Genomic DNA, 55,169 nt, shown 5'->3' on the forward strand with positions numbered 1-55,169 from the left:
GACGTACCGTCAGGCGATGGCGGGTGAGGATCCGCGAGCTGAGCTGTTCCAGGCCGCGAAGGGGGCTTGAGATGGACGGACGTCGACGCAATCCGTACGAGCTGACCGATGACACCCCGGTCTACGTCATCTCGGTGGCGGCCCAGCTGAGCGGGCTGCACCCGCAGACGCTGCGGCAGTACGACCGGCTCGGGCTGGTCTCGCCGGACCGTACGGCGGGCCGTGGCCGGCGCTACTCCGCCCGCGACATCGAGCTGCTCCGCCAGGTGCAGCAGCTGTCGCAGGACGAGGGCATCAACCTGGCCGGCATCAAGCGGATCATCGAGCTGGAGAACCAGGTCGCCGCGCTCCAGTCCCGGATCGCCGAGCTCAGTGCGGCGGTCGAGGGCGCGGCGGCGGCGATGCGCCAGCGCGAGGCCCAGGTGCACGCCTCCTACCGGCGCGACCTCGTGCCATACCAGGACGTGCAGCAGGCGAGCGCGCTGGTGGTGTGGCGTCCGGCCGCCAAGCGCGGCGAGCAGTAACAGAGGCGAGCGGTAACACCCTTCCCCAAGGGCCCCCTTCGGCGTACGGAGGGGGCCTTTAGGCTGTCCGGATGCGTACCCGAAGATGCCTTCCGGTGGCGGCCCTGGTGGCCCTCGCGGCCCTCCTGGCGGCCTGTGACGACGAGAAGGGTGCGGCACCCCTGCCGGTCCGTACGACGGCGTCTCCGGCGCCCTCGGTGCCCCGGCCGATCCCGCTGCCGGACCAGCTGCCGTCCGCGGCGCCGGAGGCGGCCGCCCCGTGCCCCGAGTCCGGCGTGCGGGTCTCCGCGGGGATCGTGAGCGCCGCCATGGGGGTGCGGGGCATGGGGGTGACGCTGCTCAACTGCGGTACGGAGCCGTTCGAGGTGAGCGGCTACCCCGCGCTCGACGTCCTCGACGCGCAGCGGGAGAAGCTCGACGTCACCGTACGGCTCGGCTCGAACCTGGACACCAGGGCGCGGCCCTCGGCGTTCGTGCTGCGGCCCGGTGAGCGGGCCGAGGCGTCGGTGATGTGGCGCAACACGGTGACCCGTACGGACGTCGTGGCGACGAGCGGCGCGTACCTGCGGGTGACGCCCGCACCCGGCGTCGCGCCGCAGACCGTCGCGCCGGGCGACGGCGGCCCGCTGGACCTCGGCAACACCGACGCGATCGAGACCACCGCGTGGGCGAGGCCCGCCGGCTGACCGGGCACCGGCCGGCCACGGGTCGGGTCGACCGCCCGTCAGTCGCCGTGCTCCAGGATGCCCGACTGGGCGATGAGGTAGCCGAGTTGCGCCCGGCTGCCGCTGCCGAGCGCGGACGCCAGTTTGGCGATGTGCGCCCGGCAGGTGCGTACGTTCATGCCGAGGCGCCGCGAGATCGCCTCGTCCACGTGCCCCTCCACCAGCAGTTTGGCGATGGAGCGCTGGACGCCGCTGATGCCGTGGGGGTGCGGCTCGTAGGTGACGGGCTTCTCCAGGGGGATGGCCTGGAGCCAGAACTGTTCGAAGACGCCGACCAGGTACTCCACGAGGCCGGGGTGGCGCAGCTCCAGGGCGACCTGGCGGTCGCGGCTGGCGGGCACGAAGGCGACCTTGCGGTCCACGATGATGAGCCGGTCGATGATCTCCTCCAGCGTGCGCACCTCCACCTCGGGCCCGATGCGCTCCAGGTAGGCCAGGGTGATGGGCTGGTGGCGCGCCGTGTGCTGGTAGAGGGTCCGCATCTTGATGCCCCGGCCCAGGAGCGGCCGGACCCGGCGCAGCGCCTCGCCGAAGGTCTGGGCGCTGCGGCCGCTGCCGGGCTGTACGGTCAGCAGCTCCACCGAGCAGTCGGCGACGGCGCGGTCCAGGCTGGCGTTGATGCGCTTCAGCCCTTCCAGCACGCTGATGGCGTGGGTGGTCGACGGCATCTGGGCGCTGACGGCCATGAATGGCTCGAAAGCGTCGGCGAGGGCGACGGTGAGCCGTCTGCGCTCCTGTATTTCCTTCTCTATCGGGAGTATCAGGTGGGCCAGCGCCGTGGACGGCGGCACGGGCCGCAGCCACTGCGCGTCGTCGGGGTCCGGTCGCAGCAGGTCCAGGTCGAGGAGACACGGGGCCGGCGCGACCTCGGCACGCGCGATGCGCCCGGCGCGAAGAGCGTCCGCGTAGAGCTGGGAACCCGTCTCGCAGAGCTCGAAGTGACTATGGGGATGTCCGTGTCCATCCCGATCCGGTTGCATATGTACACCCCCAGGCTTTTTCCGATTCAGGAACATGATGCATTGAGCCAGTGGTGAAAGCGTGGGGAGTGAGTCATCGTCATAACTGCGGGGGAGCGGGATGAATTACCGTCAAGTGAGGTTGCTCGGTCATGGCCAAGAAGCTCATACACGCCGTTGCCGGCGTCGCGCTCTTCGCTGCTGCGGGGGTGGGAATCGCGGTGTCCGCCGAGGACCCCGGTTGGGGCGCGGGGACTCCGCACGTCGCCGAGGCCCTGGACCCCGGTTGGGGTGGGACGACTCCGCTCGCCGCTGAAGCCCTGGACCCCGGTTGGGGTGCGAAGGCTCCGCTCGCCGCCGAGGCGCAGGACCCGGGCTGGGGTGCCGCTCCGGCCGCCGCCAATGATCCCGGCTGGGGGTCCGCGGGCGCATGAACGTTCCCGACGACTCGCGCTTCCGACGCGAGATGGCGTCGGCCTACCGCTCCGGGTGGCATTTCATCGACCTCGTCACGGCCGTGCCGCACAGTGGCGATTCGTTGATGGTCACCCTCTTCGGTGAGCCGATCGTCATCACGCGGGGCGACGACGAGGACATTCGCGCCTACCGCTGCCTGCGCCGCCCCCGCGGGGCCCCACAGCCCGTCCGGTGCGCCATCCGCTACGGCATGATTTTCGTCAACCTCGACCAGCGTGACCACCAGCTCGTCGAGCCGGAGACCACCACCGCCACCCCCCGCAGCGCCTGAGCGGTTCCCCCGTCGTTGCAAATCGCTCAGGTGCTTCCCCCACACAGCGGCACCATCGTGACCTGAACACGATGGTGCCGCTGTGCTTTTGTACGGGTACGTCCGGTCAGGTCCGGCCCATGGCGCGCGTGAGCGCGATCTCGATGACGACCCGGTCCGGGTTGGGCGCGGGCGTGCGGCCGTAGCGCTCCGCGTACCGGGCGACCGCGTCCGCGACGGCGTCCGGCTCCGTACGGATCCGGGCCACGCCCTCCAGCGTCGCCCAGCGCCCCTTGTCGACCTGGCACACCGCCACCCGCGCCCCGTCGGCGCCCGCCGCGAGCACGTTGGCGACCTTGCGGCTGTGCTTGTTGGTGATCACCCGGGCGATGCCCTTCTCGCCGCCCTCCGGGTCGTACGTCACACCCACCGCGACGACGTGCGGTGTGCCGTCCGGGCGGGGCGTGGTGAGCGTGGACATGTGGTACTCGCGCCAGAAGCCGAGGTACGAGTCGCCGGGGTTGCGGGGGTCTATGGCCATGGGCCGGAACCTACCGGGGACGGGTTCCACGAGCCAGCTTGAGTGGAATAGACTCAACTTTATGTACGCTGGATGAGTCATATAGCTGGGTCGTACAGGCGTAAGTCATACAGGCCGGGCCCCGAAGGAGGAGAAGTCACCCGTGGACGCCGAGCTGACCAACCGGAGCCGGGACGCGCTCAACGCGGCCACCAGCCGCGCCGTGTCCGACGGCCACCCCGATCTGACCCCCGCGCACGTGCTGCTCGCACTGCTGGAGGGCCAGGACAACGAGAACATCATCGACCTGCTCGCCGCCGTCGACGCCGACCAGGCCTCGTTGCGCGCGGGGACCGAGCGGCTGCTCGCCGCCCAGCCCAGCGTCACCGGCTCCACCGTCGCCCCGCCGCAGCCCAACCGCGAGCTGCTCGCGGTCGTCGCCGACGCCACGCAGCGCGCCAAGGAGCTCGGCGACGACTACGTGTCGACCGAGCACCTGCTGATCGGCGTCGCCGCCAAGGGCGGCCAGGCCGGCGAGCTGCTGGAGCGCCAGGGCGCCGGGGCGCGCAAGCTGCTGGACGCCTTCGAGAAGGCGAGGGGAGGACGCCGCGTGACCACAGCGGACCCGGAGGGCCAGTACAAGGCCCTGGAGAAGTTCGGCACCGACTTCACGGCCGCGGCCCGGGAGGGCAAGCTGGACCCGGTCATCGGCCGGGACCAGGAGATCCGCCGCGTTGTACAGGTGCTGTCCCGCCGCACCAAGAACAACCCCGTGCTCATCGGCGAGCCCGGCGTCGGCAAGACCGCCGTGGTGGAGGGCCTCGCCCAGCGCATCGTCAAGGGCGACGTCCCCGAGAGCCTGAAGAACAAGCGGCTGGTCGCGCTCGACCTCGGCGCGATGGTCGCGGGCGCGAAGTACCGCGGTGAGTTCGAGGAGCGGCTGAAGACCGTCCTGTCCGAGATCAAGGCGAGCGACGGCCAGATCATCACCTTCATCGACGAGCTGCACACGGTCGTCGGCGCGGGCGCCGGCGGCGACTCCGCCATGGACGCGGGCAACATGCTCAAGCCCATGCTCGCCCGCGGCGAGCTGCGCATGGTCGGTGCCACCACCCTCGACGAGTACCGCGAGCGCATCGAGAAGGACCCGGCCCTGGAGCGCCGCTTCCAGCAGGTCCTGGTCGCCGAGCCGAGCGTCGAGGACACCATCGCCATCCTGCGCGGGCTCAAGGGCCGGTACGAGGCCCACCACAAGGTCCAGATCGCCGACGCGTCGCTCGTCGCGGCCGCGACCCTCTCGGACCGCTACATCACCTCGCGCTTCCTGCCGGACAAGGCCATCGACCTCGTCGACGAGGCCGCGTCCCGGCTGCGCATGGAGATCGACTCCTCGCCCGTCGAGATCGACGAGCTCCAGCGTGCCGTCGACCGCCTGCGCATGGAGGAGCTCGCGCTCAAGAACGAGTCCGACCCCGCCTCCGTCCAGCGCCTGGAGAAGCTGCGCCGCGACCTCGCCGACCGCGAGGAGGAGCTGCGTGGCCTGACCGCCCGCTGGGAGAAGGAGAAGCAGGGCCTCAACCGCGTCGGTGAGCTCAAGGAGAAGCTCGACGACCTGCGCGGCCAGGCCGAGCGCGCCCAGCGCGACGGGGACTTCGACACCGCCTCCAAGCTGCTGTACGGCGAGATCCCGGCGGTCGAGCGGGAGCTGGAGGCGGCCACCGAGGCCGAGCAGGAGGCCGCCGGGGACACCATGGTCAAGGACGAGGTCGGCGCCGATGACATCGCCGACGTCGTCGCCTCCTGGACCGGCATCCCGGCCGGGCGCCTGCTGGAGGGCGAGACGCAGAAGCTGCTGCGGATGGAGGACGAGCTCGGCCGCCGCCTGATCGGCCAGACCGAGGCCGTACGGGCCGTGTCGGACGCGGTCCGCCGCACCCGCGCGGGGATCTCCGACCCCGACCGGCCCACCGGATCGTTCCTCTTCCTCGGCCCCACCGGCGTCGGCAAGACCGAGCTGGCCAAGGCGCTCGCCGACTTCCTCTTCGACGACGAGCGGGCCATGGTCCGCATCGACATGAGCGAGTACGGCGAGAAGCACAGCGTCGCCCGGCTCGTCGGCGCGCCCCCCGGCTACGTCGGCTACGAGGAGGGCGGCCAGCTCACCGAGGCGGTGCGCCGCCGCCCGTACAGCGTGGTGCTGCTGGACGAGGTGGAGAAGGCGCACCCGGAGGTCTTCGACATCCTGCTGCAGGTCCTCGACGACGGCCGCCTGACCGACGGCCAGGGCCGGACGGTCGACTTCCGCAACACCATCCTCATCCTCACCTCCAACCTGGGCAGCCACTTCCTGATGGACCCGGTCACCCCGGAGGAGCAGAAGAAGGAGCAGGTGCTGGAGGCCGTCCGCGCCTCCTTCAAGCCGGAGTTCCTCAACCGCCTCGACGACATCGTCGTCTTCTCGGCCCTCGACCGCGAGCAGCTCGCCCACATCGCGCGCATCCAGATCGGCCGCCTGGCGGCCCGCCTCGCCGAGCGGCGCCTCACTCTGGACGTCACCCCCGCGGCCCTGGACTGGCTCGCCATCGAGGGCTTCGACCCGGCGTACGGCGCCCGCCCGCTGCGCCGCCTGGTGCAGACGGCGATCGGCGACCGCCTCGCCAAGGAGATCCTCGCGGGCGAGGTCAGGGACGGCGACACGGTCCGCGTCGACCGCACGGACGACGGGCTGGTGGTCGGAGCGGTGCGGTAGTCCCGGCTCCGGCTCCGGCGCCGTGTCAGGTGCCGTGGGCGAAGAGGCGTACGAGGGCGGTCTCCCCGTCCTCGTACGTCAGCTTCACGCTCACCGACGAGGGGTCCGCGTGGCTGTAGTCGACGTCCCGGCACAGGTCCGTGTCGCAGGGCTCGGACGGCTGCGCCGTCGGCCAGGTCGTCGCGATCCAGGCCTCCGCCCCGGCACGCTCCATCCGGAACTCGGCCCTGACGTAGGTGTCCTGCCCGTGGGCGCCCGAGCAGCGGGCGTCCCGGGCGCCCTCGGGCAGGGCGCCCTTGGCGTAGGCCATCGCCTTGTCGCACGGCACCGGCCGCTCCCGGCCGGACTCGCTGAGGGAGTACGCGCCCCACGCGAGGCAGCCGGCCGGCAGCCCCAGGACCGCCAGCAGGGCCAGGCATATCCACAGCCAGTGCCTTCCGCGCTTCTCTTCTTTTCCGCTCTTCCGCGTCATGAGCACGGAATCATGTCAGCCCGCAGCGGATCGCCGCCGTCCGCGCTTGCCACCTCCGGGCGGGGATGGGAGAGGATGGCCGCAATCGTACGAAGGGAAATTCACGGTGAGCATCGACCCGTCCTCGATTCCGAATTTCGGGGGCCAGCCCCAGCCGCAGCAGGCCGCAGGACCGGCGGGCCCCGTCGTCCCGGACCAGGATCTCGTCAAGCAGCTCCTCGAGCAGATGGAGCTGAAGTACGTCGTCGACGACGAGGGCGACCTCGCGGCGCCGTGGGAGGAATTCCGCACGTACTTCATGTTCCGCGGCGAGGCCGACCAGCAGGTCTTCTCGGTGCGGACCTTCTACGACCGGGCGCACCCGGTCGAGAACAAGGAGAAGATCCTCGAGACGATCGACGACTGGAACCGCCGCACCCTGTGGCCGAAGGTCTACTCGCACCTGCACGAGGACGAGCAGGGCGGCGCCACCGTCCGGCTCATCGGCGAGGCGCAGATGCTGATCGGCACCGGGGTGAGCCTGGAGCACTTCGTGCAGTCGACGGTCAGCTGGGTGCGGGCGTCCATCGAGTTCGACAAGTGGCTCGTGGAGCAGTTCGGCCTGGAGGGCGCCGAGGGCGCCGAGGGCCCGGACGGGGGCGCCGAATAGGCCCTCAGAGGGCCATGGTGGCGAGCGTCAGCACGTACGTCCCGTAGGCGAACGACAGCCCGGCCAGGGCGGCGGTCACCACGACCGCCGCCCCCGGCCGGGCTTTTCGCAGCGCGTACGCCACCGGCACCAGCAGCGGGAACGCCGGCAGCAGGAAGCGCGGCTTCGACTCGAAGAACCCGGAGCCGCCGACCGCGATGACCACCAGCACCGCCGTGTAGACGACGAGCGGCAGCGGCGGCCGGTCCAGCAGGAACAGCGCGAAGAGCACCACCGCGACCGCCGTCAGCGCCAGCGCCATCGTGAAGCCCAGGTCCATGGGGCGGGTGACGACGGTGCGTACGAAGCGCAGCGTTCCGGCCCCGAAATCGAACCGCGAGGTCCAGCCGGCCTGCACCGCGAAGTACCCGCCCAGCGGGTCGCCGCGGCGCGCGCCCACCCACAGCACGTAGCCCGCCCAGCCGGCCGGGGCCAGCGCGGCCCCCGCCCACACCCGCCAGTCGGTCCGGTTCCGCGCGTCCCGCACCAGCGCCCAGGCGGCCGTCACGACCACCGCCGCCGCGACCGCGACCCCGTTCGGGCGCGCCGCACCCGCGAGGGCCGCGAGCGCGCCCGCCCACAGCCACCGCCGGGTCAGCACGGCGTACAGCGACCAGGCCGCGAAGGCGGTCATCACCGGCTCCGTGTACGCCATGGACAACACGATCGAGTGCGGCAGCAGCCCCCACAGCCCGACCAGCGCGGTGGCCACGCCCCGCCCGTACAGCCGCTCGCCGATCCGGAAGATCCCCCAGGCGGCCGCGCCCGCGGCCGTCCAGGAGACCAGCAGCCCGGCGGTGCCGCCCGCGACCGGCAGGACGGCCGTCACGGCCCGGACGAGCCCCGGGTAGAGCGGGAAGAACGCCAGGTCGGACTGGACCGCGCCGTCCGGCCAGTACAGCGTCCTGCCGTAGCCGTGGGCGGCGATCCGCAGGTACCAGTCGGAGTCCCAGGAACCGGCCAGCAGCGCGCGCGGCGAGCGGCCGGTGTGCCAGGCCCACAGCGCCATCACCAGCATCCCGGTCAGCCGGGCGGCGGCGAACATCCCCAGCGCGGGCGCGGCGCGGTGCAGCGCGGCGAGGGGCCGCCACGCCACGCTCGGCGCGCCGGGGCGGAAGGTCTCGGCGGACGTCTCGGCGGACAGGGTGCACCTCCGTGCGCGGGATGGTTCACCCCGACCCTGTGCGGAGCGCGGCGGCGGCGCGAGCGCAGGGGACCCGCCCGGGTGGTCGCCTCCCCGGGCGGGGTGCCCGCGCGCGTGTCGCCGTGACAGCGGCGCGACGGGCCGCTAGGGCCCCCTGGGCCCCTAGGAACCCTGGAGCCCCTTGAGCCCCCGGAGCCGGTCCGCCGCCTCGCGGAGCAGACGCTCCGACTTGCAGAACGCGAACCGCACGTGGGCGCGGCCCGCCTCCGGGTCGTCGTAGAAGACCAGCGTCGGCACCGCCACCACGCCGCACCGCTCCGGCAGGCTCCGGCAGAAGGCCAGGCCGTCCTTCTCGCCGAGCGGGGTGATGTCGGCGGTGATGAAGTACGTGCCCTGCGGCCGGAAGACCCCGAACCCCACCTCCGCGAGCGACCCGGCGAGCAGGTCCCGCTTGGCGCGCAGGTCCTCGCGCAGACCGGTGAAGTAGTCGTCCGGCAGGCGCAGCGCCTCGGCGACGGCGTACTGGAAGGGGCCCGAGCTCACATAGGTGAGGTACTGCTTGGCGGTGCGGACGGCCGTCACGAGCGGGGCGGCCGCGGTCACCCAGCCGACCTTCCAGCCGGTGTACGAGAACGTCTTCCCCGCGGAGGACAGGGTCACGGTCCGCTCACGCATGCCGGGGAAGGTCGCGATCGGCACGTGCTCGGCGGTGTCGTAGACGAGGTGCTCGTACACCTCGTCGGTGACGACGAGCAGGTTCCGCTCGACGGCGAGCGCGGCGATGGCGGCGAGCTCGTCGCGGGTGAGGACGGTGCCGGTGGGGTTGTGCGGGGTGTTGAGCAGGATGAGGCGCGTGCGGTCGGTGACCGCTCTCCGCAGCTCGTCCAGGTCGAGCGTGAACCGGTCCCCGGACGGCCGCAGCGTGACCGGTACGCGCGTGCCGCCCGCCATCGCGATGCAGGCCGCGTACGAGTCGTAGTACGGCTCCAGCGCGATCACCTCGTCGCCCGGCTCGACCAGCGCCAGCAGCGCGGCCGCAATGCCCTCCGTGGCGCCGGCCGTGACCAGGACCTCGGTGTCGGGGTCGTACGCCAGGCCGTAGCGGCGGAGCTGGTGCTCGGCGACGGCGGTACGCAGCTCGGGGACGCCGGGGCCGGGCGGGTACTGGTTGCCGCGCCCGTCGCGCAGCGCGCGCACCGCCGCTTCCCGGACCTCTTCGGGGCCGTCGGTGTCGGGGAAGCCCTGGCCCAGGTTGATGGAGCCGGTGCGGGTGGCCAGCGCGGACATCTCCGCGAAGATCGTCGTGCCGAAGGGGGCGAGGCGGCGGTTCAGCAGGGGGCGCGGCGAACGCGGCGGCAGTGTCATGACGGCCATCCTGAGCCGAACCTCTGGAGTGGCTCAAGTCTGCTTTCAGCGGCGCGTGGCCGGGGGATCCCCCCGCCATGGAAGCATTCCTGTATGCGGCGGCGGTCGTCGCCATCGTGAGCGGTGTGGTGCTGGCGGTCCACAGGTCCGAGGAGAGGGTCCAGCGGATCCGCGACATCGACAGCGGCAGCTGGTGGGCGGGCGACAGCCCGTACGTGCCGAAGCCCACGCCCCCCTCGTCCAAGCCGGAGAAGCGGAAGGCGTCGAAGTCGTCGAAGTCCTCCAAGTCGTCCAAGGCGTCGCGCTCGTCGTCCGGCTCTTCGTGCTCCTCCTCCAGCTCCTCGTGCTCGAGCTCCTCGTCCTGCTCCGGCTCCTCCTGCGGCTCGTCCTGTGGCGGCGGCGGGGGCGGGTGCAGCTGAAACCTCTGGACTTGCTCAATTCCGATTAGCGCGCGTGACGGCGGGGGCATCCCCCAGTCACGTACGACACACGGGGGAAAGGAAACCGATGGGCATGGCTTCGATCGTGTTCGGGGTGGTCGTGATAGCCGCGGTGGTGCTGGTCGCCGTGGCGGGCGGTGGCCGCAACCGGCATCGGCCGCGGCGCTCGCGCCGCGGCGGCAACAGCTGGTGGGCCGGCGGCGGCAGCGGGTCCGGTGGTGGCGGCGGCTGGTCCTGCGGCGGCGGCTCCTCCTGCGGTGGCGGGGGCGGTGGCGGAGGCGACTGACACGGGGCAGTCGGTCCGCGACACCACGGAAGGAGCCCGGCGCCGTCAACTCACGCCGGGCTCCTTCGCGTTGACCGTTTGTAGGGTCTCTCGGTCCGTTTATGTTGAACAGTTGAACCGTCAGGCCCCCCAAGGGATGGAAACCACGGCAAGTTGGGTAAAACCGCTGTGAGTCACTCGCAGTTCATGATTCCCTCGCTGTCGAAACCATCCAGCCCTCGGACCTCGCGCGTGGACCCCGAGGCAGAGACGCCCCAGTCCCTCCGAGGCCTCCGGGACGCCCCCGGTCCACCCGTCAAACCGTGTTTGCGGAGCCGACCCATGCTCACGACGCTCACCACCGCGTATACCGACACGCGCGCCGCCGACCTGGCCTGGGCGCTGGGGCGCGAGGCGCTGCCGGCCCTTGCCGTGCTCGATCTCGAACTCGACGGCGCCACGATTCAGTTGAGACTCCTCGGCGCCTCGCACCAGGTGCTGCTGGAGGAGGAGCGGGGCAGCTGCTCGGAGACCGTGGCCTGCATGCCGGGCAGCAGCACGCCGCTGCCGCTCGGCGTGGCCAAGCGGATCGGCGCGTGGGAGTACGAGTTCGCCGCCCGCGTCGAGACGCTGTCCGAGGGCTCGTTCGCGGGGCGCGCGCAGGAGCTGCTCGCGCTCGTGGCGGACCACCCCCACGGCCTCGCCGGTACGTTCCCGGGCTCGCCGCACGCCTTCACGGCGATGCTGGCGCAGCGGCACGAAGGCCAGGTGCGGTGGCGCACCTGGCACGCGTACCCGCAGGAGGGGCAGCTGGTCGTCACCAGGACGAGTGTCGGCGTCCGTATGCCTTCACAGGCGGAAGTCCACCCGTGTGGGTGACAAGAGGTCACTATGACGGGACGTAGCGTTATGGCGTGATCGAAGCGCCGTCCGCCTCCCGTGCTGCAGGGCCGCCGCCCGCGCGGGCCGCGGCGGCCCTGCCCCTGCGGCAGCGCGCGGGACGGTTCCTGGTGCTGTTCGCCGTCTTCGTCTGCGCCGCCTGCGGGCTGGTGTACGAGCTGGAGCTGGTCGCCCTCGCCTCGTACCTCATCGGGGACTCGGTCACCCAGGCCTCGGTCGTGCTCTCCGTGATGGTCTTCGCGATGGGCGTGGGGTCGCTGCTCGCCAAGCGGCTGCGCTGCCGCGCGGCGGTCGGCTTCGGTCTCGTCGAGGCCGCGCTGGCGCTGGTCGGCGGCTGCTCGGCGCTCGTGCTGTACGCCGCGTTCGCGTGGGCGGGAGGGTCGCGGGAAGCGCTCGTGGCGTTCTCGCTCGCGATCGGCGTGCTGATCGGCGCCGAGATACCGCTGCTGATGACGCTCATCCACCGGATCTCGCACCGCCCCGAGCAGGATCCGGGCGGCACGGTCGCGGACCTCTTCGCCGCGGACTACGTGGGCGCGCTCGTCGGCGGGCTGGCGTTCCCCTTCCTCCTGCTGCCGTGGCTGGGGCAGTTGACGAGCGCGCTGCTCACCGGCGCCGTCAACGTGGTCGCGGGCGGGGCGCTGGTGCTGTGGCTGTTCGGACGCGACCTGACGGGCCGAGAGCGGTGGCTGCTGGCCGTCGCCAACGTGCTGGTCCTGGCGGTGCTGGCGACCGCGGCCGCGCTGGTCGACGACTTCGAGCGGGCGGCCCGGCAGGCGGTGTACGGCGAGCGGGTGCGGGTCGCCGTCCAGACGGGCGTCCAGGAGGTGGTGCTCACGGGCGCGGCGGACGAGCCGCCGGAGCTCTTCCTGGACGGGCGGCTGCGCGTCAGCGGGCACGACGAGCGGCGCTACCACGAGGCGCTGGTCCACCCGGCGATGCGCGGGCGGCACGGGCGCGTGCTGATCCTCGGCGGGGGCGACGGACTGGCGCTCCGCGAAACCCTGCGGTACGCGGACGTCGAGGCGGTGACGGTCGTCGAGCTGGACCCGGGCGTCGTGCGCCTCGCCCGCACGGACCCGGCCCTCGCGCGGCTCAACGACCGCGCGTACGCCGACCCGAGGGTGCGGGTGGTGTACGCCGACGCGTTCCGCTGGCTGCGCGAGGCGGCGGAGCCGGGGGCGTACGACGTGGTGCTGTCGGACCTGCCGGACCCCGGCATCACCGCCTCCACCAAGCTCTACTCCCAGGAGTTCTACGGCCTGGCTGCGCGGGCGCTCCGGGACGGCGGGCGGCTCGCCGTCCACGCGGGGCCGTCGGCGTCCCGGCCGCACACCTACTGGACGGTGGACGCCACCCTGCGCGCGGCCGGCTTCACGACCCGGCCGTACTGCGCCGAGGGCCGGCGCTCCGGCTTCGCCGCCGGGCCCGACCGCTCCGCGGGCGGCGGGGGAGCGCCCGGCGACTGGGGGTTCCTCCTCGCGGCGGTGTCCGGCCCGCCGCCCTCGCCGGGCACACCGCCCGGGCACTGCGCGGTGCTCCGGCAGGCGGGCGCCCCGGCGGGGGACCTGCCGCCCTCCACACTGGTGCACCCGCGGTACGCCGAGTGACGTGAGCGCCGGGCGTCGGTAGGCTCGGCTCCCATGGAGCATGAGGTGTTCGTTCCGGTCACCGTGCAAGCCGTCCGCGAGGTGCTGGCGGACCCCGCCCGCGTCGCCCGCTGCGTCCCAGGGCTCCAACAGGACGCTGACGCGTCGGCCGGCCCGCTGACGGGCCGCCTCAAGGTGCGCGCCGGCGGGCACTCGATCACCTACCGCGGCACCCTGCGCGTCACCGAGCAGGAGGACGGCGCGTACGCCGTCGAGGGCGAGGGCACGGAGGTCCGCGGCTCCGGTTCGGTGAAGCTGGCCATGACGGTGCGTCCGACGGAGGACGAGGGCGGCACGACCCTCGCCATCACCGGCACCCTCCGGGCGGACGGCCGCCTGGCGGAACTCCCCGCCGACGCGACGGCCGCCACGGCGCACCGCCTGCTGGACCGTTTCGCCGAGTCCCTGGCGAACACCGCCACGGCCCCCGACTGGTCGGCCGCACCGGAAGAGGACGACGTCGACGACGACGGGGTCGACCAGGGCGCCGAGACACGGCTGTACGACACCCCCGTGCCCCCCTCCGCGCTGGAGTCCCTGGACGACGCGGACGACGCGGACGACGCGGACGACGTGGACGCCGGGGACGCGTTCGGACCGGACGAGCCGCCCGCCGAGGCCGCGCACGCGCGGCGGACCATGATCGGGCGCAGCGCCGAGGAAGTCGACCACTCCCCGCCGCGCGGGCGTTACGCGCCCACGCCCGGTCCGGAGACCGCGTCGGCCACCGCGACGCTGCGCTGGCTGGCCCCCGCCGCCGCGCTCGCGCTCGCCTCCGCCGTGGTCGCGGGGCGGGCGCTGCGGCGCCGGAGCCGGCGGAAGTAGTGTCGGTGGCGTGACTGACGTGACCAGTAGCAGCGCCGAGAGCGCGCGCGTCCGGCTCGTGGCCGGAGACGCGGAGTTGACCGTCCGCCCGGACATCGGCTGCCGTATCGAGAGCCTCCGCATCGCCGGCACGGAACTGCTCCGGCAGGGCGAGCGGTACGGCTCCTTCCCGATGGTGCCCTGGTGCGGGCGGGTCGCGAACGGCCGCTTCCTCAACGGCGCGACGCGCCATCAGCTGCCCCTCAACTCGCCCCCGCACGCCATGCACGGCACCGGACGCGACACCGCCTGGCACACCGTCCGCGCCGACAAGACGGAGGCGGCGTTCACGTACGACCTCGCCGAGCCGTGGCCGTACCCGGGGCGGGTCACCCAGACCTTCGAGCTGACCGAGGACGCGCTGACCCTGCGGCTCGGCGTCGAGACGTACGGCGACTCCTTCCCAGCGCAGGCCGGCTGGCACCCCTGGTTCCAGCGCACCCTCGACGGCGACGGCGAGGAGGTGCGCCTCGACTTCGCCGCCGCCTGGCAGGAGGAGCGCGGGGACGACCACCTGCCCACCGGCCGGCGGATCGACCCGCGCCCCGGCCCGTGGGACGACTGCTTCGCCATGCCCGACGGCGTCGACGTCACCCTGACCTGGCCCGGACGCCTGGAGCTCAAGGTCACCAGCCGCGCCGAGTGGGTGGTCGTCTACGACGAGCAGGAGGCCGCCGTCTGCGTCGAGCCCCAGTCGGGCCCGCCCAACGGCCTCAACACCCATCCGCGCCTGGTCACGCCCATCGACCCGCTGGAGATCGAGTCCACCTGGACCTGGCGACGGCTGTGAACCCGGCGGTGAGCGACGGGCGTGAGCAGCGGTGACCGGGGGCGCTTAAGCTCGTGGGCATGACTGACGTACGTGCCGAGCTGCTGCAGCAGATCAAGGACAAGGCCGTGGTGCACGGCAAGGTGACCCTCTCCTCGGGTCTGGAGGCCGACTACTACGTCGACCTGCGCCGGATCACCCTGGACGGCGCCGCCGCACCGCTCGTGGGTCAGGTCATGCTCGATCTGACCGCTGACCTCGACTACGACGCGGTGGGCGGTCTCACCCTCGGCGCCGACCCGGTCGCCACCTCGATGCTGCACGCGTCCGCCGCCCGCGGCCGGCAGCTCGACGCCTTCGTCGTCCGCAAGGCGGCCAAGGCGCACGGCATGCAGCGCCGCGTGGAGGGCCCGGACATCAAGGGCCGCCGCGTCCTCGTCGTCGAGGACACCTCCACCACCGGCGGCTCGCCGCTCACCGCCGTCGAGGCGGTCCGCGAGGCCGGCGCCGAGGTCGTCGCCGTGGCGACGATCGTCGACCGGGCCACCGGCGCGGCCGAGAAGATCAGCGAGACGGCGGGTGTGCCGTACCTCTACGCGTACGCCCTCGACGAGCTCGGTCTCGCCTGACGCCTTGCCTGGCGTATCTGACCTGCGGTCTTGCCGAGGGGCGGTCTGTTTCACGTGAAACAGACCGCCCCTCTCGGCACGCGCCGGTGGAGCCCGGGCCTCCGTCTGGGATGATGAGTGCGACGATGACGTCGCCCCCAGGTCAGGGATAGCAACGAACGCAACCGCACATCACAAGGAGCGGACAGATGCCCATCGCAACCCCCGAGGTCTACACCGAGATGCTCGACCGGGCGAAGGCAGGCAAGTTCGCCTACCCGGCCATCAACGTCACCTCGTCGCAGACTCTGCACGCGGCCCTGCGCGGCTTCGCGGAGGCCGAGAGCGACGGCATCATCCAGATCTCGACCGGTGGTGCTGAGTTCCTGGGCGGCCAGTACAGCAAGGACATGGTCACCGGCGCGGTCGCCCTGGCCGAGTTCGCGCACATCGTCGCCGCGAAGTACGACATCACCGTCGCGCTCCACACCGACCACTGCCCGAAGGACAAGCTGGACGGCTACGTCCGTCCGCTGCTCGCCCTGTCCGCCGAGCGTGTCGCCAAGGGTGAGAACCCGCTGTTCCAGTCCCACATGTGGGACGGCTCCGCCGAGACCCTCGCCGACAACCTGGCCATCGGCCAGGAGCTGCTCGCGCAGGCCGCCGCCGCCAAGATCATCCTTGAGGTCGAGATCACCCCGACCGGCGGCGAGGAGGACGGCGTCACCCACGAGATCAACGACGAGCTGTACACCACCGTCGACGACGCCATCCGCACCGCCGAGGCCCTCGGCCTGGGCGAGAAGGGCCGCTACCTGCTGGCCGCCTCCTTCGGCAACGTCCACGGCGTCTACAAGCCGGGCAACGTCGTGCTCCGCCCTGAGCTGCTCAAGGACCTCCAGGCGGGCGTCGGCGAGCGGTTCGGCAAGGCCAACCCGTTCGACTTCGTCTTCCACGGCGGCTCCGGCTCCACGCAGGAGGAGATCTCCACCGCGCTGGAGAACGGCGTCGTGAAGATGAACATCGACACGGACACCCAGTACGCCTTCACCCGTCCGGTCGCGGACCACATGTTCAAGAACTACGACGGTGTGCTGAAGGTCGACGGAGAGGTCGGCTCCAAGAAGACCTACGACCCGCGCACCTGGGGCAAGCTGGCCGAGGCGAGCATGGCCAAGCGCGTCACCGAGGCGTGCGCGGCGCTGCGCTCCACCGGCACCAAGCTGAAGTAACCACCCGCACAACCGTCCAACAGGCCCGGCATCGCCCACGCGGTGCCGGGCCTGTGACACTAGGGGCATGTCCCTTCACGAGAACCTGCTGGGCGGCCCGCCGCCCACCCACCTGCCCGACGACCCCGAGCCGCGCGAGCTGCTGGCGTCCGGTGCCGCGCCCGCCGATGTCGCCGCCAAGTACCCGGTGTCCTCGCTGGCGTGGGCCCAGCTCGCCGACGACGCGTTCGAGGCCGGCCGGGTCGTGGAGTCGTACGCGTACGCCAGGACCGGCTACCACCGCGGCCTGGACGCCCTCCGCCGCAACGGCTGGAAGGGCCATGGCCCGGTGCCGTGGGAGCACGAGCCGAACCGGGGCTTCCTGCGGGCCCTGCACGCCCTGGCGCGCGCCGCGCAGGCGATCGGCGAGCAGGAGGAGTACGAGCGCTGCTCGACGTTCCTGCGCGACTCCTCGCCCCTCGCGGCGGACACCCTCGGCTGAGGCCGCCTTCGGGGACCCTCGGGGCCCCTCGGACACCTTCGGCTGAGGACGCCTTCGGACGCCCTCCGCTGAGACCGGCCCGCTACCGCCCGGTAGGATCGCACAAACCAGCGAATGACCGGGGGGACATCACTCGTGGGTACACGTGCCGCCGCATCCGGAGGAAGCCGTCGCCGCAAGGGCGGTGGCGGCAGACGGCGCGGCGGCACGCGGCGTGCGCCCGCCCGGCGTTCCGCGGCCCCGAGGATCCTGCTCGCCCTCGGTCTGGTGACCCTCTGCCTCGGCGGCGCCGCCGCCGTGGCGCAGTGGCGGGACGGCGGCACGGACGCCCCGGCCGCCGCAGGCCGCCCCGGGAACGCCGAGAGCCCCCTCGCCCCGCCCGCCGACGCCTTGCCGGCGGCGGAGCCGCCGTCGTCGGGCGCGTCGCCCGACCGGTCCGGCGCCGCCTCGCCGCGCGCGAGCCGCAGCGCCTCGCCCCGCGCCCCCGAGCCGGGGAAGGCCAAGCCCCCGGAGCGGACCCCCGCCGCGGTGCCGTCCTCCGGCGCCGGGACCTTCACCACCGCCCGCACCGGCGGCGACAAGGTCGGCACCGGCCCGCTGCGCCGCTACCGCGTCCAGGTCGAGGACGGCATCGACGGCGTCGGCGGCCTGGAGATCTCCGCCGCCCACGCCGCCCAGGAGATCGAGCGCATCCTCGCGCACCCGCGGGGCTGGGCGGCGCACGGCCGCGGGTCCTTCCAGCTGGTGACGGAGGACGCCGACTTCGTCATCCGGATCGCCAGCCCCGACACCGCCGACGCGCTCTGCGGGGCCCAGGGACTCGACACGGGCGGCGAGCTGAACTGCGAGACCGTCGACGGCGTCGTCGTGAACCTCAAGCGCTGGATGCTCGGCTCGCCCACCTTCACCGGTACCCCGGCCGAGTACCGGCACCTGATCATCAACCACGAGATCGGGCACGAGATAGGCATCCGGCAGCACATGGGCTGCCCGGGCCCCGGACAGCCCGCCCCCGTGATGATGCAGCAGATCAAGGGCCTGGACGGCTGCGTCTCCAACGCCTGGCCCTACGACGAGGACGGCCGGTACCTCACGGGGCCGATCGTGTGAACGAGCCGGTCGTGTCATGATGCGACTGGGGTCGCGCACAGACACCGTGCGGGCGCACGCGTGTGCGATCCCGAGGGGACCGGGGCCCTACCTGCCGGGACACTCGCGAGTGAGCCAAAGGGGCGCGCGCTCAAGCGCCGCGGAGGCGAACCGAGCGCCCAAAAGGGGGGCAGACCGCTACCCGGTAGCACGCATTGACGGAGACAGCGATGTCTACTTCCCCCGATGCCTCCGCGGCCGGTTCGGACACCCCGAACCTGGACTTCGCAGGCACCACGCCGTACGAGGACTACGTCCAGGCGGACGTCCTCACCCACCTCCAGCACCCCCTCTCGGACGATCCGGGAGAGATGGTCTTCCTGGTCACCACCCAGGTCATGGAGCTGTGGTTCACCGTCATCGTCCACGAGTGGGAGACCGCGAGCCGCGCCCTGCGCGAGGACCGCCTCCCCGTGGCGATGGACGCGCTGAAGCGCTCCGTGCGCGAGCTGGAGGCGCTGAACGCCTCCTGGACGCCGCTCGGCCAGCTGACCCCCGCGCAGTTCAACTCCTACCGCAGCGCCCTCGGCGAGGGCTCCGGCTTCCAGTCGGCGATGTACCGGCGGCTGGAGTTCCTGCTCGGTGAGAAGTCCGCGTCGATGCTGGTGCCGCACCGCGGCGCCCCGCGCGTCCACGCCGAGCTGGAGAAGGCGCTGTACGAGCCGAGCCTCTACGACGAGGTGCTGCGGCTCCTCGCGCGGCGCGGCCTGCCGGTGCCGGCGGAGGTCCTCGACCGCGACCTGTCGCAGAAGTACGAGCCGTCGCAGGCCGTCGAGGAGATCTGGGCGAGCGTCTACGCCGACCCCGACCAGAACGGCGAACTGGTGCGCCTCGGCGAGGCGCTGACGGACGTCGCCGAGCTGGTGTGGCGCTGGCGCAACGACCACCTCGTCGCCACACGGCGCGCGATGGGCTCCAAGACGGGCACGGGCGGCTCCGCCGGGGTGGCCTGGCTGGAGAAGCGGGCCCGCAAGAACGTGTTCCCCGAGCTGTGGACGGCGCGCAGTCATGTCTGACCTCACCCACAGGGCGTCGCTGCTGGACGCCAAGGACGAACTCGCGGGACACCGCGAGCTGTTCGCCCTCGACGACGCCGCCGACGGCGCCGTCTACCTCGACGGCAACTCGCTCGGCGCGCTGCCCCGCCACGTGCCCGGTCGCGTGGCCGACGTCATCACCCGCCAGTGGGGCCAGCTGCGCATCCGCTCCTGGGACGAGAGCGGCTGGTGGACCGCGCCCGAGCGGATCGGCGAGCGGATCGCGCCCCTCCTCGGCGCGGCGCCCGGCCAGGTCGTGGTGGGCGACTCGACGAGCGTCAACGTCTTCAAGGCGCTGGTCGGGGCCGTACGGCTGGCCGACGAGGCCCGCGACGAGATTGTGGTCGACGCGACGACGTTCCCCACGGACGGCTACATCGCCGAGTCGGCCGCCCGGATGACCGGCAAGCGGCTGGTGCCGGTCGCGCCCGGCGACGTACCGGCCGCCGTCGGCCCGCGGACGGCCGCCGCGCTCGTCAACCACGTCGACTACCGCACCGGACGCCTCCACGACCTGCCCGGCACCACGGCGGCGATCCACGCCGCCGGCGCCCTCGCCGTGTGGGACCTGTGCCACAGTGCGGGCGCGCTGCCCGTCGGCCTGGACGCGCACGGCGTGGACCTCGCCGTCGGCTGCACGTACAAGTACCTCAACGGCGGCCCCGGCGCGCCCGCGTACCTGTACGTCGCCGAGCGCCACCAGGCGCGCTTCGACTCGCCGCTGCCCGGCTGGACCTCGCACGCCGACCCCTTCGCCATGGAGCCGCGGTACGCGGCGGCCGAGGGCGCGGTGCGCGGGCGCGTCGGCACGCCGGACATCCTCTCCATGCTGGCGCTGGAAGCGGCGCTGGACGTGTGGGACGGGGTGTCGGTCGAGGCCGTACGGGCCAAGAGCCTCGCGCTGACGGACTTCTTCCTGGAGTGCGTGCGCGCGTACGTCCCCGAGGGCCGGCTCACGTCCGTGACGCCGGAGGCGCACGCCGAACGCGGCAGCCAGGTCGCGTTCCGCTGCCCGGACGCCCCCGCGGTGATGAAGGAGCTCATCGCCCGGGGCATCGTCGGCGACCTGCGCCGCCCTGACGTGCTGCGATTCGGCTTCACCCCGCTGTACGTCGGGTTCGCCGACACCGAGCGGGCGGCACGCGTCCTCGCGGACGTGCTTTCGGAGCGTACGGGCTGACGTTCGGCCTTGATCTGCGGGGGCGCCAGTCCTGATACGGTCCCCGCAGGTCAGGCCAATTCGGCCCCGTCACCGAAAGGTTGAGCACCATGCCCGACCCTGCCGCGCGCGCCGCCCGCGACGCCGCCGAGGAGGCCTCGGCCCTGTCGCATCCGGCCGTCGACCCGGACTCCACCGCCGCGTACGGTGACCACCCGGACCAGGTCGTGGACTTCTACGCCCCGCGCGAGGGGGACCGCGCGCCGCTCGTCGTCGTGCTGCACGGCGGGGCGTGGCGGGTGCCGTACGACCGCCGGCACATCACCCCGTTCGCCGCCTACCTGGCGCGGCGCGGCTTCGCCGTCGCCAACGTCGAGTACCGGCGGGGCAGGGACATCCCCGCACAGGGCGGCGCCGGCGGCCCGGTCGCCGGGCGGTGGCCGGAGACCTTCGACGACGTGGCCGCCGCGCTCGACGCCCTGCCCGGGCTCGTACGCGCCCACCTGCCGCAGGCCGACCCGCGCCGTACGGTCGTCACCGGGCACTCGGCGGGCGGCCATCTGGCGCTGTGGGGCGCCGCCCGGCACGTCCTGCCCGCCGGTTCGCCCTGGCGGCTCGACGCGCCGCCCGCGCTGCGCGGCGTCGTCGCCCTCGCGCCCATCGCGCACTTCGAGCGCGCCGTGGAGCTGGACGTGTGCGGCGGTGCGGTGCGCCAACTCCTGGGGACCGGGGAGGACTTCGAGGTGCGTGCCGGGGCGGCCGACCCGGCGGTCCTGCTGCCGACCGGCATCGCCACGGCCGTGGTGCAGGGCCGCGACGACACCGTCGTCCCGCAGGCCGTCGCCGAGGCGTACGTGGACGCGGCGGCCAAGGCCGGCGAGATGGTCGGGCTGACGCTGCTGGACGGCGTGGGCCACTTCCCGCTGATCGACCCGGCGGCGGACGCGTGCGCGGTCGTCGCGGAGGAGATCGCGCAGCTGGCCTGGTGAGCGCCGCGTAGGACCCCGTAGTCCTCAGGGCGGACGCGGCAGGATCCGCATCCAAGGGGACGACCGCGTCCCGTCCCGCGCCTACGGTGGACGGCGTGACCGAGACCAAGACCCGCAGCCCCGAGTTCCGGCTCGCCTTGGGCCTGCTCCAGGGCCTGCGCCGCGAGCTGTTCCACGACGTCCTCGCGTACCGGCTGCTGCCACCCATGGCCACCGACGGCCCGGTGACCCGGCGCCTGCCGGGCCGGATACGCCGGTACGCGGAGTGGACGCCGCACGCGCTGCTGGTGGGCGCGGCGCTGGTCGTGCTGCTGATCGGGGCCGACACGGGGCCGCCCCTGGCCGGCGTCGTGCCCGCTGCGGCCGTCCTGCTGACCCTGGTCAGGCCGCTCGCGGCGTTCTGGCTGTCGCTGGTCTCGGCACCGTTCCTCGGGGTGTTCGGCTCCTTCTGGGGCGGCTGGCCCTGGCCGGCCGCCTCCTGGGCCGCACACCTGATCGTGCTGACCGTCGTGGCCGCCCGGACGCGGCCGCGCACCGCCGCGTGGCTGTGGGTGGTCACCGCGCTGTTCGCGCTCTTCGGTGAGGCGTTCCTGGGTGTCGGCAGAAGCACCAACAACCCGCAGATGCTGTTCGCCGCCGCCCTCGCCCTCCTCGCGGTCACCGTGGTGCACGTGCGCCGTGAGGCCCGGCAGGAGATCACCGCCCAGCAGTCCGTCACCGCGCAGGAGCGGTCCATGCGCACCCTGCTGGAGGAGCGCACCACCATCGCCCGCGAGCTGCACGACGTGGTCGCCCACCACATGTCGGTCGTCGCCATTCAGGCGGAGGCGGCCCCCTACCGCGTCGAGAACCCGCCGCCCGAGCTGGAGCAGGCGTTCGCCACGATCCGCGAGAACGCCGTGGCCGCGCTGACGGAGCTGCGCCGCGTCCTCGGTGTCGTCCGCGCCCAGGACTACGAGGCGCCGGACGCCCCGCAGCCGACCCTCGCCGACCTCGGCGGGCTGGTCGCCAACGTCCGCGACGCCGGGCTCGACGTCGAGTCCACGGTGACCGGCGCGGTGCGCGAGCTGCCGCAGGGCGTGGAGCTGTCGGCGTACCGGATCGTCCAGGAGGCGCTGAGCAACGTGCTGCGGCACGCGCCGGGTGCGTCGGCGAAGGTGGAGGTGGCGTACGTCCTCGGCGGCCTGGGCCTCAGAATCGTGAACGGCCCGGCGCACGGCCTGGTGAAGCCCTCACCGGGAGCGGGGGCAGGAGCGGGAGCGGGAATGGGCGCGGGTCACGGGATCACCGGCATGCGGGAGCGGGTGGCGATGCTGGACGGCGAGATGACCGCCGGGGCGACGGACGACGGCGGCTACGAGGTCGCGGTCTTCCTGCCGGTGCCCGCGGCGAGGGCGGAGGCGGCGTGACCATCCGCGTACTGATCGTCGACGACCAGATGATGGTCCGCGAGGGCTTCTCCGTCCTGCTGAACGCCATGCCCGGCATCGAGGTCGCGGGCGAGGCCGTCAACGGCCGCGAGGCCATCGCGCGGGTCGCGGAGCTGCGTCCGGACGTCGTCCTGATGGACATCCGCATGCCCGAGATGAACGGCATCGACGCGACCCGCGAGATCGTCGCGGCGGACGGCGACGCGAAGGTGCTGGTCCTGACCACCTTCGACCTCGACGAGTACGTGTACCAGGCGCTGCGCGCCGGAGCGTCCGGCTTCCTGCTGAAGGACGCCTCGGCGCGGCAGCTGGCGGACGGCGTCCGGGTGGTGGCGGCGGGCGAGGCGCTGCTCGCGCCGACCGTCACGAAGCGGCTGATCACGGAGTTCGCGCGGCACGCCGAGTCGCCGAGGCTCCCGGCGTCGGCGCAGGTCGGCGACCTGACCGAGCGCGAGACGGAGGTGCTGGTGCTGATCGCGCAGGGCCTGTCGAACGCCGAGATCGCCTCCCGTCTCGTCGTCGCCGAGTCGACGATCAAGACGCATGTGAGCCGGATCCTGGTGAAGCTGGGGCTGCGGGACCGGACGCAGGCGGCGGTGTTCGCGTACGAGGCGAGGCTGGTGACGCCGGGCTGAGCCCTGCGTAAGGTCGGCCCATGGACTTCGACCCGTGGTCCCCGCAGTGCGTCGCCGACCCCTACCCCGCCTACGCGGAGCTCCGTGCCCGGGGGCGGGTGCACTTCTTCGAGCCGAGCCGCCAGTACCTGGTGCCACACCACGCCGATGTCGCCGCCCTGCTGCGGGACCGGCGGCTGGGGCGGACCTACCGGCACCGCTTCACGGACGCGGAGTTCGGGCGTACGCCGCCCCCGGCCGCGCACGAGCCGTTCCACGTCCTGAACGACCACGGGATGCTGGACCTGGAGCCGCCGGACCACACGCGGATCCGGCGGCTGGTGTCGAAGGCGTTCACGCCGCGGACGGTCGAGCGGCTGCGGCCGTACGTCCACCGGCTCGCGGGCGAGCTGGTCGACGGCCTGGTGGCGGAGGGCGGGGGAGACCTGCTGACCGCCGTCGCCGAGCCGCTGCCGGTCGCGGTCATCGCGGAGATGCTCGGCGTCCCGGAGCCGGACCGGGGGCTGCTGCGGCCGTGGTCGGCGGCGATCTGCGGGATGTTCGAGCTGAACCCGTCGGAGGAGACGGCGGCCCGGGCGGTCACGGCGTCGGTCGAGTTCTCCGCGTACCTGCGGGGGCTGATCGCCGAGCGGCGTACGTCGCCGGGTGAGGACCTGATCAGCGCGCTGATCGCCGCGTACGACGAGGGCGACCGGCTCAGTGAGCAGGAGATGGTCTCCACCTGCGTGCTGCTGCTGAACGCGGGCCACGAGGCGACCGTGAACACCACCGTGAACGGCTGGTGGGCCCTGTTCCGCCATCCCGGGCAGCTCGCCGCCCTGCGTGCGGGCGAGGTGGAGTTGTCCACAGCTGTGGAGGAACTCCTCCGCTACGACACCCCGCTCCAGCTCTTCGAGCGCTGGGTGCTGGACGACATCGAGATCGACGGCACCACCCTCCCGCGCGGCAGCGAGGTCGCCCTGCTCTTCGGATCCGCCAACCGCGACCCGGCCGTCTTCGACCGCCCCGACACGCTGGACCTGTCCCGCCGGGACAACCCCCACGTCTCCTTCGGCGCGGGCATCCACTACTGCCTCGGCGCCCCGCTGGCCCGCATCGAGATGGCCGCGTCGATGGCGGCGCTGCTGGAGCGCGCGCCGGGGCTGCGGCTCGTGCGGGAGCCGGAGTGGGGGCCGAACTTCGTGATCCGGGGGCTGAAAGGAATCACGGTGGAGGTCTGATCTGCAGGGGTGAAATCATGGACGGATGTCAACTGCCCTGCGCCGTACCGCCGCTGTCCTCGTTCTGCTCGCCGGAGCAGCGCTCGGCTTCTGGGTCGTCTTCGGGCCGCCCCACGACTGGACGGGCGGCATGCGCCTGCTGAAGTTCGCCCTCGGGCTGACCTCCCTGGGCCTGATATCCGGCAGCGCGTGGCTGATGTTCCCCGGCTCGCCGGAGGACGACGAGGACGACGACACGACGCCCCACCCGATGACGGGCCCGCTGGACGCGCTCTAGGGCCTGTCCCGCCGGCCGCCGCCCGCCTGAGCGTTACGCCGCCGGCAGCATCAGCGACCACGCCGACGGGCGCAGCGTCCACGTACGCGTCCACACCGGGCCGGTGACCAGCGCGTCCGCGCGGTAGCGGAACGACGCGCCCGAGACGGTGACCGCGGCCGCCTCCGCCCGGACCGGCTCCGCCGCCCGGGGGCGTACGACCACCTCGGCGACCCCGTCCCGGGACAGCACCGTCACGCCCTCGACCGGGTCGTCCGGGCCGCACAGGAGCCGCCCGTCGGCCTCGATCCGGAGCCGGTACGTCCGCGTCGCCGGGCCCGGGCGTATGCCCGGCGGCTCGGGGCACCCCGAGGGCGCCGGGCGGACCAGCGTCCGCACCAGCGACCGGCACGCGTCCCACACCGACGGCGGCTCGACCACCGAGAGCCCCGAGGGCCCGGCGGACCCCGCAGGCCCCGCGGGCCCCGCCGGGATGCGCAGCCCCCGCACCACCACGCCGTCGCTGTCGTCGACCAGCAGGTCCAGCCGCCGCGCCGCCCCGTCCAGCACCGCCCGCGCCGCCGCCACCGTGCTCAGCGGCACGCCGAGCGCCCCGGCCAGCTCCACCGTGCCGCGCGGCCCCACCGGGATCACCGACAGGGCCTCCCCGGACAGCTCGCGGCCCCGGTGCAAATGAGCCACCGCCCGCAGCAGCGCCCGGTCGTCCCCGACCACCACCGGGCGGCGCGCGCCGCGCCGGGCCAGGGCGCGGGCGAATTCCTCGGGCCCGTCCGGAAGGCAGATTTTCGCTTCTGCGCCCGCGTGCAGCACATCTTTCGCGATCCGTACGGACTCGCCGTCACTTCGGCGGGCGACCGGGTCGATGACCACCAGGAGCTGGTCGTGAGCCGACACCTCGGTCCTTCCTCGGGTAGTCTCTTTGTGCAAGAGCCCCTTGCGCTATTGCGCCAGGGGCTTCGTCTATTCCGGGGCACACCAACAGGCGGCGTTCACGCCTCCTGACCTTGGACATGCCCCGCCCGGAAGGGGTGTACGCCTGTGCCCGCACTTGTGCTGCTCGGTGCTCAGTGGGGTGACGAGGGCAAGGGAAAGGCCACCGACCTGCTCGGTGGATCGGTTGACTATGTGGTGCGCTACCAGGGTGGCAACAACGCCGGCCATACGGTCGTCGTCGGCGACCAGAAGTACGCGCTGCATCTTCTGCCGTCCGGAATCCTCTCCCCGGGATGCACCCCGGTCATCGGAAACGGCGTCGTCGTCGACCCGGCGGTCCTGCTCTCCGAGCTGAGTGGGCTGAACGAGCGCGGCGTCGACACCTCCAAGCTCCTGATCAGCGGAAACGCCCATCTGATCACCCCGTACAACGTCACCCTCGACAAGGTGACGGAACGGTTCCTCGGCAAGCGGAAGATCGGCACCACCGGCCGCGGCATCGGCCCGACGTACGCCGACAAGATCAACCGCGTCGGCATCCGCGTCCAGGACCTCTACGACGAGTCGATCCTGACGCAGAAGGTCGAGGCGGCGCTGGAGAACAAGAACCAGCTGCTCGCCAAGGTCTTCAACCGCCGCGCGATCGAGGCCGACAAGATCGTCGAGGAGATGCTCGGCTACGCGGAGCAGATCAAGCCGTTCGTCGCCGACACCACGCTGATCCTGAACAACGCCATCGACGAGGGCAAGGTCGTCCTCTTCGAGGGTGGCCAGGGCACGCTGCTCGACGTCGACCACGGCACGTACCCCTTCGTCACCTCCAGCAACCCGACCGCCGGCGGCGCCTGCACCGGTGCGGGCGTCGGCCCGACGAAGATCAGCCGCGTCATCGGCATCCTCAAGGCCTACACGACCCGCGTCGGCGCCGGCCCGTTCCCGACGGAGCTCTTCGACGAGGACGGCGAGGCGCTGCGCCGCATCGGCGGCGAGCGCGGCGTGACCACCGGCCGTGACCGCCGCTGCGGCTGGTTCGACGCGGTCATCGCCCGGTACGCCACCCGCGTCAACGGCCTGACCGACTTCTTCCTCACCAAGCTCGACGTGCTGACGGGCTGGGAGCAGATCCCGGTCTGCGTGGCGTACGAGATCGACGGCAAGCGCGTCGAGGAGCTGCCGTACTCGCAGACGGACTTCCACCACGCGAAGCCGGTCTACGAGTACCTGCCCGGCTGGTCCGAGGACATCAGCAAGGCGAAGACCTTCTCCGACCTGCCGAAGAACGCGCAGGCGTACGTGAAGGCGCTGGAGGAGATGTCCGGCGCGCCGATCTCCGCCATCGGTGTCGGCCCCGGCCGCACCGAGACGATCGAGATCAACTCCTTCCTGTAGGCCCATAGGCCTGTGGGGCCTCATAGGAAGTGCCGGGCGTGGGGGGGGGGGGGGGGGGGGGGGGGGGGGGGGGGGGGGGGGGGGGGGGGGGGGGGGGGGGGGGGCCCCCCCCGGGACCGCGCTCGGAAGTTCGCTCTCAGGACTTCCTCGCGTACCCGCCGGGCTCCACGTCCGCGTTCAGGTGGTAGCGCATCAGCGTCTCCCTGCCGTCGACGCGCTGCATGCGCAGGTACTGCGAGCCGCCCAGCAGGTACGGCTCGCACCCCGCGTCGGAGTCCGGGTCCAGCACCGGCGGGCCGATCACCACCAGGTTGCCGGCGCCGCCGAGGACGGCGGTGCTCGCGCAGTACAGCCGCCTGCCGGTGAGCTCACCGGTCTGCTCGTCCTGCTCCGCGACGTCCTCCCGGAAGTGGACGAGTTGCGCGCCGATCGGGCCCTGGCTGATGACCATCTCGGATCTCTGGAGGTCGCGGCTCTCCTCCGGGAGCTCCTCCTCCGAGATCTCCCCGTACAAGACCTGCTTCCACGTGCCCACCATCGCGGCCGGGACGGCCTCCGGCCCCGCCTTCACCTTCCGGAAGGTGGCCGTCACCGCGCCCGACGTCCAGCGCAGGACGTCCGGGGAGGTGAGCGTGAGCGTCTGGTGGGCGGCCGGAGTGCACGCCTTGGCGGGCACGCTCGTCGTCACGTCGCTCTCGCCGAAGACCACCTTGTTCTCGTCCGCCGAGACGAGCGTGGAACGCCCCATGCACAGCCGCTCGCCGGTGACGTGGACGTACGTCCCCGCCTTCCGGCCCGGCACGCCGGGGCCGATCTGGATGCGGGCGGTCTCGTACGGGATGTCCTGGTTCCCCTTGACGACGCCTTCCCAGGCGCCGTGGAAGGCGGCGGGGATGGCGTTGGGGGTCTCGTACCCGCCCATGGGAGGCGGTGACGACGGGCGGAACCAGGAGACGGGGCCCGCCCCGGCGAGGGTGAGGGCGGTGAGGGTGACGCCGGTGAGGGCGGTGAGCGCGATGGCCCCGACGAGGAGCGGACGGCGTATCCGGCGAGGTGTGCGCGGCGCGGGGGTCGGCGGTGTCGCGCCGTCCCCGTCCTCGTCCAGCAGCCGGGCGGCGATGCGGCCGAGCTGGGCCAGCAGCCCCGCCGGCAGCCACGGCTCGGCGGTCTCGACGTGCGCCGCCAGCCATGCGGCGGTCGGCCGGTCCGCCGGATCCTTGGCCAGGCAGCCGCGTACGAGCTCGTCGAGCTCGGCGGGCAGCCCGGTGAGGTCGGGCTCGTCGTGCGCGATGCGGAACATCATGGCGTGCACGCCGCTGGCGGCCGTGCCGAAGGGCGCCAGGCCGGTCGCCGCGTACGCCAGGACCGAGCCGAGGCAGAAGATGTCGGAGGCGGCGGTGATCCGTTCGCCGCGCACCTGCTCGGGTGACATGTAGCCCGGCGACCCGACGACCGCGCCGGTGCCGGTGAGGCCGCTGTCGGTGACGGTGTCGACGGCGCGCGCGATGCCGAAGTCGATGATGCGGGGCCCGTCGACCGTGAGCAGGATGTTGGCGGGCTTCAGGTCCCGGTGGACCAGCCCGGCGGCGTGGATGTGCTCCAGGGCCCGGGCCAGTCCGGCGGCCAGCGAGCGTACGGACTCCGGGGGCAGCGGCCCGTACTCGTCGCCGACCACCGTACGCAGGGACGGCCCGGCGACGTACCCGATCGCCACCCAGGGCGCCTCCGCCCCGGTGTCCGCGCCGAGCACGGGTGCGGTGCCGGCCCCGCCGACCCGCTCCAGCGCGGCGACCTCGCGCGCGAAGCGGCGTCGGAACTCGTCCTGCGCGGCGAGCTCGGCGTGCACGACCTTGACGGCGACGGTGCGCCCACCGGCCGACCGGGCGAGGTAGACGCGCCCCATGCCACCGGACCCGAGCCTGCCAAGCAGGCGGAACGGGCCGATCTGGACGGGGTCGTCACCAGTCAGAGGCATCACGTGAACAGAGCATGCCAGAGGCCGTACGGGGGGCCGCCGGGCGCCGTCGTGTCACAGAGCGGCGGGCTGTCTCGTCCCGTGGATGCAGGCACCGATGACCGCTCACCACACGAGGAGCACACGATGAACGCGCGACTGGACTACTTCGCCGGCCCGACCACCGGCAAGGTCCTCAAGCACTTCATATCGGCGGGCAAGGCGCTCAAGGAGTCGCCGCTGCCGCCCGCGACGCAGGAGCTGGTGGCGCTGCGCGTGAGCCAGATCAACGGCTGCGCCCTGTGCGTCGACATGCACACCAAGGACGCCGCCGCAGCCGGTGAGACCCCGGTACGGCTGGCCCTGGTGGCGGCGTGGCGGGAGGCCACGGTCTACACCGAGGCCGAGCGCGCCGCCCTGGAGCTGGCGGAGCAGGGGACCCGGGTCGCGGACGGGGCTGGCGGGGTCGACGACGAGGTGTGGGCGCGGGCCGCCAAGCACTACGACGAGGAGCAGCTCGCCGCGCTGGCGCTGCTGGTGTCCCTCATGAACACGGCGAACCGGCTGAACGTCATCAACCGGCAGCCGGCCGGGGACTACGTGGCCGGGCAGTTCCACTGACCCCGGAAACGGGCCGTTGACCGCGAGGGGGGAGCAGGCGTGAGCAAGGTCGAGGAGTTCGAGGAGCTGCGGCCGCTGTTGTTCTCGATCGCCTACCGCATCCTGGGCAGCGTGAGCGAGGCCGAGGACGCCGTGCAGGAGGCGTGGCTGCGGTACGACGCCTCGGCGACGCGGCCCGCGTCGGCCAAGTCGTTCCTGTCCACCACGGTGACGCGAATCGCGATCGACGTGCTCCGCTCCGCCCGGGTGCGGCGGGAGGAGTACGTCGGGCCGTGGTTCCCCGAGCCGTTGCTCGACGACCCGTACGAGGACCCGGAACGCGCGGCGGAGCTGTCGGACTCGGTGTCGATGGCGTCGCTGCTGCTCCTGGAGCGGCTCAGTCCGCTGGAGCGGTCGGTGTTCCTGCTGCGTGAGGTGTTCGCCTTCGGGTTCGACGAGGTCGCCGCGGCCGTGGGCCGTTCGGAGGCCGCCTGCCGACAGCTGCTCGTACGGGCGCGGCGGCACATGCGGGAAGGGCGGCCCCGGTTCGCGGCGGACCGGCAGGAGCGGCAGGAGCTGGCGGCGCGGTTCTTCGACGCGCTGAAGGACGGCGACATGGGCGGGCTGCGGGATCTGCTGGCCGCCGACGTCCAGTTGGTCGGGGACGGCGGCGGCAAGGCCCCGCAGCTGGCCAGGGCCATCGTGGGCGCCGAGAACGTGGCCCGGCTGCTCGTCTCCGTCTACCCGCAGATGGCCCTGGTCGACGTGACGTTCGAGCCGCAGGAGGTGAACGGCCAGCCGGGGGCGGTCTTCCGCGACCGCGACGGCGGGGTCCTCAACATCTGGACCCTCGACGTGCTCGACGGGCGGATCCAGGCCATCCGCGCGGTCCTCAACCCCGACAAGCTCCGCCACCTCGGTCCGGTGGGCGACGCCTGGGCCGTCGAGCGCGAGGCGAGGGAGGTACGGCGGCGGCAGAACTGACGTGTGCCGGAGGGGCGGCTGCCGCTGGGCGGCCGCCCCACGTGTAGGACATGGTCCGACCTAGGGGGTGGTTACGGTCACCGACCAAGCGCCTCCCCGCGTGCGAGCCGGGTGGAGGTGTGTCACAACGGGTGTAAGCCCCAGCCCCCAGTCGCCCAGGAGTCCTCCGTGCCCTTCGTTCCTTGCATCAGCGTGTCCGACACGGCCGCCAGCCTCGCCTTCTACAAGAAGCTGGGCTTCGACGCCGACTCCAGCACCTCGCGCCCGGGGGACGACATCCACATGCTCCTCCACAAGGGGGAGTTCTGCGGGATGATCTACAGCAACGCCGACCTCAAGCGGTGGCTCCCCGTCCTCCAGGACCAGCCCGTCGGGTTCGCGGGCATGTTCTACTTCGCCGTCGACGACCTCGACGCCTTCTACGCGCACGCCTCCCAGCACGCCGAAGTCGTCAAGGAGATGTCCAGCGACCACACGGGTCAGCGCCTGTTCTACATCCGGGACATCGACGGCTACGTCATCGGCTTCAACGACAAGGCCGCACTCCAGGCCAGCGACCTCGGCCAGTACGCCGAGTGAAGCAGTACGCCGAGTGAACGGGGCCCGGCACCGAGGAACACCACCCCGACCGCCGTCGAAGATCACGGCCGCGACCCCCGCCATCGCCGCGATGTTCATGACCCCGAGCGGTACGAGGATCACCATCAGCCCCCAGCAGCAGCCGACGCAGTACAGCCCGTGGTGCGCCCCCACCCAAGCACATCACCTTCGACTGTCGGGCCCCGACGGAGTTGAGCGCACGGACGCGGAGCCCGTGCGATGCGCGCCCGGGCCCCGTACCGGTGGTGCCGTGGCCTGCCTAGCCTGCCTACCGTTGCCCGCCTACCGTTCCAGCAGCTCCTTGAGGTGCTGCTCGTTCTTCGGCATCTCCTTCTTCGCGCGAGGGCGTATGACGAGGGGTACGAGCACCTTGCCCATCCCGTGCGACTCGAAGTCCAGGTCGAGCGTCACGCGCGACCGCTCCCCGTCGCCCACCGGCTCGACCGTGCCCTTCACATGACCACGGACCGGGCCGTCGACGCCGTCCATACGGAAGCTCCTCGGCGGGTCGAACTCGCTCATCTCCATGGTCATCGGCATCCGCCGACGGCCGACCTGCCGGGTCACCATGACGCGCGACCCCACGCCCACGGGGGCGTCGCCGACCGGGGTGGCCGCTACGGCGCTCTCCTGCCATTCGGGCAGGTGAGTGGGGTCGGTCAGGTAGGCGAAGACGTCCTCGGGACGACGGGCGATCTCGACACTTTCCTTGATCGAGGACATGTCGCCCCCTTTCGGGTGGTTTGTCCTACGGACAACCCTACTCGGCCCACTCCAGGAGGGTGCTCCAGGCGCTGGGCGCGACGGCGAACGCGGCACCTCCGGTGCTCACCGGCTGTCCCGGACATGTCCGGGACACGAGGACCGGGCCCACAGGGCGCCTGGGACGCCTACCGTCCCAGGCCATGGACACAACACGCAGGACGTTACTCCGCGGCCTGGCCGCCGCCCCGCTCGCGGCAGCGGCGGGCGGGCTGCTCGTTCCCGAGACGGCGTTCGCGGCGGCGGGCCGGCAGAAGGTCGAGCGGCTGACCGGGCCGAAGAGCGGGCCGACGTACGCCGAGGTGATCCGGCAGCTGAACGAGCGCGCCGCCGGAGAGCTGGGGAGGAGGCAGGGGCTCTGGCGGGTCCCGCTCGCCACGCTGCTGGACTCGCCGCCGGAGCGGACCGGGAAGCGGATCACCCGCGTCTCCTACCCGACCGCGGCGCTGCGGCCTCCGGCGAGGCGCATCCCCCGGCTCGCGCACGGGTTCCGGTGGCATCCCGACGACTTCAACACCCTGCACTGGCGGCCGCAGGGCATCACCACCAACTACGACGCCGTGGGCGGGCGTCCCGCCCGCAGGGTCCTGATCGTCTCGTGGGACGCCCACAAGGCGGCGCGCCCCGAAGGCACGCGCCTGAGCGTCGTCGAGATCGGCTCCTCCGGCGAGGCCAGGTACCGGCATGTGCTGCTGGCGGAACCGGCGCTCGACGGCGAGAAGGGCCCGAACCCCAGCTTCAACCCCATCCACACGCACGCGGGCGCCGTGGCCTGGTACCGCAACCTGCTGTACGTCGCCGAGAGCGCGGAGGGCCGGCGCGGACTGCGCGTCTTCGACGTGGACAACATCTTCGGGGTCCGCACCGACGCCGCGAGCCAGGGCCGCTTCGGCTTCGAGGACGGCCGGTACAGCGCCGACGGCTACGCCTACGTCATCCCGCAGGTGGCCGTGTACCAGGACGTGGACCAGGAGGACCAGGACGCCTTCACGTACTCCCAGGTCGCCCTGGACCGGTCCGGCTCCACGCACCGGCTGGTGGTGAGCGAGTACCGCGGGGACGGAAGCCAGCCGAGGCCGCGCATCGCCCGGTTCGACCTGGACAAGTCGACCGGGCTGCTGGCCCGGCACACGTCGAGTGTCCCGCTGGTGTACACCGGTCCCAAGTCGGTGCAGGGCGCGGTGTCCGTGAAGGGCACGTACTACGTGACCACGAGCCACTCCGCCAAGGGCAACGGACAGCTGCACCGGTGGCGGGCCCGACCCCGGACGTGGGAGTTCCCGCCGGGCATCGAGGACGTCAGCTACGACGCGCGCGACGACGTGCTCTGGACGCTGTGCGAGTACGCGAAGGGCGACCAGGAGTCCGGCAAGGACCCGAGCGTCTACGACACCCGTTACGTGTACGGCATGCAGTTGTAGGCGGCCCGGCCACCCCGGCCCCCCGGCATGCCGTGGTGGCCCAGAGCCGCGAACGGGCTTCCTTGTTCGCGGAGTTGGAGCAGGCCCAGCGCCGGCTGTCCGAGGCGCACCAGCGCCAGGGCGCCTCGGACGAGCGGGAGCGCATGGCGCGCGAGATCCACGACACGCTGGCGCAGGGCTTCGCGTCGATCGTCGTCCTCGCCGAAGCCGCGCGGGCCGGGCTCGCCGCGGATCCGCGACGCAACGCCCAGCAGCTGCGCTCCATCGAGAGCACGGCCCGCGAGAACCTCGCCGAGGCCCCCGACGGCCGCCGGGCCCTGGAACTCGTCGCGCGGTACGAGCCCGACGTGGCTCTGATCGACCTGCGGATGCCCGTCCTCGACGGCGTCGCCACCACGACCGAGATCGCCGCCCGCCACCCCGGCACGCGGGTCCTGATCCTCACGACGTACGACACCAACGCCCAGATCGGCGCCCGCCTGTGCATCGCGGAGGCCACGGTGAAGACCCACCTGCTGCGCCTCTTCGCCAAACTGGACGTCAACGACAGCACGCGCGCGGTGGTCGTGGCGCTGGAGAGGGGCCTGCTGCGCCGGCCGTCGTAGGGCTACGGCTTGCCGGGGGACCGCTCGGCACAACGGCCGAGCCATTCCGGGGTGCCGCCCCCGCCCGGGCGAAGCGCGGCCGCCTCGGTTGGCGGCCGGCCGGGGTGGGCCGCCCTTACGCCCGGGCGCAGGTGTGGATGGTCATGCTGCTGGGCTCGATGTGCCGGATGCGCAGGACGCCGTCCTTCTTGTTGTAGTTCACATCCAGCTGCTGCCCGCTGTCGCCCGGATAGCCCGGCGGTTGCCACGGCAGGAACAGCGACACCGAGTCCCCGACCGTCGCCGGCACGTTCTCGGCGGCAGCCTCGTCGGTCTCCCCGTCGGCCCCCTCGCTCCCGAAGTGCTCGGGCACCCGCAGCACCAGCCTCCCGCCCCGCAGCGCCCAGGTCCCCTTGTCCGACTTCCCCTGTCCGTAGTCCAGCGTCCAGGTGCCGTCACCGATGGTGGCGGCGTACGAGAACGTCTCGCCGGACGCCGTCTCCGAGGTGATCTTCCAGTTCCCGCGTACGAAGGCGGCGAGGCTGTTCCCGACGACCCCGACGACCCCGGCGGCCCCGGTCGGCTTCGCCGCGGTCGGCGACGGACTGCCCTTCCCGGCCGTGCCGCTCCCTGTCTTGTCCGCTTTCTCCTCACCGCCCTTGCAGGCGGCGAGCAGCGAGGCGCCGACCCCGACGGCGAGGTAGCGCAGGGCGGTACGACGCCCGACCATTCGGGAGACGGCACGCAGCATGTCCAGACTCATCATTTCCCCGTTCATGCCAAACAGTTGATCGGTTGCGAGCCTAGTGGTGACCGACGGTTGTCAGTGCCCGGCTCCAGGGTGACGCGCATCGACACCCGCCGGGCCTCGGCCACGGTGCACCCCCGGCGACCAATTGCTCCTCTACACCGACGGCGTGACGGAGACCCGCGACCACAGGGGCGAGTTCTTCCCCCTCCCGGAGTGGATGGGCGAGCAGGACCTGATGTCGCCCCGCGAGCTGCTCGACCGGCTGCACCGCGACCTGCTCCACTACAGCGGCGGAAGGCTCGACGACGACATCGCGGCCCTCGCGCTGCGGTGCGCCAGAGCTGTGCGAGGCCGGTACCGCATGGATTGGCTGTCCCTCCCTCGCCCCGGGCGACAGCCCGAACGCCGGCCCCCGGCTCCCGGCGTGCCACCTCCTGGGCGTGCGCGGTGTCCTCCGCCCCAGCTCAGGGGCGCCGGCGGCGGGATGTCAGCCCCTTACACGCTCCGACAGTGGGACGACAGAGCCCCTCTCTAGTGTCTTTCCTGTCGGCCGCGGACGGGTGGTCCGGCGGTGCACGAACAAAGGATTCCAAGAGTGTCGGCGGGGAACCGCCGTGCTCTTGACAGGGGGGTTACCTGCCGATGACGGTGTTCACAAGTACCTTTGCGCCCGGTGTACGGGAGCTCGGGTTCGTTCAGTCTGTCGACCGGCGCCTGCTTCATCGGCGGGCGCTGTCGGAAGTGTTCCTCACCGACACCTCGGCCGTGGACGGGCAGCGCTTTCTCGCGGCTGCCCAACTTCCCTCCTCTCACGCGTACTTCACCGATCACCTCGGCCACACGGTCGTTGACCCGGTGCTGCTCCTGGAGTGCGCCCGGCAGGCCGAGACCTACGGTGCGCACACCCACCTCGGCGTCGACGGCGACACGAAGTTCGTCCTGCAGTCGTGGTCCATGAAGCTGCCCGGCCTGTTCGCCGCCCACTCCGGCGACCCGGCGGAGCTGACGATGCAGGTCACCAACGACCGGCCCGCCGACGCGACCGCGCCCGCCCGGTCCGTCACGTACGAGATTCGCTTCCTGCTCTCCGGAGAGGAGATCGGCGAGGTGCGCATGGCGGTCGGCTACCTGTCCTCGGGGACGTACTCCTTCGTCCGGTCGAAGCGGCGCGGCAGCCCGCCCGTCTCGTCCGACGACATCGCGACCATCCCGGCAACGGTCGCCCCTCATGACCTCGGGCGCACCGACCCGGTCAACGCCCTGCTCATCGACCCCGTGCGCGACGGTGACGGAATTTCCGCGGGCGTACGGATCCCCAACGACAACCCGAGCATGTTCGACCATGCGCAGGACCATCTGCCGGGCATGGTGCTCACCGAGGCCGCGCGGCAGGCCGCACTGCTCGCCGGCGCCCGGCTCCTCGGCCGGCCCGCCGACGCGACCACGCTGGTCGGGTTCGACCTCGGCTTCGCCAAGTTCGCCGAACTCGACGCGCCGACCACGGTCAGCGCGGTCCCCGAGCACGGCCGTGACGGATCCCAGAGCTTCCGGATCGGTTTTATGCAGAGCGGCGAGGAGATCGCCTCCGGCACCGTGGAGACCACGGCCGTTCCCGCGTCGCACCGGAGTGCGCGGTGAGTGGACGTGCGGCGGTTCTCGTGGGGCTCGGCGGCTGGCTGCCGCCGACGCGGATCACCAACGACGACCTCGCCCGGCAGCTCGACACCACCGATGAGTGGATCACGACCCGTACCGGGATCCGGCAGCGGTTCGTGGTGCCACCGGGTCTGTCCACCTCGGACATCGCAGTCGAGGCGGGGGCCAGGGCGCTCGCCTCCGCGGGTACGGACTCGGTGGACCTGCTTGTTCTCGCCACGAGCACTCCGGACCACCCGTGCCCGGCCACGGCGCCCGAAGTGGCCAGCCGGCTCGGCCTCGGGGAGATACCCGCGTTCGATGTCGCCGCAGTGTGCACGGGGTTCGTGTACGCGCTGGCGACCGCGTCGAGCATGATTCGGGCGGGGATCGCCGACAGTGCCCTGGTGATCGGCGCGGACACCTTCTCCACCATTCTCGACCCCGAGGACCGTACGACCAGGGCGATCTTCGGGGACGGCGCGGGGGCAATGGTGCTGCGCGCCGGACACATGGGGGAGAGCGGTGCGCTGCTCGGCTTCGACCTGGGCAGTGACGGCTCCCAGGCCGATCTGATCACCGTGCCGGGCGGTGGGTCGGAGCACCGCTCGAAGGGACTTGCCGCGCCGGGCGACGAGTTCTTCACCATGCAGGGCCGTTCGGTGTTCCGTAACGCTGTGACGCGGATGAGCGAGTCGTCCCGGCGGCTGGCGAAACAGCTCGGCTGGCCCCTCGAGTCCATCGACCGGCTCGTCGCCCACCAGGCCAACGTCCGCATCCTGACCGCCGTGGGCAGCGAACTCGGGCTCCCCGAGGGGAAGCTGGTCATCAACCTCGACCGGGTCGGCAACACCGTTGCCGCCTCCATACCGCTGGCGCTGGTCGACGCCGTGCACACGGGCTCGGTCGCACCGGGCCACCGGGTGGTGCTCTGCGGCTTCGGTGGAGGCCTCACCTGGGGGGCCGCGGCCCTGGAGCTGCCCGAGGTGTTCGTCGAACCACTGCCGGGCCTTGCCGCGCCGGCTGAACCCGCCTGCGTGAAGTAACCCCGCGTGCGCGGAGCGACCCGCCCGCGCGATGCGACCCACACAAGCCAAGCAAGGAAGAAGGCGTCATCATGAGCGCTGTACAGGAAAAGCTGACCGGTCTGCTCGTCTCCCAGCTCGGCGTGCCCGCCGCGAAGATCGAGCCGGGGATCGCCTACAAGGACCTCGCCCTCGACTCGCTCGCGCTGATCGAGCTGACCATGCTCATCAACAGGGAGCTGGGGATCGACCTCAGCGACGACGTTCTCCAGGGCGAGACGACCATAGGGGACACCGTCGAGCTGATCGAGGCCGAGGGCGTACGCGCGTGACCCTCCCGCCGAAGGGGGCCGTGGCGATCACGGGCATGGGACTCGTGACCGCCGCCGGCCTCGACGCGAAGACGAGCTGGCAGCGCGTGTGCTCCGGCCGGCCGACCGCTGCCTCCGACCCCGGACTCGCCGGGCTCCCTGTCGACTTCTCCTGCCGCGTACCCGGCTTCGATGCCGGAGCGCTGCTCGGGCCGGGCAACGCCTGGCGGCTCGACCGCTTCACGCAGCTGGCGATCGTCGCCGCCCGCCAGGCGGTGTCCGACGCGGGCCTCGACCCGGAGAGCTGGGACGGCACACGGGTGGGCGTCATCATCGGCAACTCGCTGGGTGGCACGGCGACGTGGGAGCAGCAGCACCGCAGGTTCCTGGAGGACGCGCCGAAGAGTGTCTCACCGCTGATGATCCCCATGGGGATGTCCAACATGGTCGCCGGCCAGCTGGCCATCGATGTCAAGGCGTTCGGGCCGAGCATGGTCACGGCCACGGCCTGCGCGTCCGGGTCCAACGCCATCGGCCTGGCCCGGGACCTGCTGCGGTCCGGCACCTGCGACGTGGTGCTCGCCGGTGGCGCCGAGGCCGCCCTGACCCCCGCGACCATCACCGGCCTGACCCGGATGGGCGGCCTCTCGGGGCGGCGCGAGGACCCGGGCGCCGCGTCACGGCCGTTCGACGCGGCACGCGACGGCTTCGTCGCGGGAGAGGGCGCCGGGATCCTCGTACTGGAGCGGCCCGCGGACGCGCGGGCGCGCGGTGCCTCGGTCTATGCCAACGTCATCGGCTTCGGCTCGTCGACGGACGCGTACCACGCCACCGCGCCCGACCCGAGCGGGGCCGGGATGGAGCGAGCCCTGCGCGCCGCCCTCGCCGACGCGGGTGTCGGAACGGACGATGTGGACCACGTCAACGCGCACGGCACCTCCACCCCGCTCAACGACGTCACCGAGGGCCGCGTGCTGCGCCGGGTCCTGGGGGAGCGCCCGCTGGTCACCTCGACCAAGGGCGTCACGGGGCACGCACTCGCCGCCGCGGGCGCCATCGAAGCCGCCTTCACCGCGCTGGCGCTGCGCGACGGAGTCGTCCCGCCGACGGCCAATCTCACTCAGCTCGACCCCGAGATCGACCTCAACATCACGACGGGTGCGGCGGCGGAGACCGATCTGGAGGTCGCCGTGAGCACGTCACTCGGTTTCGGCGGCCACAACGCCGCACTCGTCTTCGCGGCCGTTTGAGATCCGTGGCTGTTCGCGAACAGCCGGCGGCTGGCGCGCGGTTCACGGCTGATTGAAAACACAAGGAGAAAAAGTGCGCCTGAGGAAGCTGGGCAACACGGGAATCAAGATCGGCAGCGTCGGCCTCGGGTGCATGGGCATGAGCTGGCTCTACCAGGAGTCCGCCCGGGACGACGCACGCTCCATCCGGGTCATCAACGAGGCACTGGACCTCGGCGGGAACCTGCTGGACACGGCGGATCTCTACGGGGCGGGCCACAACGAGACGCTGCTGGGCCGGGCCGTCGCGGGCCGCCGGGAAGAGGCGGTCGTCGCGACGAAGTTCGGCATTGTGCTGGACGACCTCCACCAGCGGGCGGCCCATCGCGACAACTCACGGGCTTATCTGCGTACGGCGGTCGAGGCGAGTCTGCGACGGCTGGACCTCGACGTCATCGACCTCTACTACGTCCACCGCATCGACCCCGCCGTCCCGCTGGCGGAGACCTGGGGCGCGATGGCGGAGCTCGTCGACGAGGGCAAGGTGCGCTGGCTCGGCCTGTCGGAGCCCACGATCGCACAGGCCCGCGAGGCGCACGGGATCCACCCGGTGACCGCCGTCCAGTCCGAACTGTCGCTGTGGACGCGTGACGCTGTGGAGGGTGAGTCGGGAGGGATGGTCGGCTGGTGCGAAGGCGTGGGGGCGAGTTTCGTCCCGTTCGCGCCGCTCGGCCGGGGCTTCCTCACCGGGACCCTGCACGCGGGGCAGTTCGAGGACACCGACTTCCGCACCGCCAACCCGCGCTTCCATCGTGCCGCGATGGAGGCGAACCAGCGCATCGTCGACGTGATCCGGGAGGTCGCCGACCGCCGTATGGTCACGCCGGCCCAGGTCGCCATCGCCTGGACGCTCGCGCAGGGCGAGCAGGTGGTGCCCATTCCCGGCACGAAGAACTCCCGCTATCTGCGCGAGAACCTGGCCGCGGCGGAGGTCCACCTCACCGAGGAGGACCTGGCCGACCTGGCCACGCTGCCGGCCGCTGTCGGAAGCAGGTACTGAGCACATGACAGGTACAGAGCGCAGGGGCGTCAGCGCCGAGGCCTTCGGTGGACCGCCGGTCCGGATCGCGTTCTTCGACGTCGACGAGACGCTCATCGACGTCAAGAGCATGTTCTCCTTCCTGGAGTTCCACCTCGGCGATCCGGACCGATACCGGGCCGCCGAGGGTGAGTTGACGCGTGCGGCGCGAGCAGGCGTGCCCCGTGAGGTGACCAACCGCGCCTACTACCGCAACTACGCGGGCGTGGAACAGCACGAAGTCGCCGACAGCGGGCGCCGCTGGTTCGACCGCGAGCGGCAGCGGGACGGCTTCCTCCACCAGGGCGTCGTACGCGAACTGCGCCGGCTCCAGGCCGAGGGATATCAGGTCGCGCTCGTCTCGGGGTCGTTCCGGGCCTGCCTGGACCCGATCGCGGAGCACCTCGGCGCGGACCACGTGCTGTGCAGCGAGCCCGAGGTGGTCGCGGGCCGGTACACGGGCGAGGTGCGCACCGCGATGATCGGCGCGGCGAAGGCCACGGCCGCCCGCGCCCTGATGGACCGGACGGGCGCACGTCCCGAGCAGTGCGTCGCGTACGGCGATCACGCCTCGGACCTACCGCTGCTGACCTGCGTGGGTGGCGCGGGGGTCGTCGGGGACGACCCGGTGCTCGCCGAACACGCCGACCGGTTCGGCTGGATCCGATTGCCCCGGACCGCCGGGGCCGCAGCGGCAGCACAGGGGACCGCCGCTGCGGCCCCGGGTGGACACCCGGCCGCCCCGTCCTCGGAAACCTCACCCGCCCCCTTCACGTCCGGCACGGAGGAACTCACCCATGCGACTCGGTAACGGGCTCGGGATCCGGGCCGTCAGGACGTGTCTGCCGGTGACCGTCGAGACCGCCCGGGACGCCCTCGCGCGCGGCAGGATCGGCGAGGAGGAACTGACGAACACCGGCGTCATCGAGGTACCCGTCTCGGGATCGGTCTCGGCGCCCGACATGGCGGTGGAGGCGGCGCGCGGCGCGCTCGCCGCGGCGGGCTGGGACGGCGCCGGCCTCGGCTTCACCGCGCACGCCTGGATCCACCACCAGGGCCACGACTTCTGGTCGCCCGCGCACTACGTGGCGCACCGGGTCGGCGCGGTGCGCGGCGTCCCGCTGGGCATCCAGGTGATGTGCAATGGCGGCGGCACCGCACTGGAGGCGGCCGCGTCCCGACTGCTGGCCGATCCCTCCACCGCCACCGCGCTCATCACCACCGGCGACCGTTTCCCCGACGAAGGCTTCGACCGCTGGGCGGGCGACTACGGCGTCTTCTACGGTGACGGGGCCACGGCGGTCCTGCTGCACGAGCGCGATGACGCGGTCGACGAGTTCACGCTGCTGGGCCTGTCCAGCGCCGCCGTCTCGGCGGCCGAGGGGCTGCACCGCGGGCGGGACGGGTTCACCCCGGCGAGCCGGTGGATCAGCGACCGGATCGACGTCAAGCGCACCAAGAAGGCGTTCATCACCGATGTCGGCCTCGACGGTTTCTACACCGGGGTGCACGCGGCGCTGCGCGACGTCGTCACGACCGCGCTGGAGGAAGCCGGCATCGACGCCGACGACCCCCGCATCCGGGTCCTCACCCTGCCCAGAGTGGGCGTCAAGGTCCGCCGCGAGACATACCACCCGGCGGTCGAGGGGCTGACCAAGGCGCGTATTGCCGAACTGGGTAACCGCACGGGCCACTTGGGGGCCGGCGACATGGCGGCGAACCTGACGGACATCCGCGAGCAGGAGCTGCTCGCGCCGGGCGACATCGCCCTCTCCATCTCCGCGGGCGGAGGCTTCGGCTTCACCTGCGCGGTCGTCGCCCGGCCCACCCACTGACGACACTCGTACGCCCCTCTCCATCCATCAGCTCGAACCCCCTGAAAGGGGACGTCTCATGAGTACGGCTCCTCCGGGCACCGGCCGCGGCAATCCCACACTGACGCTCGTCGCGGTCTGTCTCGCCGTCCTGGTCCTGCCCGCCTCACTGACCGGCACCTCCGTCGCCCTTCCGGCGATCAGCTCCGATCTGCACGTGGGCCTCGCCCCGCTGCAGTGGGTGGTCAACGCCTACAACCTGGCCTTCGCCTGCTTCATGCTCGGCTGCGGCTCGCTCGCGGACATCGTGGGCCGCCGGCGGATGTTCGCCGGCGGTACCGTCCTGTTCGCCGTGTCGACCCTGGTCAGCGCGGTGACGTCGAGCATCGTGGTGCTGGACGTGTCGCGCGCGCTCGCCGGACTCGGGGCCGCCGCGGTGATGACCTCGGGCGCCGCGATACTGGCCACGACGTTCGAGGGCGCCGCCCAGGCGAAGGCCTTCGCGATCCTCGGCTCGTCGGCCGGTGCCGGTCTGGCACTCGGCCCGTCGACCGCGGGTCTGCTCGTCGGCAGCTTCGGCTGGCGATCGGTGTTCTTCTCGCACCTGCTCATTTCGGTGCTCGTGCTCGTCGCGGTGCCGCTGATGCCCGAGTCGAAGAACCCCGCCGCGACGAAGGTCGACTGGGTCGGCACCGCCACCTTCACGTTGTCCCTGTTCTGCCTGATGTACGCCATCGTCCAGGGGCCGCAGCAGGGCTGGACGAGCGGTACGACACTGTTGCTGTTCACCGCGGCGCTCGTGCTGATGGCACTGTTCGCCGTCGCCGAACTGCGCCAGCGGCAGCCCATGATCGATCTCTCGCTCCTCAAGCAGGGTCGGTTCATGGCGGTGTCGCTGATCCCCGTCGCACTGTCCTTCAGCTTCGTGTGCATGCTCGTGCTGCTGCCCACGTACTTCACCTCGGTCGCGGGGATGAGCGCGAACGCGTCGGGCGCCACGATGCTGCTGCTCACCCTGCCGGTCCTGGTGGTTCCGCTCGTCGTCAGCAAGCTGGTCAAGAGCGGCGTGTCCACCCGGCTCATCCTCACCCTGAGCCTCGTGGTCGCCGCGGTGGGCGCGGGCTGGCTGCTCACGCTGATCGACGCCGACGTGTCGCTGGTGTCGCTGGCCGGCCCGCTGCTGCTGCTCGGCATCTCGATGGGCATGACGGCCGGTCTGGTGGACGGCGCGGCGATCACCTCCGTGCAGCCGACGCAGGCAGGTGCCGCCGCCGGTCTCTTCAACACGATGCGGCTGGCCGGGGAGGCGTTCGCCATCGCCGTGATGAGCGCTGTGCTGCTCAACTCGGCCCGCTCGCACATCTCCGAAGGTCTGTCCGGAGTCGAGGGCGCGAACGGCGTCGACGCGGGCGGCGTGGCCGACCGCGTGATCAGCGGCGACCTGGCCGGGGCGGCTGACACCGTCACCGGTACCGCCCGCTCCGACTTCCTCGACCTGCTCACCGGGAGCTACACGGAGGGTCTGCACCTGGTGCTGTGGGTGGTCGTCGCCATCTGTGCCGCGAGCGCCGTGCTGGTGAGCGTGATGCTGCGCGAGCGCGCCGCCCGGCCCGCCGCGCCCGCGGAAGCCGTCGGCGCGGAGGCGACCGTATGACCGGCTCCGCTCGTCCGTTGCCCGTGCTGGTCGTGGGCTCGGGACCGGCCGGGCTCACCGCGGCGACCGAACTCGTTCGGCGTGGTGTACCGGTCCGGTGCGTGGACAAGGCGGAAGGTCCCAGCACGCTGTCGAAGGCGCTGGGGCTGTGGCCGCGGACCGTCGAGCTGATCCACCGGGTCGGCGGACGGGACCTGCTCGCCGCCCGTGCGCTGCCCCAGTCGCAGATGCGGTACTACTCCGCCGGCAAGGTCATCGCCGACCTCCGCTACAAGCCGGCGACCCGTCCGCTGATCTGCCCGCAGCCGGACATCGAGGAGGTCTTGCGGACCAACCTCGCCTCGGTCGGGGGCAGTGTGCGGTGGGGGACCGAGCTGCTGGGCTTCGAGCAGCTCGACGACCGGGTACGGGCCCGGCTGCGCGACCCGGAGGGCACCGAGCACGAGGAGGAGTTCGCGTACGTCATCGGGGCGGACGGGGCCGGCAGCACCGTCCGCGGCCATCTCGGCATCGGCTTCGAGGGATCCACCTACGAACTGCGTTTCGTGGTCGCGGACGTGAGGGTCGAAACGCACTTCGACCACCGCATGACGCACTACTTCTGCTCCCCTCGGGGCATCCTGGTGGCCTGCGGACTTCCCGACGGCCGCTGGCGCGTCTTCACCTCGGCGCCCCCCGGGGTCAGCCAGGAGGACGTCGACCTGGCCATGGTGCAGCGCTTGGTCGACGAGCGCGGGCCCGGGGGGATCCGGCTGCGTGACCCCGACTGGATCAGCGTCTTCAACGTGCACGCGCGGCACGCCGCCTCCACCCGGGCCGGCCGGGTCTTCCTGATCGGCGACGCCGCGCACATTCACAGCCCGGCCGGCGGGCAGGGCCTCAACACCGGTGTCAACGACGCCCACAATCTCGCGTGGAAGCTGGCCCTCGTGTGGCACGGGCACAGCGCCGAGCGCCTGCTCGACACGTATGTGAGCGAGCGCGGGGATGTGGCGCGCGCCGTGGTGCGCCAGGCCGACGTGCAGACGAAGATGTGGCTGCTGCGCAAGGGCCACCAGGTCGTCCTGCGTGACAACCTGTTGCGGGTCGCCTCGGGCCTGCGCCTCTTCGACCTGGCGTACATTCCGTGGCTTGCCGGACTGCGGACCAGGTACCGGACCGATCCCTCGGCCGGACGGAGGACGGCCGGTTTCGTGCCCGGCGCACTGGTGCCGCTGCCGGAGCGGAACGAACTCGACGATCTCCGGCACACGTTGATCGTCACCGGTGCGCAGGACGCGTCGGTGCGGGAGCTGACCCGGTGGTGCACGGACCGGCTCGACGTGGTACTCGATGTCCGCACCGAGGCGCGACGGGGGAAGTCCGCGCTCATCCTCGCCCGGCCGGACGGCCACGTGGACTGGATCGCCAAGGACGCCGCGACGATGCGCACACGGCTGACGGACCTGTTCCGCCCCCTGCTCGGGGCCCGGCAGGACACACAAGAGAAAGCGAAGGAGCACACCTCATGAGTCTCATTCCGGACAGTCACAAGGATCTGCTGGAGCGGCCGCTCTTCGGTCACCTGGCCACGACCCGGGCAGCGGGCGGCGGGCCGCAGGTGAACCCGATGTGGTTCTCCTGGGACGGCGAGTACGTGCGGTTCACCAACACGACGGTCCGCTACAAGTACAAGAACATCACGGCCGACCCGCGTGTCGCGGTGTCGGTCAACGACCCGGAGCAGCCTTACCGGTACCTGGAGATCCGCGGAGAAGTGGTCCGGATCGACGACGACTCGTCCGGTGAGTTCTTCGCGCAGCTCGCGGAGCGGTACGGCATGAAGCTGGACGGCCCGCCGCCGGACGTCGCGCACCGCATCGTGTACGTGGTCAAGCCCACCGGGGTCAGCCACCAGTGAGCCGGTCCGCCTGAGGCTGCCCGCGCCCGCTCTGCCGTGCCGCGAGGGTCAGTTCCCGCTGACCTTCGCGGTCACGAGGTCCGCGACCACGGCGGTGCCCGCGCCGAGCGCGGTGAGGCGGTCGAGTGCCTCGCGGTGCTGTGCCTCACTCACGCTGGCCGTGGCGTCGGAGACGACGACCACCCCGTAGCCCAGACGCAGCGCCGCCGCGGCGGTCGACGCGACACCGTGCGCGGTGGACAGTCCGGCGACCACGACGTCCGTGACGCCTTCGTCGCGCAGCCGGTCGTGGAGGTCGGTGCCCGCGAAGGCGTCGAGGCCGTGCTTGGTCACCAGGTGCTCGCCGGTACGGGGTTCGAGACCGGGGACAAGCTGGTTGGCGGCGGCGCCGATGCCGCCGTCGGCGCCGTCCTCCCGTACGTACCGGACGAGCACGACGGACGAAGAGCCCGTGTGGGCGAAGTGCTCGCGCAGCCTTCGGCAGGCGTCGGCCACGACCTCACCGCCTGCCGGCTGCCACGGCATGTCGACGATCCACCGCTGCAGATCAACCAGGACCAGTGCCGTGCGTGCGCGAGTCATTTTGTTCCCCCAGGACGGATGATCAGCGGCTCACCGCACCCTACCAAGGGGAAAAGACCGCCAATGGAGAGGCGAATCGCGACACGGGACGGTCTGCGACTGTGGACGGAGACGTTCGGCAGCCGCAGCGATCCGGCGGTGCTGCTGGTGATGGGCGGCACGGCACCGGGCATCGTGTGGCCGGACGAGCTGTGCCGGCTGATCGCCAAGGACGGGTACCAGGTGGTGCGTTACGACCACCGGGACACCGGCAAGTCGGGGAAGTCCGGCGACGACTACGACCTGTCGACGCTCGCCGCGGACGCCGCCGACGTGATCGTCGGACTCGGACTCGGCCCGGCGCACGTGGCGGGTCAGTCCGTCGGCGGCATGGTGGCCCAGCTGCTCGCGCTCGACCGGCCTGAACTCGTACGGTCGCTGACGCTGCTGTCCAGTTCCCCGGATGCGAACGGTGACGTACGGCTGCCGCCGCGTACCGGACTGCCCGGTCCGCGCCGGCCGATGCTGGAGCGCGCCGCCCGGCTCGCCGCGTCCCCGCCCCAGGGCCCCGAGGAGCGTCTGGCCGCGGCGGTCGACGGCTGGCAGGTGCTGGTCGGGCCCTCCGTACCGTTCGACCGGACGTACTGGGTTGATCTGGTCAGGCGCGTGGTGGACCGCGGCCACGGCCCCGACACCGCCTGGCGCCATGCGACGGCCCTGGACCGCACGCCCCCACTCACCGGCCGGATCGCCACCCTCGACGTGCCGACGCTCGTCATGCACGGCGAGCGGGACCCCGTCTTCCCCCTGGAACACGGCGAGGAACTCCGCCGGGTGATCCCGCACGCGCGCCTGTGGCGGATCGCCGGCATGGGACACATCTTCCCGCCGCACTGGTCGTCGACCATCAGCTCAATGGTCGTCGACCATCTGCGCAGGACATGAATGCCGCGTATGAAGGAGACTGTGATGCGCCACGCGACCAGCCGGACCGCCCCCTCGCGCACGCACCCGAGGACGGGGGTGCGTTCCGACACCGGGAGTCGGGACTCGGAAAGCGTTTTCCTCCGGGCGCTGCGCAGTCGGCGTCCCGCTTACCGCCTTGACGAGGCGTCCCTGTCGGATCCGCTGACGACGACCATTGCCTGGTTCACCGGCACCGTGTGAGTCCGGTCGCGCATTGACCGGAAGAAATGGAAAAGGTTGAAGCGAAAAGTTCGCCACGGACATCCCGACGGCCCGTCACTCCCGCGCAACCGCCGTCATGATCAGAAAGTCCCGTACCGCCCAACGGCCGTGGAGCACTTCGCCGCGAAATTCCCGTGCCGCACCACTGCGCCCACTCAAGCGGACCCCGAAGTTCCCCTCGGCCAACTCCCCAGAGCCACCGCCGTCATTGTCACAGGCCCGCCCGGTCAGCGTGAGTTCTGCATCTCGGAAACCCAGCCGGATCCCGCGCAAGGGATACCACGCCTTGTATGCCGCCTCCTTGGCGCTGAACAGCAATCGGTCCGCGTGGACGTGGGGCAGGACCGTCGCCAGCTGCGCCAGCCGCGCCCGCTCTCCGGCGGACGAGACAAGGTCCAGGACACCCTCGCGCAACCCCAGATTCGGCTCGGCGTCGATGCCGAGCGCCGTCACGTCGGCGCGGTGGGCGACCACCGCGGCCCGGTACCCCCGGCAGTGCGTGATGCTCCCCACCAGCCCCGACGGCCAGACCGGAGCCCCCGTCGCGTCGGCCGGCACCGGCCGGGGCTCCTCGCCGAGCAGCTCCATCGCGCGGCGCGCGCATCCGCGCCCGGCGGCGAACTGGTGTCTCCGCTCGGGCAACGCCGCCGCGATCAAGGCCCGTTCGGTCGGTGAAAGGGCACTCTCGTCACCGGGCGCGTCACTGACATCCTCGGCCACCGCAACACTTCTCGGCAGCAGTATTTCGATCACCAAGCCCCCCGAAATGGCCGCCGTTCGGCTGCGACCGCGGCGGACCATACCATGTGACCCATCGAACAAGGCGACGCGGCGGTCTGTCACCGGCATCCCTTAGGCTGGTAAGCGCACAACTGAAGATCCCCCTGCTCGCGCCGCGGCAATGGAGCGGCGCGTGAGCGCGGGGAAGCTGTGCACACGCCTACGGGGGAAGGCAAGAGCTGCATGGAACGAAACGAATATGTCCCTTCGTCAAGCGTCCCGGCACGCCACGCCGGGAATAGCTTCAAGATACTCGGGACGCTCTCCGCGTACGTCGACGGCAAAGAATTGGCAATTGATTCCGGGAAGCTCCGGGTCCTGCTGGCGGCGCTGCTGCTGCGGTCCGGTGAGGTCGTCGACAACGACCGTCTCGCCGACTGGCTGTGGGACGACCGCAAGCCGTCGAATCCACGGGGAACACTCCACACGTACGTACGGCGGCTGCGGATGCTGCTCGGTGACGCGGACCTGGTGGCGACCGCGGCCGGCGGATACCGGATGGACGTGGCCGACGCGGACCTGGACCTGACACGGTTCCGCCGCCTGGTCCGGCTCGCGCGGCAGGCCGAGACACCCGAGGAGCGGGCGCGGCTGCTGGCCGAGGCGCTGAGCGCCTGGCGGGGTGCGCCACTCGCGGACGTACCGTCGGACTCGCTGCGGCGCGACGAGTCCCCGGCCCTGGAGGACGAGCGGCTGGGCGCGCTGGAGGAGTATTTCGAGACCGAACTCCACCTCGGCAGGCACGGACAGCTGGTGAAGGACCTGCGCGCCGCCGCTCTGGACCATCCCTTGCGGGAGAACTTCTGGAGCCTGCTGATGCTGGCTCTGTACCGCTCGGGACGCCAGGCGGAGGCGCTGGACGTCTACCAGCAGGCCCGCCGCGAACTGGTCGAACAGCTCGGCGTCGAACCCGGCGAGCGGCTGCGTGCCCTGCACACCGGCATCCTCGAATCGGACCCCGCCCTCGCTGCCCCGAACGGGCCGCGCCCGGGCGTCGGCGAGGCCGTCACGGTGCCCGCGCAACTCCCGCCCCTGGCCATGGGATTCGTCGGAAGGACCGACGTCGTCCAACGGGTCGAGACGATTCTTCCGCCGACGCCGGACCGTACCGGCGTCCCCGTCGTGGTCCTGTCCGGGCCGCCCGGTGTCGGCAAGACGGCGCTGGCCGTCTGGCTCGGCAGCCGGGTGCGGGGCGCGTTCCCGGACGGGCAGTTGTACGTGAACCTGCGCGGCTACGAGCAGGGCAGGGCGCACACGCCTCTCCCGCCTGACCAGGTGCTCTCGCAGTTCCTGCGCAGCCTCGGCGTGCCCGCGGAGCAGATCCCGGTCGACCCGGTCGAACAGGCCAACCTCTACCGGTCGAAGCTGACCGGGAAGAGCGTGCTGGTGGTGCTGGACAACGCGTCCAGCGTCGAGCAGGTGCTGCCGCTCATACCCGGGGACGCGGGATGCTCCGTACTGATCACCAGCAGGCGGCAGCTGCGCTCACTCGCGGTCACGCACGGCGCACAGGTGATCCGTGTCGGCACGCTCAGCCCGCGGGAGTCGGCCGAGCTGGTTACGGCCATGATGCGGCAGGCCGCGGTGGCGATCGAGCCGGACGTGGTGCGTGAAGTCGTCGCCCTGTGCTCCTACCTGCCGCTCGCGCTGCGGATCGCCGCGGCCAACCTGATCGGCGCCCCGGGTGGCCAGACCGAGGACTACCTGGAGAGTCTGCGGCGCGGCAGCCTCGCCGCCCTGTCCGTCGACGGCGACACCACGTCCGCCGTCTCCACGGCCATCGCTTTGTCGTACGACGCGCTGAACCCGGACGACCGGGCGGTCTTCCGCCTCGCCGGGCTTTTCCCCGGCTCCGACTTCACCCCCGCCGCCGTCTCGGTGCTCGCTGACATCAGCGAGGCGCAGGCGCGGACCGGTCTGAGCCGCCTGGAGACGGCGAGCCTGCTCCAGCAACCCGCCCCCGGCCGCTACCAGTTCCACGACCTGTTGCGCGAGTATGCGCAGGACCGGGCACTCGCCGAGCACACCGCGCGGGATCGGGGCGAGGCCCTGGAGCGGCTCGGCCAGTGGTACCTCGCGGGTGCCTGCGCCGCGGCCGACGTCCTCTACTCGGAGTTCGTGCGGCTCGCCGAGCCGGAGCGGCCCAAGGCGACATTCGACGCGCCGCAGTTCCCGAACGCGAACCACGCGATGGCCTGGCTGCTGGCCGAGCGGCGCAATCTGATGGCCTGTGTGCGCCACTTCGGCACACACGGCCCGCACCACCTGACCTGGCACCTGGCCGACGCGCTGCGCGGCTTCTTCTGGACGGGCAAGTTCCGCACCGAATGGCGGGAGACCACCCGTATCGGCCTGGCCGCGGCCGACGCCCACCACGACGAGCGCGGCATCGCGGCCATGCACCGCAGCCTCGCCAACCTCCACAACACGCTGGGCGACTACGAGCAGGCCATCGCGCACCAGAAGCAGAGTCTCGCGCTGCACGACCGGCTCGGCATGGCCGAGGAGGTCGCCGCCATGCTCAACAACATGAGCCTCGCCCACCTCAGCCTGGGCCGGGCCGCGCAGGCCGAGGAAGCCGCACGCCAGGCGCTCGACGTCGCGCACAGCATCCGGTCACCCCGGCTCGAGGCCAGCGCCCAGGGCCTGTTGGGTTTCATCCACTGGACGCAGGGCGACATGGCACAAGCCACCGAATGCCTCACCGCGTCGCTGGCCACCGCGGGCGGCCACGGCCTGCACCACATCAGCTCGTACAGCCTGCGCAACCTCGGCCTGGTGCGCCAGGCCACCGGACAGCTGTCCGAGGCGCGGTCCTGTTTCACCCGGGCGCTGAACGTGTCCGAGTCCATCGATTCCTCGTACGACAGGAGCATCTCGCTGTACGGGCTCGCCCTGGTCGACCTGGACATCGGCCGGCACGAGACCGCGCTCGACTCGGCGCAGCGGGCGCTGACCTCCTTCCAGGAGTGCGGCGACCGCACGTACGAGGTGGAGACCCTGTGCCTGCTGTCGGCCATCAGCGCGGGCCTCGACTCGCCGCGGGGTTCGGCCCGCTACGCGGCCACCGCGCTCGACGGAGCCCGGCAGATCGGCTACGTCGATGGTGAGGCGTACGCACTGGCCCGTATGGCCGTCACCGACGGCCTGCTGGGCCGTGAGGACGCAGCCGGGCACGCCGAGGCGGCCCGCTCCCTCGCCGAGCGGAGCGGGAACCACATCGCCCGGAGCAAGGTCCTCCTGGAGCTGGCCCCGCTCTACCTGAGTCTGGGCCACCCGCACCGCGCCGAGGAGTGCGCACAGCTGGCGCTCGCCCTGTCGCAGCCCACCGCGCAGCGTCTGAACATCGCCAGGGCCCAGCACGTCCTCGGCGCCGTCGCCACGTTCGACGGCGACCACCCGCGGGCGCGGGACTACTGGGCCCAGGCCCTGGAGGCGTTCACCGAGATCGGCGTCGCCGAGGCCGAGGACGTACGCGCACGGCTCGCCACCGCACCGGCCACACGCCCATGACACGAGAGGACAGCACTGTGCACCCCACTGCCGCGGAGGTACGTCGCGTACCCATGAGGCGGGACCGGCTGCGGCCGGTGGTGGTCGCCTCCATCGGCAACGCCATGGAGTGGTTCGAGTGGGCCACGTTCGTGACGTTCGCCGCGCTGCTCGGCCCGCACTTCTATCCGTCGGGCGATGCCACCACGAACGTCCTGCAGACGCTGTCGGTGTTCGCCGTCGGATTCCTGTTCCGGCCGCTCGGCGGGGCGCTGATCGGCGCGTACTGCGATCGCAACGGCCGGAGCGCTGCGCTGCGGCTGTCCCTGCTGATGATGGCGGGTGGCAGCCTCCTGATCGCGCTCGCCCCGCCCTACCGGACGATCGGCGTGCTGGCCCCGGTGCTGCTGGTGGTGGCCAGGGCGCTGCAGGGGCTCTCCGCGGGCGGCGAGGGCGCGGCGATGAGCACGTACGTGAACGAGATCGCGCCACGCGGTCGCCGAGGCCTGTACTCAAGCGCCGTATACATCAGCACCACCCTCGGCACACTCGCGGCCACGCTGCTCGCGCTGCTGCTGCACCAGGTGCTCACCCCCGCCCAACTCGGAAACTGGGGCTGGCGGGTGCCCTTCGCGCTCGGCGCGCTGCTCGCCGTGTACGGCTGGTACCTGCGCGGCCGGATGCGCGAGACGCCCGTGTTCGACGCGGCACGGGAGCACCTGCCCCGCAACCCGGCGCGGCAGGTGCTGCGTACGCACCCGCGCGCTGCCGCCCGCGTGGTCGGCTTCACGCTGGGCGCGACCGTCGTCTACTACACCTTCGCCTCCTACCTGCCGCTGTACGCCCAACTTCAGTACGGAGTCCCGGCGAGCACCGCGTTGTGGGCCGCCGTCGCCGCTCAGGTGGTGTTCATGGCCGCGCTCCCGCTCCTCGGCATGGCAGCCGACCGGTTCGGGCGCCGTCCGCTGCTGCTGGTGTTCGGCGGCGGGTTCGCGTGTCTGTCGCCGTTGCTCTTCGGGCTCCTGTCGGGCTCGGCAGTGCGGCTGGGCGTGGTGATGACGGCGGCACTGCTGCTGTTCGGCTGCTACGCGGCGGCTGCGCCGTCGGCGACGCTGGAGATGTTCCCGACGTCGGTGCGGTCGAGCGGCGTCGGCCTGCCGTACGCGCTGACGGTAGCCCTGTTCGGCGGTACGGCTCCTTACCTGATCGCGTACCTCGCCGCGCACGGCCACGCCTCCTGGTACCCGTGGTACGTCGTGGTGCTGTGCCTGATCAGCACCGTCTCGTTCTTCCGGTACCGGGAGACGAAGGGGGTGGACCTCGCGGCCGTCGGCCGGACCTGACGTGACGAGGGCCGCACCTTCACCGGGCTCTCGGAAGGCGGGCACCCCGTTGTCGCCGCCATCCCTGGGGGCGGGTGGAGCGCTCGGTTCAAGAACCAGGACGGCACGTTCACTGTGGACCCTCTGGTGGCCTGGACCGTCCGAAGCGACGGCACTCTCACCCCCATCGACACCGACGCCACCGGCGTGTGCGAAGCCTCTACCGCCGTGGGCAACTTCGATGGCCTCGTTGCCGGCGGATGTCCTGGTGGGCACGTCGCCGTGCCGCGCGTACGACCTGACCGCAGCGGACCTTCCGTAGGCGCGGCCATACAGGCACGCGGTGATGTGTTCCAGGGTTACAGGGATAGGGGCGTGATCAGAGATACCGCCTCAGCCAGTCGGGCATGCTCGGGTCGTCAAGTCCCCAGGACTCCTGGAACGATTCGTCCCTCTCCCAGGTGTTCTCATCGCCGTCGAAGAACTTCTGCCGGTGGCACTTGTACTTGACGACGGTGTCGCCTTCGAGCCTGTACTCGTTCCAGTAGTAGTTCTGCCTCCCGTGGCCTTTCCACTCCTGGGTCGTGTAGATCGTCGTCATGAAGTCGGAGTGTAGCCAGGGCGCTGATCCGGCTTGACGGCGTAAACCGGGCGGGCCGGGGCGAGTTGGGACGCGGACGCCGCTGGCGCCGGAGTACGGGCCGCAGTGGGGTGTTGTTGGCGCGGAAGTACATCCGGGCCAGGCCCTCGGCGGCGATCTGCCGGAGCTGGTCCTCTCCGGCGCCCTGCTCCCGTGCGCTGAACAGCTGGTCGGCGTACTCGGGCGGCAGGGCCTGGGTGATGTCCCGAATCCGGGCATCGTCGGTCGTGCCCCGACGGCTTCGAAGCCGAAGCGGGCGCCGGGGCCGGGGTGATCAGGCCCGGGTGCCCATGACCACCGTGGCGTACCGGTCCTCGCAGGCCACCTGGGGTGTGAGCCCGTCGGCGGCGACGATCCCGGCGGCCGTGTCGGCCTGCCGCTCGCTGGTCTCGAACAGCAGGCAGCCGCCCGGGGCCAGCCAGGCCGTCGCCTCGGCGGTCACGCGCCGCAGCACGTCCAGCCCGTCCGCGCCGCCGTCGAGCGCGACCCGCGCCTCATGGACCCGCGCCTCGGCGGGCAGGAACGCGACCTCCTCGGTGGGGACGTACGGGACGTTGGCGAGCAGGACGTCGATCCGGCCCCGCAGCGCGCGCGGCAGCGGCGTGTACAGGTCTCCCTCGTAGACCCGGCCCCCGGCCGCGGCGACGTTGCGGCGCGCGCACCGCACGGCGGCGGGGTCGATGTCGGCGGCGTGCAACTCTGCGCGGTCGAGCGCCGCCACGAGCGCCGCGCCCAGTGCGCCGGAGCCGCAGCACAGGTCGACGACCACCGCGCCGGGTGGCGCGAGCGCCTCGGCCCGTTCGACGAGGAACTCGGTGCGGCGGCGCGGTACGAACACCCCCGCGTCCACGGCGTACCGCACGCCACGGAACTCGGCCCAGCCGAGGACGTGTTCCAGCGGGTGTCCGGCGATCCGCCGCTCGACCATCGCGTCGAGCTCCTGCGGCGTGCGCGCGGCGGAGCGGAGCAACCCCGCCTCGTCCTCCGCGAAGACGCACCCCGCGGCCCGGAGGGCGGAGACGACGGTGTCGGGGGCGGCGCCCGTGTGGGCGGGGTCTATGGGGTGTACGGCCATGGGAAAGCCTTTCGAGAGCCGTGGGCGCTCTCGCGGACTGTGTCCCTACGAGCCGTGAGAGGAGAGCACCCGGTCTGACGTGGCGTTAACGGGTCTCACCTCCTTGGTTCCTCGGTCGTCCTGCTGACGAATTCCCCCACCCTACACAAGCGTTCACGCGGTGGAAGGGCCGCCCGGCGCCGGCTCGTCCGCCACCCTGTCGAGCGCCCGGGACAGCCGCTCCAGCGCCCGCGCGGTCTCGTCGAACGCCTCCTCGCCCAGCTCGGCGGCGAGGCGGGCCGCCAGGTCCGCGTGGCCCGGGTTTATGCGGGCGACGGACTCCCGGCCCAGCTCCGTGGGGGCGAGGAGCTTCGCACGCCGGTGCGCCGGGTTCGGCTGGTACTCGGCGAGGCCCTCCGCGACCAGCAGGTCGGCGATCCGCTGGACGCTCTGGCGCGTGATGCCCATGGCGCGGGCGATCCCGGAGACGGGCAGCGGCTCCCGCAGGACGGCTCCGAGGACCTGCCACCA

General features: G+C 72.0%; 57 protein-coding genes and 3 pseudogenes (2 of these 60 running past the window's edge). 45 read left to right on the forward strand and 15 right to left on the reverse strand.

Annotation, left to right across the window (positions count from 1 at the left end):
• The 3 genes from dnaJ to ACZ42X_RS10665 all read left to right on the forward strand — a co-directional run.
• Positions 1–70, forward strand: the end of a protein-coding gene (gene dnaJ / locus ACZ42X_RS10655) for a molecular chaperone DnaJ (protein WP_468286763.1). It extends 1,112 nt beyond the left edge of the window; 70 of the gene's 1,182 nt are visible here — the last part of the coding sequence; its start codon lies off the left edge, out of view; the stop codon is at positions 68–70.
• Position 71: 1 nt separating this feature from the next.
• Positions 72–524, forward strand: a complete 453-nt coding sequence (locus tag ACZ42X_RS10660) for a heat shock protein transcriptional repressor HspR (RefSeq protein ID WP_361426194.1) — start codon at positions 72–74, stop codon at positions 522–524.
• A gap of 71 nt (positions 525–595) precedes the next feature.
• On the forward strand, positions 596–1,210 hold the full coding sequence (locus ACZ42X_RS10665; RefSeq protein ID WP_468286767.1) for a DUF4232 domain-containing protein: 615 nt from the start codon (positions 596–598) through the stop codon (positions 1,208–1,210).
• 38 nt (positions 1,211–1,248) lie between these two features.
• Here the strand turns inward: ACZ42X_RS10665 and ACZ42X_RS10670 are convergent, their stop codons facing one another.
• Entirely contained in the window at positions 1,249–2,229 is a 981-nt protein-coding gene (locus tag ACZ42X_RS10670; protein WP_468286769.1) for a helix-turn-helix transcriptional regulator, read from the reverse strand.
• A gap of 131 nt (positions 2,230–2,360) precedes the next feature.
• Here ACZ42X_RS10670 and ACZ42X_RS10675 point away from each other — a divergent pair, with 131 nt between their 5' ends.
• Together ACZ42X_RS10675 and ACZ42X_RS10680 are read left to right on the forward strand one after the other, a co-directional pair.
• On the forward strand, positions 2,361–2,642 hold the full coding sequence (locus tag ACZ42X_RS10675; RefSeq protein ID WP_468286770.1) for a hypothetical protein: 282 nt from the start codon (positions 2,361–2,363) through the stop codon (positions 2,640–2,642).
• Positions 2,639–2,956, forward strand: coding sequence for a Rieske (2Fe-2S) protein (locus ACZ42X_RS10680; protein WP_073756807.1), 318 nt, complete (start codon positions 2,639–2,641; stop codon positions 2,954–2,956). Before ACZ42X_RS10675 ends, ACZ42X_RS10680 begins: the two co-directional genes overlap by 4 nt.
• Positions 2,957–3,062: 106 nt before the next feature.
• Here the strand turns inward: ACZ42X_RS10680 and ACZ42X_RS10685 are convergent, their stop codons facing one another.
• Positions 3,063–3,476, reverse strand: a complete 414-nt coding sequence (locus tag ACZ42X_RS10685; protein ID WP_468286774.1) for a pyridoxamine 5'-phosphate oxidase family protein — start codon at positions 3,474–3,476, stop codon at positions 3,063–3,065.
• A 142-nt stretch (positions 3,477–3,618) separates the two neighbouring features.
• Here ACZ42X_RS10685 and clpB point away from each other — a divergent pair, with 142 nt between their 5' ends.
• Positions 3,619–6,204: an ATP-dependent chaperone ClpB gene (gene clpB, locus ACZ42X_RS10690; RefSeq protein ID WP_468286777.1), complete on the forward strand. Its 2,586-nt coding sequence runs from the start codon at positions 3,619–3,621 to the stop codon at positions 6,202–6,204.
• Between the two features lie 25 nt (positions 6,205–6,229).
• Here clpB and ACZ42X_RS10695 read toward each other — a convergent pair whose 3' ends face one another.
• Positions 6,230–6,676 carry a hypothetical protein gene (locus tag ACZ42X_RS10695; protein WP_468286780.1) on the reverse strand — a complete coding sequence of 149 codons (447 nt, stop codon included), beginning with the start codon at positions 6,674–6,676 and terminating at the stop codon, positions 6,230–6,232.
• A 106-nt stretch (positions 6,677–6,782) separates the two neighbouring features.
• Here ACZ42X_RS10695 and ACZ42X_RS10700 point away from each other — a divergent pair, with 106 nt between their 5' ends.
• Positions 6,783–7,325, forward strand: a complete 543-nt coding sequence (locus tag ACZ42X_RS10700; protein ID WP_468286783.1) for a type III secretion system chaperone family protein — start codon at positions 6,783–6,785, stop codon at positions 7,323–7,325.
• A gap of 4 nt (positions 7,326–7,329) precedes the next feature.
• Here the strand turns inward: ACZ42X_RS10700 and ACZ42X_RS10705 are convergent, their stop codons facing one another.
• Together ACZ42X_RS10705 and ACZ42X_RS10710 are read right to left on the reverse strand one after the other, a co-directional pair.
• Complete coding sequence (locus ACZ42X_RS10705) at positions 7,330–8,409, reverse strand: hypothetical protein (protein ID WP_468287488.1); 1,080 nt, start codon at positions 8,407–8,409, stop codon at positions 7,330–7,332.
• A 261-nt stretch (positions 8,410–8,670) separates the two neighbouring features.
• On the reverse strand, positions 8,671–9,882 hold the full coding sequence (locus ACZ42X_RS10710) for a pyridoxal phosphate-dependent aminotransferase (RefSeq protein WP_468286786.1): 1,212 nt from the start codon (positions 9,880–9,882) through the stop codon (positions 8,671–8,673).
• Positions 9,883–9,950: 68 nt separating this feature from the next.
• Between ACZ42X_RS10710 and ACZ42X_RS10715 the strand changes: the two genes are divergently transcribed.
• The 17 genes from ACZ42X_RS10715 (at position 9,951) to ACZ42X_RS10795 (ending at position 24,977) form a co-directional block, all read left to right on the forward strand.
• Complete coding sequence (locus ACZ42X_RS10715) at positions 9,951–10,292, forward strand: hypothetical protein (protein ID WP_468286789.1); 342 nt, start codon at positions 9,951–9,953, stop codon at positions 10,290–10,292.
• Between the two features lie 94 nt (positions 10,293–10,386).
• The gene (locus ACZ42X_RS10720; RefSeq protein WP_468286792.1) at positions 10,387–10,599 is read left to right on the forward strand and encodes a hypothetical protein; all 213 of its coding nucleotides are present in this window, start codon (positions 10,387–10,389) and stop codon (positions 10,597–10,599) included.
• Between the two features lie 321 nt (positions 10,600–10,920).
• On the forward strand, positions 10,921–11,457 hold the full coding sequence (locus tag ACZ42X_RS10725) for a DUF2617 family protein (protein ID WP_361426161.1): 537 nt from the start codon (positions 10,921–10,923) through the stop codon (positions 11,455–11,457).
• A 35-nt stretch (positions 11,458–11,492) separates the two neighbouring features.
• Positions 11,493–13,088: a polyamine aminopropyltransferase gene (locus ACZ42X_RS10730; protein ID WP_468286796.1), complete on the forward strand. Its 1,596-nt coding sequence runs from the start codon at positions 11,493–11,495 to the stop codon at positions 13,086–13,088.
• A 33-nt stretch (positions 13,089–13,121) separates the two neighbouring features.
• Positions 13,122–13,952 carry an SRPBCC family protein gene (locus tag ACZ42X_RS10735; protein WP_468286799.1) on the forward strand — a complete coding sequence of 277 codons (831 nt, stop codon included), beginning with the start codon at positions 13,122–13,124 and terminating at the stop codon, positions 13,950–13,952.
• A 10-nt stretch (positions 13,953–13,962) separates the two neighbouring features.
• On the forward strand, positions 13,963–14,781 hold the full coding sequence (locus tag ACZ42X_RS10740) for an aldose epimerase family protein (RefSeq protein WP_468286802.1): 819 nt from the start codon (positions 13,963–13,965) through the stop codon (positions 14,779–14,781).
• 59 nt (positions 14,782–14,840) lie between these two features.
• On the forward strand, positions 14,841–15,389 hold the full coding sequence (pyrE, locus tag ACZ42X_RS10745) for an orotate phosphoribosyltransferase (protein WP_355359927.1): 549 nt from the start codon (positions 14,841–14,843) through the stop codon (positions 15,387–15,389).
• Between the two features lie 188 nt (positions 15,390–15,577).
• A complete protein-coding gene (gene fbaA, locus ACZ42X_RS10750; protein WP_361426154.1) occupies positions 15,578–16,600 on the forward strand; it encodes a class II fructose-bisphosphate aldolase in 1,023 nt (340 codons plus the stop codon).
• Between the two features lie 67 nt (positions 16,601–16,667).
• Positions 16,668–17,081, forward strand: coding sequence for a DUF3151 domain-containing protein (locus tag ACZ42X_RS10755; RefSeq protein WP_361426151.1), 414 nt, complete (start codon positions 16,668–16,670; stop codon positions 17,079–17,081).
• A 135-nt stretch (positions 17,082–17,216) separates the two neighbouring features.
• Positions 17,217–18,191 (forward strand): DUF3152 domain-containing protein, encoded by a 975-nt coding sequence (locus tag ACZ42X_RS10760; RefSeq protein WP_468286807.1) that lies wholly within the window; start codon positions 17,217–17,219, stop codon positions 18,189–18,191.
• A 209-nt stretch (positions 18,192–18,400) separates the two neighbouring features.
• On the forward strand, positions 18,401–19,246 hold the full coding sequence (kynA, locus tag ACZ42X_RS10765) for a tryptophan 2,3-dioxygenase (RefSeq protein ID WP_468286810.1): 846 nt from the start codon (positions 18,401–18,403) through the stop codon (positions 19,244–19,246).
• Positions 19,239–20,447: a kynureninase gene (kynU, locus tag ACZ42X_RS10770; protein ID WP_468286813.1), complete on the forward strand. Its 1,209-nt coding sequence runs from the start codon at positions 19,239–19,241 to the stop codon at positions 20,445–20,447. Before kynA ends, kynU begins: the two co-directional genes overlap by 8 nt.
• Before the next feature lie 89 nt (positions 20,448–20,536).
• Positions 20,537–21,415, forward strand: a complete 879-nt coding sequence (locus ACZ42X_RS10775; protein ID WP_468286816.1) for an alpha/beta hydrolase family protein — start codon at positions 20,537–20,539, stop codon at positions 21,413–21,415.
• Between the two features lie 86 nt (positions 21,416–21,501).
• Complete coding sequence (locus ACZ42X_RS10780; RefSeq protein ID WP_468286819.1) at positions 21,502–22,824, forward strand: sensor histidine kinase; 1,323 nt, start codon at positions 21,502–21,504, stop codon at positions 22,822–22,824.
• Complete coding sequence (locus ACZ42X_RS10785) at positions 22,821–23,480, forward strand: response regulator (RefSeq protein WP_468286822.1); 660 nt, start codon at positions 22,821–22,823, stop codon at positions 23,478–23,480. The genes ACZ42X_RS10780 and ACZ42X_RS10785 overlap by 4 nt, the downstream gene beginning before the upstream one ends.
• 20 nt (positions 23,481–23,500) lie before the next feature.
• The gene (locus ACZ42X_RS10790) at positions 23,501–24,700 is read left to right on the forward strand and encodes a cytochrome P450 (protein WP_468286824.1); all 1,200 of its coding nucleotides are present in this window, start codon (positions 23,501–23,503) and stop codon (positions 24,698–24,700) included.
• Positions 24,701–24,725: 25 nt separating this feature from the next.
• On the forward strand, positions 24,726–24,977 hold the full coding sequence (locus ACZ42X_RS10795) for a hypothetical protein (RefSeq protein WP_468286827.1): 252 nt from the start codon (positions 24,726–24,728) through the stop codon (positions 24,975–24,977).
• 33 nt (positions 24,978–25,010) lie between these two features.
• On the opposite strand, the gene ACZ42X_RS10800 is transcribed toward ACZ42X_RS10795, so the two are convergent.
• The gene (locus ACZ42X_RS10800; RefSeq protein ID WP_468286830.1) at positions 25,011–25,871 is read right to left on the reverse strand and encodes a diacylglycerol kinase family protein; all 861 of its coding nucleotides are present in this window, start codon (positions 25,869–25,871) and stop codon (positions 25,011–25,013) included.
• Positions 25,872–26,015: 144 nt separating this feature from the next.
• Between ACZ42X_RS10800 and ACZ42X_RS10805 the strand changes: the two genes are divergently transcribed.
• Positions 26,016–27,299 (forward strand): adenylosuccinate synthase, encoded by a 1,284-nt coding sequence (locus tag ACZ42X_RS10805; RefSeq protein WP_361426121.1) that lies wholly within the window; start codon positions 26,016–26,018, stop codon positions 27,297–27,299.
• 136 nt (positions 27,300–27,435) lie between these two features.
• On the opposite strand, the gene ACZ42X_RS10810 is transcribed toward ACZ42X_RS10805, so the two are convergent.
• Positions 27,436–29,274: a serine/threonine-protein kinase gene (locus ACZ42X_RS10810; RefSeq protein WP_468286834.1), complete on the reverse strand. Its 1,839-nt coding sequence runs from the start codon at positions 29,272–29,274 to the stop codon at positions 27,436–27,438.
• 126 nt (positions 29,275–29,400) lie between these two features.
• Between ACZ42X_RS10810 and ACZ42X_RS10815 the strand changes: the two genes are divergently transcribed.
• From ACZ42X_RS10815 to ACZ42X_RS10825, 3 genes are all read left to right on the forward strand, one after another.
• Positions 29,401–29,874, forward strand: a complete 474-nt coding sequence (locus tag ACZ42X_RS10815) for a carboxymuconolactone decarboxylase family protein (protein ID WP_468286837.1) — start codon at positions 29,401–29,403, stop codon at positions 29,872–29,874.
• 39 nt (positions 29,875–29,913) lie between these two features.
• Positions 29,914–30,837, forward strand: a complete 924-nt coding sequence (locus tag ACZ42X_RS10820) for an RNA polymerase sigma-70 factor (RefSeq protein ID WP_468286840.1) — start codon at positions 29,914–29,916, stop codon at positions 30,835–30,837.
• Positions 30,838–31,005: 168 nt separating this feature from the next.
• Positions 31,006–31,416, forward strand: a complete 411-nt coding sequence (locus ACZ42X_RS10825; RefSeq protein WP_468286843.1) for a VOC family protein — start codon at positions 31,006–31,008, stop codon at positions 31,414–31,416.
• Positions 31,417–31,473: 57 nt separating this feature from the next.
• Here the strand turns inward: ACZ42X_RS10825 and ACZ42X_RS10830 are convergent.
• Positions 31,474–31,590: pseudogene (locus ACZ42X_RS10830) on the reverse strand (copper chaperone); the annotation flags it as partial.
• A gap of 129 nt (positions 31,591–31,719) precedes the next feature.
• Positions 31,720–32,160: an SRPBCC family protein gene (locus ACZ42X_RS10835; RefSeq protein WP_361426103.1), complete on the reverse strand. Its 441-nt coding sequence runs from the start codon at positions 32,158–32,160 to the stop codon at positions 31,720–31,722.
• A gap of 182 nt (positions 32,161–32,342) precedes the next feature.
• Here ACZ42X_RS10835 and ACZ42X_RS10840 point away from each other — a divergent pair, with 182 nt between their 5' ends.
• The 3 genes and pseudogenes from ACZ42X_RS10840 (at position 32,343) to ACZ42X_RS10850 (ending at position 34,225) form a co-directional block, all read left to right on the forward strand.
• The gene (locus tag ACZ42X_RS10840) at positions 32,343–33,620 is read left to right on the forward strand and encodes a hypothetical protein (protein ID WP_468286847.1); all 1,278 of its coding nucleotides are present in this window, start codon (positions 32,343–32,345) and stop codon (positions 33,618–33,620) included.
• A 26-nt stretch (positions 33,621–33,646) separates the two neighbouring features.
• Positions 33,647–34,078, forward strand: a pseudogene (locus tag ACZ42X_RS10845) (response regulator); the annotation flags it as partial.
• 9 nt (positions 34,079–34,087) lie between these two features.
• Entirely contained in the window at positions 34,088–34,225 is a 138-nt protein-coding gene (locus tag ACZ42X_RS10850) for a LuxR C-terminal-related transcriptional regulator (RefSeq protein WP_468287491.1), read from the forward strand.
• A gap of 115 nt (positions 34,226–34,340) precedes the next feature.
• On the opposite strand, the gene ACZ42X_RS10855 is transcribed toward ACZ42X_RS10850, so the two are convergent.
• Positions 34,341–34,982, reverse strand: coding sequence for a hypothetical protein (locus ACZ42X_RS10855; protein WP_468286850.1), 642 nt, complete (start codon positions 34,980–34,982; stop codon positions 34,341–34,343).
• A gap of 106 nt (positions 34,983–35,088) precedes the next feature.
• Here ACZ42X_RS10855 and ACZ42X_RS10860 point away from each other — a divergent pair.
• The 11 genes and pseudogenes from ACZ42X_RS10860 to ACZ42X_RS10910 all read left to right on the forward strand — a co-directional run.
• Positions 35,089–35,286: pseudogene (locus tag ACZ42X_RS10860) on the forward strand (SpoIIE family protein phosphatase); the annotation flags it as partial.
• Positions 35,287–35,597: 311 nt separating this feature from the next.
• Entirely contained in the window at positions 35,598–36,593 is a 996-nt protein-coding gene (locus ACZ42X_RS10865) for an AfsA-related hotdog domain-containing protein (RefSeq protein ID WP_468286853.1), read from the forward strand.
• Positions 36,590–37,636, forward strand: a complete 1,047-nt coding sequence (locus ACZ42X_RS10870) for a beta-ketoacyl-ACP synthase III (RefSeq protein WP_468286856.1) — start codon at positions 36,590–36,592, stop codon at positions 37,634–37,636. Before ACZ42X_RS10865 ends, ACZ42X_RS10870 begins: the two co-directional genes overlap by 4 nt.
• 71 nt (positions 37,637–37,707) lie before the next feature.
• Positions 37,708–37,947: an acyl carrier protein gene (locus ACZ42X_RS10875; RefSeq protein ID WP_468286859.1), complete on the forward strand. Its 240-nt coding sequence runs from the start codon at positions 37,708–37,710 to the stop codon at positions 37,945–37,947.
• Between the two features lie 20 nt (positions 37,948–37,967).
• Positions 37,968–39,176, forward strand: a complete 1,209-nt coding sequence (locus ACZ42X_RS10880; protein ID WP_468287494.1) for a beta-ketoacyl-[acyl-carrier-protein] synthase family protein — start codon at positions 37,968–37,970, stop codon at positions 39,174–39,176.
• 73 nt (positions 39,177–39,249) lie between these two features.
• Positions 39,250–40,215 (forward strand): aldo/keto reductase, encoded by a 966-nt coding sequence (locus ACZ42X_RS10885; RefSeq protein ID WP_468286862.1) that lies wholly within the window; start codon positions 39,250–39,252, stop codon positions 40,213–40,215.
• Positions 40,216–40,219: 4 nt separating this feature from the next.
• Positions 40,220–41,044 (forward strand): HAD family hydrolase, encoded by an 825-nt coding sequence (locus tag ACZ42X_RS10890; RefSeq protein ID WP_468286865.1) that lies wholly within the window; start codon positions 40,220–40,222, stop codon positions 41,042–41,044.
• The gene (locus ACZ42X_RS10895) at positions 41,031–42,068 is read left to right on the forward strand and encodes a beta-ketoacyl-[acyl-carrier-protein] synthase family protein (RefSeq protein ID WP_468286868.1); all 1,038 of its coding nucleotides are present in this window, start codon (positions 41,031–41,033) and stop codon (positions 42,066–42,068) included. Before ACZ42X_RS10890 ends, ACZ42X_RS10895 begins: the two co-directional genes overlap by 14 nt.
• A 58-nt stretch (positions 42,069–42,126) precedes the next feature.
• The gene (locus ACZ42X_RS10900; protein WP_468286871.1) at positions 42,127–43,701 is read left to right on the forward strand and encodes an MFS transporter; all 1,575 of its coding nucleotides are present in this window, start codon (positions 42,127–42,129) and stop codon (positions 43,699–43,701) included.
• On the forward strand, positions 43,698–45,212 hold the full coding sequence (locus ACZ42X_RS10905; RefSeq protein WP_468286874.1) for an FAD-dependent monooxygenase: 1,515 nt from the start codon (positions 43,698–43,700) through the stop codon (positions 45,210–45,212). The genes ACZ42X_RS10900 and ACZ42X_RS10905 overlap by 4 nt, the downstream gene beginning before the upstream one ends.
• Entirely contained in the window at positions 45,209–45,601 is a 393-nt protein-coding gene (locus ACZ42X_RS10910; RefSeq protein ID WP_468286877.1) for a PPOX class F420-dependent oxidoreductase, read from the forward strand. Before ACZ42X_RS10905 ends, ACZ42X_RS10910 begins: the two co-directional genes overlap by 4 nt.
• Positions 45,602–45,649: 48 nt before the next feature.
• Here the strand turns inward: ACZ42X_RS10910 and ACZ42X_RS10915 are convergent, their stop codons facing one another.
• The gene (locus tag ACZ42X_RS10915) at positions 45,650–46,183 is read right to left on the reverse strand and encodes a cysteine hydrolase family protein (RefSeq protein ID WP_468286880.1); all 534 of its coding nucleotides are present in this window, start codon (positions 46,181–46,183) and stop codon (positions 45,650–45,652) included.
• Positions 46,184–46,246: 63 nt separating this feature from the next.
• On the opposite strand from ACZ42X_RS10915, the gene ACZ42X_RS10920 reads away from it, so the two are divergent.
• Positions 46,247–47,107: an alpha/beta fold hydrolase gene (locus ACZ42X_RS10920; protein ID WP_468286882.1), complete on the forward strand. Its 861-nt coding sequence runs from the start codon at positions 46,247–46,249 to the stop codon at positions 47,105–47,107.
• Positions 47,108–47,404: 297 nt separating this feature from the next.
• On the opposite strand, the gene ACZ42X_RS10925 is transcribed toward ACZ42X_RS10920, so the two are convergent.
• The gene (locus tag ACZ42X_RS10925; RefSeq protein ID WP_468286885.1) at positions 47,405–48,103 is read right to left on the reverse strand and encodes a 4'-phosphopantetheinyl transferase family protein; all 699 of its coding nucleotides are present in this window, start codon (positions 48,101–48,103) and stop codon (positions 47,405–47,407) included.
• A gap of 315 nt (positions 48,104–48,418) precedes the next feature.
• On the opposite strand from ACZ42X_RS10925, the gene ACZ42X_RS10930 reads away from it, so the two are divergent.
• Positions 48,419–51,643: an AfsR/SARP family transcriptional regulator gene (locus ACZ42X_RS10930; protein WP_468286888.1), complete on the forward strand. Its 3,225-nt coding sequence runs from the start codon at positions 48,419–48,421 to the stop codon at positions 51,641–51,643.
• Between the two features lie 53 nt (positions 51,644–51,696).
• Complete coding sequence (locus tag ACZ42X_RS10935; protein ID WP_468286891.1) at positions 51,697–52,965, forward strand: MFS transporter; 1,269 nt, start codon at positions 51,697–51,699, stop codon at positions 52,963–52,965.
• Positions 52,966–53,323: 358 nt separating this feature from the next.
• Here the strand turns inward: ACZ42X_RS10935 and ACZ42X_RS10940 are convergent, their stop codons facing one another.
• From ACZ42X_RS10940 to ACZ42X_RS10950, 3 genes are all read right to left on the reverse strand, one after another.
• Positions 53,324–53,545, reverse strand: a complete 222-nt coding sequence (locus ACZ42X_RS10940; protein ID WP_468286894.1) for a hypothetical protein — start codon at positions 53,543–53,545, stop codon at positions 53,324–53,326.
• A gap of 313 nt (positions 53,546–53,858) precedes the next feature.
• Positions 53,859–54,659, reverse strand: coding sequence for a putative protein N(5)-glutamine methyltransferase (locus ACZ42X_RS10945; RefSeq protein ID WP_468286897.1), 801 nt, complete (start codon positions 54,657–54,659; stop codon positions 53,859–53,861).
• A gap of 153 nt (positions 54,660–54,812) precedes the next feature.
• Positions 54,813–55,169, reverse strand: partial view of a MarR family winged helix-turn-helix transcriptional regulator gene (locus tag ACZ42X_RS10950; RefSeq protein ID WP_361426094.1) — the 3' portion only. 126 nt of this gene lie beyond the right edge of the window; the window shows 357 of its 483 coding nt (coding positions 127–483); its start codon lies beyond the right edge, outside the window; the stop codon is at positions 54,813–54,815.

This window comes from Streptomyces sp. NPDC030862 (genome assembly GCF_055571835.1).

Coding starts and splice junctions, on each gene's coding strand:
- ACZ42X_RS10660 (WP_361426194.1), top strand. CDS start 72: ATGGACGGACGTCGACGCAATCCGTACGAGCTGACCGATGACACCCCG.
- ACZ42X_RS10665 (WP_468286767.1), top strand. CDS start 596: ATGCGTACCCGAAGATGCCTTCCGGTGGCGGCCCTGGTGGCCCTCGCG.
- ACZ42X_RS10670 (WP_468286769.1), bottom strand. CDS start 2,229: ATGCAACCGGATCGGGATGGACACGGACATCCCCATAGTCACTTCGAG.
- ACZ42X_RS10675 (WP_468286770.1), top strand. CDS start 2,361: ATGGCCAAGAAGCTCATACACGCCGTTGCCGGCGTCGCGCTCTTCGCT.
- ACZ42X_RS10680 (WP_073756807.1), top strand. CDS start 2,639: ATGAACGTTCCCGACGACTCGCGCTTCCGACGCGAGATGGCGTCGGCC.
- ACZ42X_RS10685 (WP_468286774.1), bottom strand. CDS start 3,476: ATGGCCATAGACCCCCGCAACCCCGGCGACTCGTACCTCGGCTTCTGG.
- ACZ42X_RS10695 (WP_468286780.1), bottom strand. CDS start 6,676: ATGACGCGGAAGAGCGGAAAAGAAGAGAAGCGCGGAAGGCACTGGCTG.
- ACZ42X_RS10705 (WP_468287488.1), bottom strand. CDS start 8,409: ATGTTCGCCGCCGCCCGGCTGACCGGGATGCTGGTGATGGCGCTGTGG.
- ACZ42X_RS10710 (WP_468286786.1), bottom strand. CDS start 9,882: ATGGCCGTCATGACACTGCCGCCGCGTTCGCCGCGCCCCCTGCTGAAC.
- ACZ42X_RS10715 (WP_468286789.1), top strand. CDS start 9,951: ATGGAAGCATTCCTGTATGCGGCGGCGGTCGTCGCCATCGTGAGCGGT.
- ACZ42X_RS10720 (WP_468286792.1), top strand. CDS start 10,387: ATGGCTTCGATCGTGTTCGGGGTGGTCGTGATAGCCGCGGTGGTGCTG.
- ACZ42X_RS10725 (WP_361426161.1), top strand. CDS start 10,921: ATGCTCACGACGCTCACCACCGCGTATACCGACACGCGCGCCGCCGAC.
- ACZ42X_RS10735 (WP_468286799.1), top strand. CDS start 13,122: ATGGAGCATGAGGTGTTCGTTCCGGTCACCGTGCAAGCCGTCCGCGAG.
- pyrE (WP_355359927.1), top strand. CDS start 14,841: ATGACTGACGTACGTGCCGAGCTGCTGCAGCAGATCAAGGACAAGGCC.
- fbaA (WP_361426154.1), top strand. CDS start 15,578: ATGCCCATCGCAACCCCCGAGGTCTACACCGAGATGCTCGACCGGGCG.
- ACZ42X_RS10755 (WP_361426151.1), top strand. CDS start 16,668: ATGTCCCTTCACGAGAACCTGCTGGGCGGCCCGCCGCCCACCCACCTG.
- kynA (WP_468286810.1), top strand. CDS start 18,401: ATGTCTACTTCCCCCGATGCCTCCGCGGCCGGTTCGGACACCCCGAAC.
- kynU (WP_468286813.1), top strand. CDS start 19,239: ATGTCTGACCTCACCCACAGGGCGTCGCTGCTGGACGCCAAGGACGAA.
- ACZ42X_RS10775 (WP_468286816.1), top strand. CDS start 20,537: ATGCCCGACCCTGCCGCGCGCGCCGCCCGCGACGCCGCCGAGGAGGCC.
- ACZ42X_RS10790 (WP_468286824.1), top strand. CDS start 23,501: ATGGACTTCGACCCGTGGTCCCCGCAGTGCGTCGCCGACCCCTACCCC.
- ACZ42X_RS10795 (WP_468286827.1), top strand. CDS start 24,726: ATGTCAACTGCCCTGCGCCGTACCGCCGCTGTCCTCGTTCTGCTCGCC.
- ACZ42X_RS10810 (WP_468286834.1), bottom strand. CDS start 29,274: ATGCCTCTGACTGGTGACGACCCCGTCCAGATCGGCCCGTTCCGCCTG.
- ACZ42X_RS10815 (WP_468286837.1), top strand. CDS start 29,401: ATGAACGCGCGACTGGACTACTTCGCCGGCCCGACCACCGGCAAGGTC.
- ACZ42X_RS10835 (WP_361426103.1), bottom strand. CDS start 32,160: ATGTCCTCGATCAAGGAAAGTGTCGAGATCGCCCGTCGTCCCGAGGAC.
- ACZ42X_RS10840 (WP_468286847.1), top strand. CDS start 32,343: ATGGACACAACACGCAGGACGTTACTCCGCGGCCTGGCCGCCGCCCCG.
- ACZ42X_RS10855 (WP_468286850.1), bottom strand. CDS start 34,982: ATGAACGGGGAAATGATGAGTCTGGACATGCTGCGTGCCGTCTCCCGA.
- ACZ42X_RS10865 (WP_468286853.1), top strand. CDS start 35,598: ATGACGGTGTTCACAAGTACCTTTGCGCCCGGTGTACGGGAGCTCGGG.
- ACZ42X_RS10875 (WP_468286859.1), top strand. CDS start 37,708: ATGAGCGCTGTACAGGAAAAGCTGACCGGTCTGCTCGTCTCCCAGCTC.
- ACZ42X_RS10890 (WP_468286865.1), top strand. CDS start 40,220: ATGACAGGTACAGAGCGCAGGGGCGTCAGCGCCGAGGCCTTCGGTGGA.
- ACZ42X_RS10895 (WP_468286868.1), top strand. CDS start 41,031: ATGCGACTCGGTAACGGGCTCGGGATCCGGGCCGTCAGGACGTGTCTG.
- ACZ42X_RS10900 (WP_468286871.1), top strand. CDS start 42,127: ATGAGTACGGCTCCTCCGGGCACCGGCCGCGGCAATCCCACACTGACG.
- ACZ42X_RS10905 (WP_468286874.1), top strand. CDS start 43,698: ATGACCGGCTCCGCTCGTCCGTTGCCCGTGCTGGTCGTGGGCTCGGGA.
- ACZ42X_RS10910 (WP_468286877.1), top strand. CDS start 45,209: ATGAGTCTCATTCCGGACAGTCACAAGGATCTGCTGGAGCGGCCGCTC.
- ACZ42X_RS10915 (WP_468286880.1), bottom strand. CDS start 46,183: ATGACTCGCGCACGCACGGCACTGGTCCTGGTTGATCTGCAGCGGTGG.
- ACZ42X_RS10920 (WP_468286882.1), top strand. CDS start 46,247: ATGGAGAGGCGAATCGCGACACGGGACGGTCTGCGACTGTGGACGGAG.
- ACZ42X_RS10935 (WP_468286891.1), top strand. CDS start 51,697: ATGAGGCGGGACCGGCTGCGGCCGGTGGTGGTCGCCTCCATCGGCAAC.
- ACZ42X_RS10940 (WP_468286894.1), bottom strand. CDS start 53,545: ATGACGACGATCTACACGACCCAGGAGTGGAAAGGCCACGGGAGGCAG.
- ACZ42X_RS10945 (WP_468286897.1), bottom strand. CDS start 54,659: ATGGCCGTACACCCCATAGACCCCGCCCACACGGGCGCCGCCCCCGAC.